The 57,311-nt window shown below is 72.0% G+C and carries 49 protein-coding genes, 3 pseudogenes and 1 riboswitch (2 of these 53 running past the window's edge); of the genes and pseudogenes, 28 read left to right on the forward strand and 24 right to left on the reverse strand.

The features are described 5' to 3' along the window. Positions 1-381, forward strand: the end of a protein-coding gene (locus AB0O53_RS22125; RefSeq protein ID WP_365197627.1) for a glycoside hydrolase family 15 protein. The gene continues 1,518 nt to the left of window position 1, outside the view; the window shows 381 of its 1,899 coding nt (coding positions 1,519-1,899); its start codon lies off the left edge, out of view; the stop codon is at positions 379-381. A gap of 69 nt (positions 382-450) precedes the next feature. After that, positions 451-1,677 carry an FAD-dependent monooxygenase gene (locus AB0O53_RS22130; protein ID WP_365197630.1) on the forward strand — a complete coding sequence of 409 codons (1,227 nt, stop codon included), beginning with the start codon at positions 451-453 and terminating at the stop codon, positions 1,675-1,677. 81 nt (positions 1,678-1,758) lie between these two features. Here AB0O53_RS22130 and AB0O53_RS22135 read toward each other — a convergent pair whose 3' ends face one another. After that, complete coding sequence (locus AB0O53_RS22135) at positions 1,759-2,379, reverse strand: hypothetical protein (protein ID WP_350997888.1); 621 nt, start codon at positions 2,377-2,379, stop codon at positions 1,759-1,761. 134 nt (positions 2,380-2,513) lie between these two features. Between AB0O53_RS22135 and AB0O53_RS22140 the strand changes: the two genes are divergently transcribed. Both AB0O53_RS22140 and AB0O53_RS22145 read left to right on the forward strand, forming a co-directional pair. Next, the gene (locus tag AB0O53_RS22140) at positions 2,514-3,191 is read left to right on the forward strand and encodes a response regulator transcription factor (protein ID WP_350997885.1); all 678 of its coding nucleotides are present in this window, start codon (positions 2,514-2,516) and stop codon (positions 3,189-3,191) included. 112 nt (positions 3,192-3,303) lie between these two features. Further along, positions 3,304-4,677 (forward strand): sensor histidine kinase, encoded by a 1,374-nt coding sequence (locus tag AB0O53_RS22145; RefSeq protein WP_435886669.1) that lies wholly within the window; start codon positions 3,304-3,306, stop codon positions 4,675-4,677. 186 nt (positions 4,678-4,863) lie between these two features. Here AB0O53_RS22145 and AB0O53_RS22150 read toward each other — a convergent pair whose 3' ends face one another. Continuing rightward, positions 4,864-5,148, reverse strand: a complete 285-nt coding sequence (locus AB0O53_RS22150; protein ID WP_350997879.1) for a hypothetical protein — start codon at positions 5,146-5,148, stop codon at positions 4,864-4,866. 489 nt (positions 5,149-5,637) lie between these two features. On the opposite strand from AB0O53_RS22150, the gene fusA reads away from it, so the two are divergent. The 5 genes from fusA (at position 5,638) to AB0O53_RS22175 (ending at position 10,298) form a co-directional block, all read left to right on the forward strand. Next, positions 5,638-7,722: an elongation factor G gene (gene fusA / locus AB0O53_RS22155; protein WP_365197636.1), complete on the forward strand. Its 2,085-nt coding sequence runs from the start codon at positions 5,638-5,640 to the stop codon at positions 7,720-7,722. A 178-nt stretch (positions 7,723-7,900) separates the two neighbouring features. After that, a complete protein-coding gene (locus tag AB0O53_RS22160) occupies positions 7,901-8,440 on the forward strand; it encodes a heme-binding beta-barrel domain-containing protein (RefSeq protein WP_350997873.1) in 540 nt (179 codons plus the stop codon). A 139-nt stretch (positions 8,441-8,579) separates the two neighbouring features. Further along, positions 8,580-9,326, forward strand: coding sequence for a polysaccharide deacetylase family protein (locus AB0O53_RS22165; RefSeq protein ID WP_365197638.1), 747 nt, complete (start codon positions 8,580-8,582; stop codon positions 9,324-9,326). A gap of 243 nt (positions 9,327-9,569) precedes the next feature. After that, the gene (locus AB0O53_RS22170; protein WP_365197641.1) at positions 9,570-9,788 is read left to right on the forward strand and encodes a hypothetical protein; all 219 of its coding nucleotides are present in this window, start codon (positions 9,570-9,572) and stop codon (positions 9,786-9,788) included. 84 nt (positions 9,789-9,872) lie between these two features. Further along, a complete protein-coding gene (locus tag AB0O53_RS22175) occupies positions 9,873-10,298 on the forward strand; it encodes a DUF6069 family protein (RefSeq protein WP_350997865.1) in 426 nt (141 codons plus the stop codon). Positions 10,299-10,378: 80 nt separating this feature from the next. On the opposite strand, the gene AB0O53_RS22180 is transcribed toward AB0O53_RS22175, so the two are convergent. Continuing rightward, entirely contained in the window at positions 10,379-11,488 is a 1,110-nt protein-coding gene (locus AB0O53_RS22180; RefSeq protein WP_365197644.1) for a hypothetical protein, read from the reverse strand. A gap of 213 nt (positions 11,489-11,701) precedes the next feature. On the opposite strand from AB0O53_RS22180, the gene AB0O53_RS22185 reads away from it, so the two are divergent. Continuing rightward, positions 11,702-12,127, forward strand: coding sequence for a pyridoxamine 5'-phosphate oxidase family protein (locus AB0O53_RS22185; protein ID WP_365197647.1), 426 nt, complete (start codon positions 11,702-11,704; stop codon positions 12,125-12,127). A gap of 116 nt (positions 12,128-12,243) precedes the next feature. On the opposite strand, the gene AB0O53_RS22190 is transcribed toward AB0O53_RS22185, so the two are convergent. Together AB0O53_RS22190 and AB0O53_RS22195 are read right to left on the reverse strand one after the other, a co-directional pair. Further along, a complete protein-coding gene (locus AB0O53_RS22190; protein WP_350997857.1) occupies positions 12,244-12,849 on the reverse strand; it encodes a GNAT family N-acetyltransferase in 606 nt (201 codons plus the stop codon). Then, on the reverse strand, positions 12,846-14,048 hold the full coding sequence (locus tag AB0O53_RS22195; RefSeq protein ID WP_350997854.1) for a ThiF family adenylyltransferase: 1,203 nt from the start codon (positions 14,046-14,048) through the stop codon (positions 12,846-12,848). Before AB0O53_RS22195 ends, AB0O53_RS22190 begins: the two co-directional genes overlap by 4 nt. 360 nt (positions 14,049-14,408) lie before the next feature. Here AB0O53_RS22195 and AB0O53_RS22200 point away from each other — a divergent pair, with 360 nt between their 5' ends. The 4 genes from AB0O53_RS22200 (at position 14,409) to AB0O53_RS22215 (ending at position 19,471) form a co-directional block, all read left to right on the forward strand. Continuing rightward, complete coding sequence (locus AB0O53_RS22200) at positions 14,409-15,128, forward strand: DsbA family protein (RefSeq protein ID WP_350997852.1); 720 nt, start codon at positions 14,409-14,411, stop codon at positions 15,126-15,128. A 117-nt stretch (positions 15,129-15,245) separates the two neighbouring features. Continuing rightward, the gene (locus tag AB0O53_RS22205; protein WP_350997849.1) at positions 15,246-16,139 is read left to right on the forward strand and encodes a sigma-70 family RNA polymerase sigma factor; all 894 of its coding nucleotides are present in this window, start codon (positions 15,246-15,248) and stop codon (positions 16,137-16,139) included. A 505-nt stretch (positions 16,140-16,644) separates the two neighbouring features. Then, complete coding sequence (locus AB0O53_RS22210; protein WP_350997846.1) at positions 16,645-18,648, forward strand: RICIN domain-containing protein; 2,004 nt, start codon at positions 16,645-16,647, stop codon at positions 18,646-18,648. Between the two features lie 145 nt (positions 18,649-18,793). Beyond that, the gene (locus tag AB0O53_RS22215) at positions 18,794-19,471 is read left to right on the forward strand and encodes a hypothetical protein (RefSeq protein WP_350997844.1); all 678 of its coding nucleotides are present in this window, start codon (positions 18,794-18,796) and stop codon (positions 19,469-19,471) included. Positions 19,472-19,546: 75 nt separating this feature from the next. On the opposite strand, the gene AB0O53_RS22220 is transcribed toward AB0O53_RS22215, so the two are convergent. Continuing rightward, positions 19,547-20,434 carry an ATP-grasp domain-containing protein gene (locus AB0O53_RS22220; protein WP_350997842.1) on the reverse strand — a complete coding sequence of 296 codons (888 nt, stop codon included), beginning with the start codon at positions 20,432-20,434 and terminating at the stop codon, positions 19,547-19,549. A gap of 244 nt (positions 20,435-20,678) precedes the next feature. Between AB0O53_RS22220 and AB0O53_RS22225 the strand changes: the two genes are divergently transcribed. Then, complete coding sequence (locus tag AB0O53_RS22225) at positions 20,679-21,671, forward strand: endonuclease/exonuclease/phosphatase family protein (protein WP_435886665.1); 993 nt, start codon at positions 20,679-20,681, stop codon at positions 21,669-21,671. Here the strand turns inward: AB0O53_RS22225 and AB0O53_RS22230 are convergent. The 6 genes from AB0O53_RS22230 to AB0O53_RS22255 all read right to left on the reverse strand — a co-directional run bounded on the left by AB0O53_RS22230 (position 21,666) and on the right by AB0O53_RS22255 (position 27,650). Continuing rightward, the gene (locus AB0O53_RS22230) at positions 21,666-22,637 is read right to left on the reverse strand and encodes an NAD(P)-dependent alcohol dehydrogenase (RefSeq protein ID WP_350998030.1); all 972 of its coding nucleotides are present in this window, start codon (positions 22,635-22,637) and stop codon (positions 21,666-21,668) included. The genes AB0O53_RS22225 and AB0O53_RS22230 overlap by 6 nt on opposite strands. After that, the gene (locus AB0O53_RS22235; RefSeq protein WP_403142299.1) at positions 22,637-22,879 is read right to left on the reverse strand and encodes a helix-turn-helix transcriptional regulator; all 243 of its coding nucleotides are present in this window, start codon (positions 22,877-22,879) and stop codon (positions 22,637-22,639) included. The genes AB0O53_RS22230 and AB0O53_RS22235 overlap by 1 nt, the downstream gene beginning before the upstream one ends. Then, positions 22,873-23,301, reverse strand: a complete 429-nt coding sequence (locus AB0O53_RS22240) for a hypothetical protein (protein ID WP_350997839.1) — start codon at positions 23,299-23,301, stop codon at positions 22,873-22,875. The genes AB0O53_RS22235 and AB0O53_RS22240 overlap by 7 nt, the downstream gene beginning before the upstream one ends. A gap of 71 nt (positions 23,302-23,372) precedes the next feature. Beyond that, a complete protein-coding gene (locus AB0O53_RS22245; RefSeq protein WP_350997836.1) occupies positions 23,373-24,134 on the reverse strand; it encodes an SOS response-associated peptidase in 762 nt (253 codons plus the stop codon). Positions 24,135-24,190: 56 nt separating this feature from the next. Continuing rightward, positions 24,191-26,152, reverse strand: a complete 1,962-nt coding sequence (locus AB0O53_RS22250; protein WP_350997833.1) for a helix-turn-helix domain-containing protein — start codon at positions 26,150-26,152, stop codon at positions 24,191-24,193. A gap of 103 nt (positions 26,153-26,255) precedes the next feature. After that, entirely contained in the window at positions 26,256-27,650 is a 1,395-nt protein-coding gene (locus tag AB0O53_RS22255) for an MFS transporter (RefSeq protein ID WP_365197655.1), read from the reverse strand. Positions 27,651-28,392: 742 nt separating this feature from the next. Here AB0O53_RS22255 and AB0O53_RS22260 point away from each other — a divergent pair. The 3 genes and pseudogenes from AB0O53_RS22260 to AB0O53_RS22270 form a co-directional block, all read left to right on the forward strand. Beyond that, positions 28,393-28,704, forward strand: a pseudogene (locus AB0O53_RS22260) (discoidin domain-containing protein); the annotation flags it as partial. Positions 28,705-28,771: 67 nt separating this feature from the next. Further along, positions 28,772-30,175 (forward strand): VWA domain-containing protein, encoded by a 1,404-nt coding sequence (locus tag AB0O53_RS22265; protein ID WP_365197657.1) that lies wholly within the window; start codon positions 28,772-28,774, stop codon positions 30,173-30,175. Positions 30,176-30,215: 40 nt separating this feature from the next. Further along, a pseudogene (locus AB0O53_RS22270) lies at positions 30,216-30,566 on the forward strand (transposase); the annotation flags it as partial. 1,107 nt (positions 30,567-31,673) lie between these two features. On the opposite strand, the pseudogene AB0O53_RS38360 reads toward AB0O53_RS22270, so the two are convergent. Continuing rightward, positions 31,674-31,799: pseudogene (locus AB0O53_RS38360) on the reverse strand (IS5/IS1182 family transposase); the annotation flags it as partial. Positions 31,800-32,156: 357 nt separating this feature from the next. Between AB0O53_RS38360 and AB0O53_RS22275 the strand changes: the two are divergent. After that, positions 32,157-32,630, forward strand: a complete 474-nt coding sequence (locus tag AB0O53_RS22275) for a hypothetical protein (RefSeq protein WP_365197660.1) — start codon at positions 32,157-32,159, stop codon at positions 32,628-32,630. Between the two features lie 37 nt (positions 32,631-32,667). Here the strand turns inward: AB0O53_RS22275 and AB0O53_RS22280 are convergent, their stop codons facing one another. After that, positions 32,668-32,940, reverse strand: coding sequence for a hypothetical protein (locus AB0O53_RS22280; RefSeq protein WP_365197663.1), 273 nt, complete (start codon positions 32,938-32,940; stop codon positions 32,668-32,670). A gap of 201 nt (positions 32,941-33,141) precedes the next feature. Between AB0O53_RS22280 and AB0O53_RS22285 the strand changes: the two genes are divergently transcribed. Together AB0O53_RS22285 and AB0O53_RS22290 are read left to right on the forward strand one after the other, a co-directional pair. Continuing rightward, positions 33,142-33,456: a DUF6980 family protein gene (locus AB0O53_RS22285; protein WP_365197665.1), complete on the forward strand. Its 315-nt coding sequence runs from the start codon at positions 33,142-33,144 to the stop codon at positions 33,454-33,456. A gap of 29 nt (positions 33,457-33,485) precedes the next feature. Then, on the forward strand, positions 33,486-34,334 hold the full coding sequence (locus AB0O53_RS22290; protein ID WP_365197861.1) for a Tn3 family transposase: 849 nt from the start codon (positions 33,486-33,488) through the stop codon (positions 34,332-34,334). 43 nt (positions 34,335-34,377) lie between these two features. Here the strand turns inward: AB0O53_RS22290 and AB0O53_RS22295 are convergent, their stop codons facing one another. Beyond that, positions 34,378-35,991, reverse strand: coding sequence for a translocation/assembly module TamB domain-containing protein (locus tag AB0O53_RS22295; RefSeq protein ID WP_365197668.1), 1,614 nt, complete (start codon positions 35,989-35,991; stop codon positions 34,378-34,380). Between the two features lie 287 nt (positions 35,992-36,278). On the opposite strand from AB0O53_RS22295, the gene AB0O53_RS22300 reads away from it, so the two are divergent. Then, positions 36,279-37,550 (forward strand): short-chain fatty acyl-CoA regulator family protein, encoded by a 1,272-nt coding sequence (locus AB0O53_RS22300; RefSeq protein WP_365197671.1) that lies wholly within the window; start codon positions 36,279-36,281, stop codon positions 37,548-37,550. An 82-nt stretch (positions 37,551-37,632) separates the two neighbouring features. Beyond that, a riboswitch (cobalamin riboswitch) is annotated at positions 37,633-37,858 on the forward strand. A 168-nt stretch (positions 37,859-38,026) separates the two neighbouring features. Beyond that, positions 38,027-40,351 (forward strand): 5-methyltetrahydropteroyltriglutamate--homocysteine S-methyltransferase, encoded by a 2,325-nt coding sequence (metE, locus tag AB0O53_RS22305; protein WP_365197674.1) that lies wholly within the window; start codon positions 38,027-38,029, stop codon positions 40,349-40,351. 232 nt (positions 40,352-40,583) lie between these two features. On the opposite strand, the gene AB0O53_RS22310 is transcribed toward metE, so the two are convergent. The 3 genes from AB0O53_RS22310 to aceA form a co-directional block, all read right to left on the reverse strand. Next, positions 40,584-41,468 (reverse strand): 3-hydroxybutyryl-CoA dehydrogenase, encoded by an 885-nt coding sequence (locus AB0O53_RS22310; RefSeq protein ID WP_350997803.1) that lies wholly within the window; start codon positions 41,466-41,468, stop codon positions 40,584-40,586. After that, a complete protein-coding gene (gene aceB, locus AB0O53_RS22315; RefSeq protein WP_365197676.1) occupies positions 41,465-43,063 on the reverse strand; it encodes a malate synthase A in 1,599 nt (532 codons plus the stop codon). The genes AB0O53_RS22310 and aceB overlap by 4 nt, the downstream gene beginning before the upstream one ends. A gap of 115 nt (positions 43,064-43,178) precedes the next feature. Next, the gene (gene aceA / locus AB0O53_RS22320; RefSeq protein WP_350997797.1) at positions 43,179-44,462 is read right to left on the reverse strand and encodes an isocitrate lyase; all 1,284 of its coding nucleotides are present in this window, start codon (positions 44,460-44,462) and stop codon (positions 43,179-43,181) included. Between the two features lie 379 nt (positions 44,463-44,841). On the opposite strand from aceA, the gene AB0O53_RS22325 reads away from it, so the two are divergent. Both AB0O53_RS22325 and AB0O53_RS22330 read left to right on the forward strand, forming a co-directional pair. After that, positions 44,842-46,257 carry a short-chain fatty acyl-CoA regulator family protein gene (locus tag AB0O53_RS22325; protein WP_350997794.1) on the forward strand — a complete coding sequence of 472 codons (1,416 nt, stop codon included), beginning with the start codon at positions 44,842-44,844 and terminating at the stop codon, positions 46,255-46,257. 72 nt (positions 46,258-46,329) lie between these two features. Next, positions 46,330-47,022: a hypothetical protein gene (locus AB0O53_RS22330; RefSeq protein ID WP_350997791.1), complete on the forward strand. Its 693-nt coding sequence runs from the start codon at positions 46,330-46,332 to the stop codon at positions 47,020-47,022. Between the two features lie 18 nt (positions 47,023-47,040). Here the strand turns inward: AB0O53_RS22330 and AB0O53_RS22335 are convergent, their stop codons facing one another. After that, positions 47,041-48,471 (reverse strand): short-chain fatty acyl-CoA regulator family protein, encoded by a 1,431-nt coding sequence (locus AB0O53_RS22335; RefSeq protein ID WP_365197681.1) that lies wholly within the window; start codon positions 48,469-48,471, stop codon positions 47,041-47,043. Between the two features lie 182 nt (positions 48,472-48,653). Between AB0O53_RS22335 and AB0O53_RS22340 the strand changes: the two genes are divergently transcribed. Genes AB0O53_RS22340 through AB0O53_RS22350 form a run of 3 tightly spaced genes read left to right on the forward strand, consistent with a single transcriptional unit; the run spans position 48,654 to position 52,245 of the window. Then, positions 48,654-50,174, forward strand: a complete 1,521-nt coding sequence (locus AB0O53_RS22340) for an MmgE/PrpD family protein (RefSeq protein ID WP_350997786.1) — start codon at positions 48,654-48,656, stop codon at positions 50,172-50,174. Then, complete coding sequence (gene prpB, locus AB0O53_RS22345; RefSeq protein WP_350997783.1) at positions 50,174-51,079, forward strand: methylisocitrate lyase; 906 nt, start codon at positions 50,174-50,176, stop codon at positions 51,077-51,079. Before AB0O53_RS22340 ends, prpB begins: the two co-directional genes overlap by 1 nt. A 17-nt stretch (positions 51,080-51,096) precedes the next feature. Then, positions 51,097-52,245, forward strand: coding sequence for a bifunctional 2-methylcitrate synthase/citrate synthase (locus tag AB0O53_RS22350; RefSeq protein WP_365197684.1), 1,149 nt, complete (start codon positions 51,097-51,099; stop codon positions 52,243-52,245). Between the two features lie 104 nt (positions 52,246-52,349). Here the strand turns inward: AB0O53_RS22350 and AB0O53_RS22355 are convergent, their stop codons facing one another. The 5 genes in view from AB0O53_RS22355 to AB0O53_RS22375 are tightly spaced (each overlapping or abutting the next) and all read right to left on the reverse strand, a layout consistent with a single transcriptional unit that may run on beyond the window. Next, complete coding sequence (locus AB0O53_RS22355) at positions 52,350-53,126, reverse strand: enoyl-CoA hydratase (RefSeq protein WP_350997777.1); 777 nt, start codon at positions 53,124-53,126, stop codon at positions 52,350-52,352. Next, complete coding sequence (gene mmsB, locus AB0O53_RS22360) at positions 53,123-54,037, reverse strand: 3-hydroxyisobutyrate dehydrogenase (RefSeq protein WP_350997774.1); 915 nt, start codon at positions 54,035-54,037, stop codon at positions 53,123-53,125. Before mmsB ends, AB0O53_RS22355 begins: the two co-directional genes overlap by 4 nt. Continuing rightward, complete coding sequence (locus AB0O53_RS22365; RefSeq protein ID WP_365197688.1) at positions 54,034-55,131, reverse strand: enoyl-CoA hydratase/isomerase family protein; 1,098 nt, start codon at positions 55,129-55,131, stop codon at positions 54,034-54,036. Before AB0O53_RS22365 ends, mmsB begins: the two co-directional genes overlap by 4 nt. After that, the gene (locus AB0O53_RS22370; protein WP_350997768.1) at positions 55,128-56,282 is read right to left on the reverse strand and encodes an acyl-CoA dehydrogenase family protein; all 1,155 of its coding nucleotides are present in this window, start codon (positions 56,280-56,282) and stop codon (positions 55,128-55,130) included. Before AB0O53_RS22370 ends, AB0O53_RS22365 begins: the two co-directional genes overlap by 4 nt. After that, on the reverse strand, positions 56,279-57,311 hold the 3' portion of the coding sequence (locus AB0O53_RS22375; protein ID WP_350997765.1) for a CoA-acylating methylmalonate-semialdehyde dehydrogenase. Its footprint extends 467 nt past the window's final position; only the last 1,033 of its 1,500 coding nucleotides appear in the window; the start codon falls outside the window, past its right edge — the gene reads right to left on this strand; the stop codon is at positions 56,279-56,281. Before AB0O53_RS22375 ends, AB0O53_RS22370 begins: the two co-directional genes overlap by 4 nt.

The raw sequence follows: 57,311 nt of genomic DNA on the forward strand, positions 1-57,311 counted from the left end.
ATGGCACCCCCGTTCAACACCGCCCCGCCCGGCCTCGGAGAGGCGCTGGACTCGACGTACCGGGCGCTTCTGTTGCCGGGCGGGGGCGTCTCGCCCGGCAATGACCCGGACTTCAGCTGGGGATCGTACGCCTGGACGGCCAGCACCTGCTTCTTCGCACTGGCCTGGGCCGGCACGGGTGAGCGGGCGAAGGCGGGCCGGGTGCTCGACTGGGTGCTCTCCCAGCGCAACGGGCTCGGCGAGCTCCCCGAAACGGTGAACGGGGCCGGACAGCCGTCCTCCGTCGCTCCCCTGGGCTGGACGGACGCGCTGGTGGTGCTGACCGCGCAGGCCCTCCAGGGGTCACCGCAGCCCACACCCCCGGCGCCCGCGGCCCGGTGAGCGCATCGGGATCGTCCGGCAGCGGGGAAGAACGACAGGCAGCAGGCAGCAGGCAGCAAGGAGGCGGTTGTGCGGGGCGGAACGGTTGCGGTGATCGGCGGGAGCATCGCGGGCTGTGCGGTCGCCACGGCGGTGGCCCGGGCGGGCGCCGGGCAGGTGACGGTCCTGGAGCGCACCCGCGGCCGGCTGGCGGACCGGGGCGTGGGGCTGTGCGTGCACGACGAGCGGGCCGTCGAACTGCGCGCGAGCGGAGCCCTGCCGGACGGGATCGTCTCGCATCCGCTCCGGCGGCGCCGTTGGGTGGTCCGGGACGATGCCGAGGGGGCGGGCGGACGGCTGATCTGGCAGCAGCCGTTCCCCTTCCACTCCTACCACTGGGGGCTGCTCTGGCGCGGCCTGCGGGAGTCCGTGCCGGACACCGTCGTCTACCGGCAGGGCGAGACGGTGACGGCCGTCGAGGCGGCCGACGAAGGGGACGACCGCGCCCGGGTGCGGCTCGCGGACGGTTCCGTGGCGGGCTACGACCTGGTCGTCGGCGCGGACGGCTACCGGTCGGTGGTGCGTGCGGCGCTCTGCGCGGACGCGCGGCCGCACTACGCGGGCTACGTGTGCTGGCGCGGGAACGTGGACGCGGCGCGCCTCGACGAGCTCGGCGGCCTCGGGGACCAGGTGCCCGAGGCGGTGACCACGGTCTGCTTCCCGGGCGGCAGTTGCGTCGTCTACCGCATCCCCGGTCCCGGCGGCCCCCGGGTGAACTGGGTGCTCTACGCCGCTCCCCCACGCGACGGGCAGCTGCGGCTCGACGACCCCACCAGCTTCCCGCCGGGTGCGCTGACCCCCGAGCTGGCGGAGCACCTCGGCGCCCTGCTGGAGCGGGAGTTCCCGCCGTACTGGCGGCGGGCGCTCGCGCTGACGGACCCGGCGGACACCTTCGTCCAGCCGATCTACGACCTGGAGCCGGCCCGCACCGCCGGCGGAAGGCTGCTGCTCACCGGGGACGCAGCCAGTGTCGTACGCCCGCACAACACGAGCGGAGCCGCCAAGGCCCTCCAGGACGCGACCGCCCTGGCGGACTGCTGGCGCCGCTCGGAGTCCTTCGAGGAACTGCTGGACGGCTACCACCGGGCGCGCGGGGCGGCCGGCCGGGAACTGGTCGCGCTGGCACGCCGGCTGGGCCGGGCCCAGGTGGAGCGGACCCCGGCCTGGGCGGGCATGGACGGTGACGGGATGGCCGCCTGGTGGCAGGGCCAGCTCGACGGGGCTCCCGGGATCGGGGGTCGCGCCATGGCCCCGTAGCCCGTGCACCGCCCGACCGCCCGGCGCCCCCTTCGCCCGGCAACCCTTTCGCCCGGCCACCGCTCCGCCCGGCTGCTCCGGCTATCCGCCGAGGGTGGTGTTGCCGGTGATCGTGCCGTCCGTGCCGGACACCGTGACCACGTGCCGGACGCCGTCGGGGCCGAGGACCACGGCCCGCCAGGCGCCGCCCCCGCCCTCCTGGGCGATCGCGCGCAGGCTCTCCACCTTGCCGTCCGGCACGGCCGCGGCGGCCTTGGCGGCCGCGTCGCCGATGGCCAGGGAGGGCAGCGGCGCGGGCGCCCGGCCGGTCTTGCCGGAGCCGTCCCGGCCCTCGGACCGGCCGGGGGCGTCGGGGTGGCCGAAGCGCTCGCGCACTGCGGGGCCGTCCTCGCCGCCGGGTGCCTTCCGCGCGCGCTCTTCGCCGGGCGCCCCGCCCTGCGGGCCCCGCTCGGCCCCGCCCCCGGGGCCGGCCTCGAAGCGGATCGTGTGCGGTCCCCGGCCGGCCCGGTCGTGGTGGTGGTGCTCGGCCGCGGCCACGGCCGCGAGCCCGCCGCCCACGACCACCACGACCGCGCCCGCCGCCACCCAGCGGGTGCGCCTGCCGCTGGGCACCAGGCGGGACAGCGCCACACGCTTGCGGGCACCGGTCTCGGGTGCGCTCTGGGGCAGCTGCTCGGGCGGCGGCGGAACGGATTCAGACATACGGCTACTCCTCCGGACAGCCGGACGCGCTGCCCGGCTCGCCCAGAGCATGGTGGGGGGATGCTGAAGCCCAGCTGAAGCCACCTGAAGACCTCTTCAGCCGGCCGCCGTGCAGGCCTGCGATCCTGTTCGGCATGCGCGTACTGGTGGTGGAGGACGAACGGCGGCTCGCCGTGGCCCTGCAGCGGGGTCTGCAGTCCGAGGGGTTCTCGGTGGACGTGGCCCACGACGGGACCCAGGGCCTGTGGATGGCCACCGAGCACGACTACGACCTGATCGTCCTCGACATCATGCTCCCCGGGCTGAACGGCTACCGGATCTGCGCGAAGCTGCGCGCGGCCGGCAACGAGTCGGGAATCCTGATGCTCACCGCCAAGGACGGCGAGTACGACGAGGCGGAAGCCCTGGACACCGGCGCGGACGACTTCCTGTCCAAGCCGTTCTCCTATCTCGTGCTGGTCGCCCGGCTGCGCGCGCTCGGCCGGCGGGCCGGTGGCCGGCGGCCCCAGGTGATGCGCTTCGGCGACCTGTTGATCGACCCGGCGCGGCGTACGTGCTCCCGTGGCGGTACCGAGGTCCGGCTGACGGCCAGGGAGTTCGCGATACTCGAGTACCTGGGCCGCCGGTCCGGCGAGGTGGTCTCCAAGCGGGACATCCTGGAACAGGTGTGGGACACCGCCTTCGACGGCGACCCCAACGTGGTGGAGGTCCACGTCAGCGCGGTGCGCCGCAAGGTCGACGCCCCGTTTGGCCGGGCCGCGCTGGAGACCGTACGGGGAGCCGGCTACCGGCTGGCGGCCGACGGTGGCTGAACCGGCCGGACCCTCCCGGGCTTCCCGGGCCTCCCGGTCCCTCCGTCTGCGCGGGCGCGCGGCCGACGGCCTGCGCTCGCTCGGGTCCGCCGCGCTCGGCCGGTGGCCGGTCCTGCGCCGGCTGTGGCCCACCACGGTCCGGGCCCGGGCCACCGCGGGCGCGGGTCTGGTGGTGGCCGCGGCCCTGGCGCTGGCCTCGTTCGCCCTGCTCGGGCTGCTGGAGGCCAACCTGCAGCGCAACGCGGAGAACGACGCCCGGCGGCAGGCCGAGACCGTCGCGCAGCTCGCCGCCGCCGGGAAGCTGGGCCGGGCCCGCCCGCAGGGCCGGGCGGTCGAGTTCGTCCAGGTCGTGAGCGCGGACGGGCGGATCCTGTTCGCCACCCCGAACCTCATCGGGGTACCCGCCTTCCCGCCGGCGCCGCCCGGAACACCGGGGGCCCGGGCGCACACCTGGCGGGTCCGGCCGGTCGACGGCGATCACCGGCAGCGGGTCGTGCAGGTCGTCACGCAGACACCGGACGGCCCGGCCACCGTCTACGCCGGTGCCTCGCTGCGGGACGCGGACGCGGCCGACGACACGACCACCGCCGCGCTCGTGATCGGCATGCCGCTGCTGCTGGCGACCGTGGTCCTGGTGACCTGGCGCGTCACCGGGCACGCGCTCCGGCCGGTGGAGGCGATCCGCTCCGAGGTCGCCGGGATCTCCGACCGGGACCTGCACCGCCGGGTGCCGGTGCCCGCCACCCGCGACGAGGTCGCCCGGCTGGCCGAGACCATGAACGCCACGCTGGACCGGCTGGAGGCGTCCGGCATCCGCCAGCGGCGGTTCATCGCCGACGCCTCCCACGAACTGCGCAGCCCCATCACCGTCCTGCGCACGCAGCTGGAGGTGGCGCTGGCCGTCCGGGACCCCGAGCTGTGGCCCGAGCTGATCGGCGGCGCCCTGGAGGACATCGAACGGCTCCAGCGCCTCGCGGCGGACCTGCTGCTGCTCGCCAGGATCGACGCGGCCCAGCCCGTGACGGCGGTCCCGCTGGACCTGGGCGCCCTGGTCGGCGAGGTACTGGAGGCCCGCCTCGGCGACCGGGTGCCCGTACGGGTCGACCTCGCGGCGGATGTCGAGGTCACCGCCGGTGCGCTGTGGCTCGGCCGTGTCGTCACCAACCTGGTCGACAACGCGCAGCGGTACGCCGTGGGTGGCGTGGACGTCACGCTGCGGACCACGGGAGGCGGCGGCGCGGCGGGGCCCACCGCCGTGCTGGAGGTCGTGGACGACGGGCCCGGGATTCCCGCGGCCGACCGCGAGCGGGTCTTCGAACGGTTCACCCGGCTCGACGACTCGCGCAGCCGCGACCACGGCGGAGCCGGTCTGGGCCTCGCCATCGCGCGCGACCTGAGTGCGCACCACGGCGGAACGCTGACGGCCGAGGACTGCGCGAGCGGCGCCCGGCTGGTCCTCAGACTGCCGCTGAGGCAGCGGGCCTGAGGCAGCGGGCCGGACGACGGGCCTGCCGGCGCGGGCCGGGCGGTTTCAGCGCGTGTGGCGGTGGCGGCCGTGGTGCTGGTGCGGATGACCCGTCGTCAGCAGGACGAGAGCGAGTCCGAGGGGCAGCAGGACGAGCAGGAGAAAGGTCATGGGCCGCTTGTGCCCACCGTGTCGCCGTCGACACGGCTAACCGGCCGCCACCACCCGGCCGGCCGTGACCTGGGGAGGGTCGGGGAGCAGGGCGGCGAGGTTCTCCCGGACGAAGTCCGCGGCCCTGACCACCGATTCTTCGGCCCCGGCCCGGTCCTCGAAGACGCTGGTGGACACCATCACCCCGTCCCCGGCGTCGACCCAGTAGTAGGCCACGAATCCCGGGACCCGGCGCAGGAGGGTCACGAAGCCCTCGTCCACCAGGCGTCCCGCCTCGCCGGGGTCGGTCACCCCTTCGTACCGCCGGATCACCGCGTACACGGCCGGTCTCCTCACCTGTCCACGCCGGGCCCAAGGAGTGACATGTCATCACTTTCCATGGTGAACAGTCACTCAAGGTACATGCGGGGCGCGGGAAAATGCGGTGCCCCGGCCGCGCCCGCTCTCTAGACTCGCCGTACGCGCAGCCGGAACGGCCCTGCGCGCCTCATGCCGAGTCAGAAGAGAAGGGGAGCCGCAGCCATGTGCACGTACCGCACCGCCGCCTTCGCTCCCCCGTCCCGGTACGACGTGATCCCGGTGTCTCGTGACGCCCGGTGCCGGCTGCGCGGCCGTCACCGCATGCCCGTGACACACCTTTAGGTCCCGTCCCCCTCCCCCGCATTCCGTACGCCACCGCCTGCCCGGCCCCGTTCCGGACCCGGGCGGGACAGCCGTGCACCGCTGCCGGTCGCGGGGGGCGGGTACCAGGCAGGTCATCGGGGAATTCGCGCCGCCCTCTTCATCTCTTCACTCGAAAGGCCCCGGGCCATGCGCGCCAACGGACGCCCCCGCACGACCACTCCCCTCACCGCAGTCCGCAACCTGGGCATCCTCGCCCACGTCGACGCCGGAAAGACCACGATCACCGAACGGATCCTGTTCGCCACCGGTGCCATCCACAAGCGCGGCGAGGTGCACCACGGCACGACCGTCACCGACTACGACCCGCAGGAGCGCGACCGCGGCATCACCATCTTCGCCGCGGCCGTGAGCTGCACCTGGGGCGGACACCACGTCAACCTGATCGACACCCCCGGACACGTCGACTTCTCCGACGAAGTCGAACGTTCGCTGAGGGTGCTCGACGGCGCCGTCGCCGTGTTCGACGCCGTCGCCGGGGTGGAGCCGCAGAGCGAGACGGTGTGGCGCCAGGCGGACCGGCACGGTGTGCCCCGCATCGCGTTCGTCAACAAGCTGGACCGCGCGGGCGCCGACCTCGACGCGGCCGTCGCGTCGATCCGCCGGCGCCTGGGCGTCGTACCCCTGGTGGTGCAGCTGCCCATCGGCCGGGAGGACGACTTCACCGGCGTCGTCGACCTGGTGACGATGCGTGCGCTGCACTGGCGGGCCGGATCCGCCGGTTTCGAGTCGGGACCGGTCCCCGAAGCACTGCGGGAGGAGGCCGGCCGGCGGCGCAGGCTGCTGGAGGAGACGGTGGCGGAACTCCACGCCGAGGCCTTGGAGGAGTTCTGCGCGGAGGCCGCGCTGCGCGACGCGACCCTGGTCCGGGCGCTGCGCGAGCTGACGCTGCGCGGGGACGGCGTCGTCGTGCTGTGCGGCTCGGCGTACCGCAACCGCGGGATCGAACCGCTGCTGGACGCCGTCGTCGCGTACCTGCCGGCGCCCGCCGACATGCCTCCGGTACGGGGTACGGCGGACGGCGCGGAGCAGGAGCGCGCACCCGACCCGGCCGAGCCGTTCGCGGCGCTCGCCTTCAAGGTGACGGCCACGACGACGGGACGGCTCACCTATGTGCGGGTCTACGCGGGCACCCTGCGCAAGGGCGCGACGGTACTGGACGCGGCCACGGGCCGTACGGAGCGCGTGGGCCGGATCCTTCGGGTCCAGGCGGACCGGCACGAGGACAGGGAGGAGGCGGTGGCCGGTGACATCGTCGCCGTGATCGGGCTCAAGGCCGCCCGTGCGGGCACGACGCTGTGCGCGCCGGGGGCGCCGCTGGTGCTCGAACCGCCCACGGTGGCCGAGCCGGTGGTGTCGGTGGCGGTCGAGGCCCGCGGCAACGCCGACACCGGCCGGCTGGCGTCGGCGCTGGCCCGGCTGGCGGAGGAGGATCCCTCGCTGGTGGTGCGCACCGACCCTGAGACCGGGCAGACCGTGCTGTCGGGGCTGGGCGAGCTGCACCTGGAGGTGGCGGTGGAGAAGGTCCGCCGCGGCCACGGGGTGGAGGTCGTCGTGGGCCGGCCGCAGGTCTCCTACCGGGAGACCGTCGTGCGCGGGGTGACCGGCCTGGTCCACCGGCACGTCAAACAGGACGGTGGCGCGGGCCAGTTCGCGCACGTCGTGCTGGACGTCGAGCCGCTGGACGAGCCGGTCTTCGAGTACCGCTCGACGGTCGTCGGCGGCCGGGTCCCGCAGGAGTACGCCCGCGCCGTGGAGGCCGGCTGCCGCGACGCCCTCGCCGAGGGCCCGCTGGGCGGGTACCCGGTGACGGGGCTGCGCGTCACGCTCACCGACGGGGCGACCCACTCCAAGGACTCCTCGGAGATGGCGTTCCGGGCGGCGGGCAGGTTCGGGCTGCGCGAGGCGCTGCGGCTGAGCACGGTGGAACTGCTGGAGCCGGTCGTGGAGGTCACGGTGAGCGTGCCGGAGGACGGCGTCGGGGGCGTCCTGGGTGACCTCGCGGCCCGCCGCGGCCGGGTCTCGGGCCAGACGGCCGAAGCCGGCACCGCCGTCATCACGGCGGCCGTGCCGCTGGCCGAGCTGTTCGGGTACGCGTCCCGGTTGCGGGGCCGCACCCAGGGCCGGGGCGTCTTCACCACCCGGCCGGCGGGTCTGGCCCCCGTACCGGCCTCGGTGGCGGCCTCGGTGACGGGCGGCCTGCCGGTGCGGTGACCTGCGGCTGCGCCCGCCCTCGCCCCGCCCCCGCTCCGGGGGCGGGGCGAGGGCGGGGGCGGGGGCGGGGCGGTCCGGGGGCCGCACGGCGCGAACGCCCCTGCGCACCACCTATGCTGCGGATTCGGTCGATCCGGTCGGTACCGGGCACAGGCAGACGCAGACAGGCAGGGTGAACATGTTCGAGCCGGTACAGGAGAATCCGTACCCCGACAGCCACGTCCTCGGCGAGGGTCCGGATCCGCATCCCCTGCTGGCGCCCGTGCTGCCGCTGCTGGGCCGCTGGCACGGCAGCGGCCGCGGCGCGTACCCGACTCTGGAGAAGGACTTCCGATACGAGCAGGAGGTCACCTTCAGCCATGACGGCCGCCCCTTCCTGCGCTACGAGGCGCGGGCGTGGCTCATCGACGGATCCGGGGCTCCGGTACGGCCGGCGGGCCGCGAGGCCGGGTGGTGGCGGGTGACGCCCGACGCCTCCCTCGAGGTCGTCCTCGCCCACCCCACCGGCATCGTCGAGACGTACGTGGGGCGTGTCTCCGGTACGGAGTTCGAGATCGGGACCAAGGACGTGTCGCTGACGCCGCTGGCCAAGGAGGTCACCGGTACGCGTCGCCGCTACAGCGTCCAGGGCGGGGAGATGACGGTCGTCCACGACATGGCCGCGGTGGGTCAGCCCCTCCAGCACCACCTGACGACGCACCTGATCCGGCGCGCCTGAGGCGGGTTCACCCGGCTGCGCGGCACGGGCTGCGGCCGCTGGGGTGCGCGCCGTCGCATAGTCGTGGCGGGCCGGTACCACGCACCGGCCTGTACGGGGCGGTGCCGTGCCGTGCTGTGCGCCGGAGGGAGCGATCGTGGTGGACCGGGGACGACGCGCCGCGCTGGCGGGGCTGTTCGCCGCAGGACTCCTGCCGTGCTCCGCCGCCCGGGCCGCGAGCCGCGCGGTTCCCCGCTCCGGCCCGCGCCCGCCGGCCTCACTGCTGGGCGGTGAGATCCGCCGGCTGCCCACGTCCCGCAAGGTCGTGGCGCTCACCTTCAACGCCGCCTGGGACGACGCCGGGATCGACACCGTCCTGGCGGAACTGCGGCGGCGCGGACTGCCGGCCACGTTCTTCCCGACGGGCGCCTTCGCCGACGCGTACCCGGCAGCGGTGCGTTCCCTCGGCGCCGCGCACGGCCTGGGCAACCACTCGTACGGCCACCCCTACTTCGACGGGCTCAGCACGGCGCAGCGGGCCGACGAGGTACGCCGCGCCGACGCGGCGATCCGCAAGGCCTCGGGCACGGAACCCCTGCCGTTCTTCCGCTTCCCCTACAGCTCCACCACCGGTGACTCCGTCGCCGACGTCAACGACCTGGGCTATGCGGCGATCGAGTTCACGGCCGACACCAACGGCTACCTCGGCCCGCAGGGCGGCATGACCGCGGAGGCGGCCGCCGAGCGCGCCATCGACGCCCTGACCCCCGGAGCGATCGTCCAGATGCACGTCGGCAGCAACGGCGACGGCATCGTCCTCGACGCCGAGGCCCTCCCCCTGATCATCGACGCCGCCCAGTCCGAGGGCTACACGATCGTCGACCTGCGCGATTTCCTGGTGCAGTAGGCCCGGGCGAGCGCACCCGCAAACCCGTTCGGCGGACCGCCCACTGCCGTGGCACGATGCACGGCATGACGACGATCCGAAAGGCCCGTGCCGCGTAGGCGGCCGGGACACGTCCGGTCCGCCACCCCCGGCAGGCGGACTCCAGGAACAAGACCGCAGCCGGACGTCGACGGCCTGTCCGCGGCTGCGATGTCCGAGATCTTCCGTCTCGAGCACGCCCGGAACCATCTGAGTCCGGGCGACGTGAGCGCGGCCGTACGGCTGTGGCAGGACTATGTCCACAGGCCCCGGCGCCTTCTGTGGCAGGACTACGAGGGTGACGATGTGCACCGGTACTGCTGCGGCGACCCCTTCGCGGCCCGCGCCCTCCTCGACACCGTGATGCGGGCCCTGTCACCGCGCAGCGCCCGCCGGCTGCGGGTGGTCGTCGGCCGGCTCGATGCCGTCCGGGAGAGGCCTTGACCTCAAGCGAGGTTGAGGTCGGAGGCTTCTGCGTATGCCGCGGCCGAACCGCAGCCCGGCACTTCATACGTTGGGGGAACTCTCATGTCGAGCACCGCAGTTCAGAGCCCGGTCCGCCGTTCCGGCTTCGGGTGGTGGAAGGTGCTGGCCGCCGGCGCGGTCGGTGCGGCCGTGGTCAATCTGATCGTTCTCGCCGTCGCCGGACTCGCCGGCGCGTCGCTCGTCGTCGTCGACGCGGGTGAGGAACACCCGATCACGGTCGGGGGCGTCATCGGGTCGTCCGTCGTGCCGCTGGTCGTCGGGGTGGGCGCCGCCCTCCTGCTGGCCCTGTGGAAGCCGGTCTTCCTTCGCATCGCGCAGTACGTGGGCAGTGGGCTGGCCCTGTTGTCGGTCGCCGGCCCGCTGTCGTCCGACGCCGACGGCGGCACCGTCGCGGCCCTGTCCCTCATGCACATCACCCTCGGCGCGGCGGTCTTCATCACCCTGCGGCTGCACCGCCGCCACCGCTGACGTCGTGCGCGGCCCGGGCGGCGCGGTCTGCCGCGATGACCGGTGCCGCGTCCGCCGGGAGCCTCGTCGACGAAGCCCCGCTAGAAGTGGCCGGCCCGGATGTACTGGGGGAGGTCGTCCAGGATCGTCCGCAGCCACGGTCGGCGGACGTCCGGCAGCCGGACCAGGGTGCGGCGGAAGATCTCCGGGTCCGCTCGGAACAGGCGGCGGGCGCGCGGCCCGGGTGGGTCGAAGTCGTCGCGGAGGACGCCGTCGGGGAGCACGCCGGACATGGGGACGGGTGGCACGTGTTCGGGGAGGACGAGCCACCGCCACACCCCGAACGGCAGCGGCACCAGGTACGCGGCCGGATCGGCCGGGGCCCAGGGCTCCCCGGTCTGCGGATGGACCGGCACGAGGAGGATGTCGGCCTCCCCCTCGGGGGCCGGTCGTCCCGGTCCCGCCAGGACGGCGTGCCGCAGCGGCGGGCCCGCCGGCAGCATGGCGTCGAGGGGGCGCTGGAACACCTCCGCGGCCAGACCCTCCGGCACCCTCACCGGCCGGCCCTCGGAGGCGGCCAGCAGGTGCGCCAGGGCCCGGCCGGCCGCCGCCTCCCACTCCGGGGTCCACGACCACGAGTGGTGCGACCAGTGGCCCGCTCCCAGCCGCGAGCCCCAGTGGGCGATCGGCCCGAACGGGGGCGTGCTGTCGCCCTCCGCCATCAGCTCCGACCAGGAACGCGGCACGGCGTCGGCGCCGTCGACGGGGAGGCGGCGTACGGCACCCGGGGCGAGCCACATCGCCTGCCAGAGCGAACAGTCGTCGATCCGGCTCGCCACGGGCAGGGCACACACGGCGCACGCCACGTTGGGGCCGGCGGAACAGTCGAGGCCGCAGCAGTACCCGCCTCCGCGGTTCTCCGGAACCAGTACGGTGCCACGGGCGTCGCCGGGGGCGATGACGGTCGCTCCGGGCGCACCGTCGGACAGTGCGTAGAGCGGCGCGTGGACACCGCGGGCAGCTGCCTCGTCCGGGTGGATCTCCTCCCACTTCCGCCACGGCGGCCCCCAGGGCTCCGGCTCGACGGCGAACGTGCCCGGCTCCATGAGCACCGGCAGCTGGATCCCGTTCCCGTACTTCTGATGGGCGTGGGCGGGCAGGGCGACCTGGGAGAGCGGGACGGTCAGCTCGGCACCGCACCCCGCGCACACGAAAATGAAGAAACATCCCCCTCGGCGCCTCAAGGTACCGGGCCTCGCCGGACACCACCCCCGAATAATCCCGTGGCCTCCGCGTACGGCCGCCGCCGAACCGGAGACGCCGAGCACGGCCGCCGCCGAACCGGGGACGCCGGGGAATGGTCCGGCCGCGCCGCGGCGTTCTGACGGGAGTACGCCTTTCCGCACTCCTGGCAGGAGGAAGTCGTGGCACTGTCCCGGACCGAGCGTGAGCAGTTCCTCGCCGAACCCCACATCGCCGCCCTGGCGGTGAGCGCGGGCGAGGACCGCGCACCGCTGACGGTACCGATCTGGTACGACTCCTCCCCCGGCGGCGACATCTGGATCATGACCGGACGCGACTCGCGCAAGGCCGAACTGATCGCCTCCGCGGGCAGGTTCAGCCTGATGGTCGACCGTGTGGAGCCGACGGTCCGGTACGTGTCGGTCGAGGGCCCGGTGGTCTCGGTGGAACCGGCCGCGCGCGAGCAACTGGAGTCGATCTCCGCCCGGTACCTGCCGGCCGACAGGGTGGACGGCTATGTCGACGAGGCATGGAAGAACCACGGCGAGCAGGTCGTGATCCACATGCGTCCGTCCCGCTGGGTGAGCTCGGACCTCGGCCAGGTGTGATCCGCCCGGTGCAGTCCGCCCGGTCCGATGCGCCGGACGCAGGCCCGCCCGGGGATGACGGACGCAGGCCCGCCCGGCCGGCGGGCCGTCGCCGTCCTCCGCGTCGCCGCGGACGGTCAGACGCGGTCGAGCCGGTCCGCGCCGTCGAGGACGGCGAGTTCGGAGGGTGTGGCCTGGGACCTCCACTCCGGGGCGACAGTGGCGTACGTGAGGACGTCGTGCCAGCGGCCGTGGGTGTGGAACAGCTGGCGGAGGGTGGCCTCGGGCCGGAGACCGGCGGCGTGCATCACCTGCGGCATGAAGTGGTGGTCGCTGCGGTGGCCGGCCCAGATGCGGTGCAGGCCCAGGTGACCGAAGCCGTAGGCCATCAGCAGGCGGCCGGCCTCGTGGCCGTGCCCGCGGACGGGCGCTCCGGGAAGCAGGACGAGGCTGGTGAGCATCGCGTTGCTGCCGTAGTCCTCGACGAGCAGTCCCATGGTGCCGACGAGGGCGTCGTCGTCCGGGGCGCAGACGGCGAGGGTGTACTTGCGGCGCGGGTGGGTGTGGGGTTGGGCAAGGGTCTGGGCGAAGGCGTCGTGGGCCTGGCCCGCGTCCATGCGGTCGATGCCCAGGTAGCGGGTGAGCACGCGGTGGGTGAGGATCCGCGCGAAGGCGTCGTGGTCGCCGGCGTGCAGTTCGCGCAGCCGCAGGTGGTCGCCGCGGAGTTCGGGGACCCGGTTCACCGGGCGGCTCCGTTCGAGGCGGGCACCCGGTGCGGGGCGGGCACGGGGTGCGGGGCGGGCACGGGGTGCGGGGCGGGGACGAGGGCTTCCAGGTCGATGGAGTGGCGGCCGGAGGGAAGCGGTTCGCCGAGCAGGATGCGGCGGGCGGCGTCGGTGACGAGGGCCGCACCGAGCATGACGCCGCTGGCGAGCTGCGGCCAGCTGGAGAGGCTGCGGCCGACGCGGGTGAGCGCGTCGGTCATGGCGGGACTCAGGCGCTGTTCGTCGACGACCGTCAGGAGGAAGCGGACGGCCGCGTCCCGGTCGAGGTCGCGCACGTCGGCGGCCGTCGTGGCACCGATACGGCCGTGGCAGAGCGGGCGGTCGGGTTCGAGGTCAAAGCGCTCGATGTCGAGGAGGCCGCGGTCGTTGGTGTCCATGAGGACGGGAACGCGCCGGCTGCGTGCGTGCTCGCGGGCGGCGACCTTGACCCAGGGGGTGTCGCACTCCTCGACCAGCAGGTCCAGGGTCCGGTCCCCGTCGCCGATGAAGTCCTCGACGGTCTCCTCGGTGACGCCTCCGCGATGGATCTCGATGTCCAGGTAGGGGTCGAGTTCGTACATGCGCCGGGCGCACAGCACGCTCTTCTCCAGGCCGAGTTCGTGGACGCCGGCCCGGAGCCGGTTGAGGTTGGACAGGCCCAGGCGGTCGAAGTCGGCCAGCCTGAAGGCCCCGCCGACGCCCTCCATGGCGCAGGTCAGCGCGGCACTGCTGCCCACCGAGAGTCCGATGACGCCCACCCGGCGGCGCAGCAGGTCCTGCTGCTGCTCGCGGGTGATCTTGTCGCGGTTGCGGTCGGTGCGCACCAGGCGGAACTCGGGCTCGGGCAGCAGGTGCACCAGCCGGCCCGACCACGGATACCAGATCCAACGGCCGTACGTGGCGGGCCGGTCGCCCAGGACTGCGGCGACCGCGTCGGCCGCCGACAGCGCGCCGAAGGGATCCCGGGGTGCCAGGCAGCGCAGGAGTTCCTCGACCTGCTCCTCGATCCGGTCGTGGATCTCGCGCAGGCGGCCGGACTCCCGCAGCACGGTCAGGGCCGCCAGGTCAGCCGGCCGCGCCGGGTCCAGCACGATGGGACGAAACGATTCGCTCGCTTCGCGGACGGAGGGCAGCACGAAGTGGTCCGGCGCCGGGCCGGACTCGGTGGAGTGAGTCATGGCCAGGACGCTAGCAATCGGACGATCTTGAAGTACCGAACGTCACCCGCGGGCGCACACTCGAATTGATCTTCTACTGAACGCGCCCCTTGCGCGCCGAGTGCGCCCCCGCAACCTCGGGGCCGCGCCAGTCCGCGGGCCCTTGGAGATGGCTGCGGCCCGTGCCGGTTGCACCGGCGATCACTCTCGCCGGCTGCGCCGCGCTCATGCCCCTACGGGTCTGCGCGAGGCGGGCGCGGGGGCGGACGCGTCCGTCGGGATGCGCGATCACGGCGTCGGTCTCGCGCCGCGAAAACCCGGTGCGGACTCGGGTTCGGCAGCGCGTAAGGTCTCCCTGTTGATCAGAGGGAAAGGACATTGATGCAGGTCAGAACCAGACGCGGGTTTCTCGGCGCGGCCGCGGCCCTTGCCGTGGTGTCGTCCGTCGGCGCTTGCGAGGCCGGCCGGGGCGGCGCCCCGCAGGGCGGGGGCGCCGACCCGCTCGACGTGTCCGCGAGCGCTGAACTGCCCGCGGCGCGGGAGTCCCTGGCCTCCGACGGCACCACGATCGTGATCGGCGACCCGTCCGCTCCCCTCTCGGTACGGGTCTACGAGGACCTGAGCTGCCCGGCCTGCGCCGAGTTCGAACTGGACGGCACCGGCCCCTACCTGAAGCAGGCGGCGCGCAACAACGCGCTGCAGCTCCAGTTCACCCTGGGCTCCTTCCTCGGCCCGGGGTCGAAGTTCGCCGCGAACGCGCTGCGCGCCGCCGTGGACCACAACAAGTTCACCGAGTACCACGAACTGCTGTACCGCCACCAGGCGCGGGTGCGCAAGGCCGGCGGCTTCACGCGGGACCGGCTGCTGACCCTGGCCGGCAAGGTGCCGGGCCTGCGCGGACCGGAGTTCGACGCGGCGGTGCTGGAGACGAAGCACCGGGAGTTCGTGGAGGCCGCGGACGAGGCGATGAGCAACTCGCCGGCCGAGGGGACCCCCACGATGGCCGTCAACGGCAACCTGGTCCCGACGGACAGCCGCGGACTGTACGAGGACCGCGACCGCCTCTACCGCCACCTGCGCAAGGAGGCGGCCCGGTCGTAAGCCGGGCCACGGAGGTCCGCCCGCCGCGCGGGCCGCAACTCATATGCGCGTGCGACCCGTTGAGCGCTCGGTTACCGTCCGTTTCCGGACTGGGTTTCTGACACGGGGATGTGACGGGTGAGCGGGAAAGAGTTGCTGGCGCGGCGGTTCGAGGAGCACCGGCCGCACCTGCGGGCGGTGGCCTACCGGATGCTGGGCTCGCTCAGCGAGGCGGAGGACGCCGTACAGGAGGCCTGGCTCAGGCTGAACCGCTCCGACGCGGACGCGGTGGAGAACCTGGGCGGCTGGCTGACCACCGTCGTCGGGCGGGTGTGCCTGGACATGCTGCGCTCGCGCACGACCCGGCGCGAGGATCCCCTGCACGACCAGGACGGGCAGGTCCGGCTCCCCGACCCGATCGTCAGCCGGGCGGACGGCCTCGACCCGGAACAGGAGGTCCTCCTGGCCGACTCGGTGGGCATCGCCCTGATGGTGGTCCTGGAGACCCTCACGCCCGCCGAGCGCCTGGCCTTCGTACTCCACGACCTGTTCGCCGTGCCCTTCGACGAGATCGCCCCGGTCCTCGGGCGCAGCACGGCCTCGACACGGCAGCTCGCCAGCCGCGGCCGCCGCCGCGTGGCGGGCGTCGTGCCCCCTCCGGATCCGGACCCGGCCCGGCTGCGGGCGGTCGTCGACGCCTTCCTCGCCGCCGCGCGCGGCGGGGACTTCGACGCTCTCGTCGACGTCCTCGACCCCGAGGTCGTGGCCCGCTCGGACGGCGGTGCGCTGCGGCCCTCGCCGGTCCGGCGCGGCGCGGCCGAGGTCGCCTCGCAGGCCATCACCTTCGCCCGCTTCGCCCAGGCGGCGCGTCCGGTGCTGGTCAACGGCCTGCCCGGGGTGCTCGCGCTGGCGGAGGGCCGTGCGATGTCGGTCATGGCGTTCACGATCCGGGACGGCAGGATCACCGCGCTCGACATCCTCACCGACCCCGAGCGCCTCGCCCGCATCGACCTGAGCGTCGCCGGCGGCTGACCCCCGCCCGCAATCGCCGTGCCGCCCCGCCCCGCCCTGCCCGGGTGCGGGGCGGCTCTGCCGTGGCGCCCGGTACGAGGAGTTTCGGCAACTGGCGGGCTCCGTACGGGAGCCGACGGCCAGACGGGTCGGAACCGGGGCATCGTCGCTCACCGGTCGTGACGGAGAGAATTCGGCAGGTAGTAATTAGGTGAATTCCTGACTGAATTCCCGTCAACAAGCTTCCGCATCATATCTCGATTTGATAACAACCCACCCCGAAAGGACTGGACCTTTGGCGTGCGACGCGCGTAACTCGCCTTTTTTTACGGCAAGTTGAGTGTTCGTCAAATCATGCCGACAGGTAACGGAATGATTTCCTGGGCCGCGCCCCCGTTTGTCCGAATTCTCCGCAGCATTCGTCTGGCAGGCTTCCGCGCACCCACTAGTCCGACAACGCTTTGAGGTGCCCATGACAGGACGTCGCAGACGCCCTTCCACCGACCACCGCCGCAAACCCCGGCGGTTGATACTTGCCACCGCCGCCCTGGCAGCGGGAGCGGTGATCGCCGCGGGCGTCGCCTACTCCGGCCTCGGTGACGGTGCCCAGGCCGCCGGATCCGTCGAGGCCGCCGCCTCCGCTCCGGCCGCCGCCCCCGCCCGCGACGAGGAGCCGGAGCCCCTCGCCGCGGCGCCCGCCAACGAGAACGCGCGCGGCATGGTCTACGACGGCCTGCAGCCCGCGCCCAAGGGCGACCGCTGCGTCGGTGTCTACCGCACCGGGGACGGGCACTGCACCCACGGCCCCGACGCCCCGCCCAAGGGCGTGGACATCACCAAGGACATTCCGCCGGCCGTCAAGGAGAGCGCACCCGCCGCCGATCCGGCCAAGCCCTCCACCGACGACCCGGCCTCCAAGGAAGGCGGCGGGCGTCCTCAGGACGCGCCCGCGGCCGACGCCGCGGCCACCAAGGACAGCGCGCCCCAGCCGGCCGCCGCCGAGGGCGGCCAGGCCGTCGCCGCCGGCCCCGCGGGCCAGACCGTCCAGTGCGACGGCGACGGCAGCACCGGCAACCGCGTGCAGGTCGTGTACGTCCACGCCCCCGGCAAGGACCGCTACTCCGAGTACGTGGCCTCGTTCCGCAAGTGGGCGGCCGACGCCGACCTCATCTACTCGGCCAGCGCCAAGGAGACCGGCGGCGTCCGGCACATCCGCTACGTCACCGCCGCCGACTGCACCCCGACCGTGCTCAACATCGAGCTCCCGGCCAACGCACTCGCCGAGTTCAGCGCGACGAACAACGCGCTCGCCGCCAAGGGCCTCGACCGCCGCGACCGCAAGTACATGATCTTCGCCGACAGCCAGGTCTACTGCGGCATCGGCACCTTCGCGGGCGACGAGCGCCCCGGCCAGGCGAACCAGAGCAACTTCGGCCCGTCCTACGGACGCACGGACTCCGGCTGCTGGGGCGGTCACACCGCCGCGCACGAGCTCGGCCACAACCTGGGCGCCGTCAACAACAGCGCCCCGAACACCAGCCGCGGCGCGCACTGCACCGACGAGTACGACGTCATGTGCTACTCGGACACCCCGTACTACCCGCAGATGCGCAACATCTGCACCAACCAGGCGTCCGAGAACATCCTGGACTGCAACCACGACGACTACTTCCACACCAGTCCCAAGCCGGGCAGTTACCTGGCCACGCACTGGAACATCGCCGACAACCAGTTCCTGATGAAGAACAAGGGCGGTGGCGGCGGCACGGACCCCGGTCCCAACCCGAACCCGACGCCCACGAAGAAGCCCAGCCCGACGCCGACCAAGAAGCCCACGGGCGGACCGACCGCGACAGCGGCCCAGATCCAGTCCAACTCCGTCGTGGTGAGCTGGCCCAAGGTCGAGGGCACCGCCTGGTACCAGGTCATGCTGAACGGCAAGCACCTGGCGTGGGTCCAGTCGCAGGTGCTGCGCATCTACAACCTGCAGCCCAACACCTCGTACACGGTGACCGTGTCCGCCCGTGACGGCTCCGGCCGCGACACCGGTCCCGGAAAGGCCGCGAGCTTCCGCACGACCGGCGCCGGCGGCGGGGCGACCACCCCGGGCAGCCGCTACACGCTCGGCAACGGCAGCACCGGCATGGCGGCCGAGGTGTGGGGCGGCCGCACCGCCGACGGCACCGTCCTCGTCGGCGGCCGCGCCAACGGCTACGCCCAGCAGCAGTGGTACTTCGACGACGCGGGCAGCGGGCAGGTCCGCATCCGGTCCGCCGTCTCCGGCAAGTGCCTCCAGCCGGGCGGCGCACCCGCCCAGGGCATGTGGGTCTCCCAGCAGCCCTGCGACAAGAACAACCGCGCGCAGGCCTGGAAGCTGACGACCCGCGGTGCCGCGGTGACCGTCACGGATCCGAGCGGCGGCTTCGCCCTCACCGTCAGCAACCGCCCCTACTACGGGAACTGGCTGCTCGACCTCCAGCGTGCGGACGGCCGCGCGGCGCAGGCCTGGACGCTGCAGAAGTCCGGCTGAGCACTGCCGCCACGCCCGGTGCCCGGGCGCTCCCCCGTCCGGGCACCGGGAACACCCCGTGACGCCGTGATCCCGCCCCCGGCGGACGGCCGCCTCCGCGCGGCCGTCCGCCGGTTCCCCTCATCCCGACCGGAGCACCCCGACGATGCGCATACGAATCGTTCTCTCGGCCACCCTGACCGCACTCGGTCTCATGTTCCTGATCCCCGCTGCCGCCCAAGCCCACGGAGACACCCTGAAGGTGGTGGTGACCGGGCAACGCGCCGGACACGTCACCACCGACATCACCTGGGAGAACGACGGGGACGCCATCGACGAGACCGTCGCCGCCACCGTGAACGCGGTCAGCGTCGACGGCACCCGCACGATGGGCCCCTGGCGCCTCGTGCGCGACCCCGCGGCGCCGCCCGCCGGCTGGACCACGGCCGAGACGCTGCCGCCCGGTTCGTGGAAGGTCACGGTCGAGGTCGGCTTCCCCGCGCTCGGCAAGGGTGAACTCGAAGTCGGCGTGCCCGTGGTGGACCCGGCTCCGACGACCGGCGCGGCGACCACCGGCGCCGCCAACGGCGGCACTCCGGCCGTCTCGGCCCCGACCCCCGACGCGGCTGCCGCTTCGGCTTCCGGTTCCGGCTCCGCCGCGGCCTCCTCCGCCGACGCGTCGTCCCCCGCTCCGGCTCCCTCCGGCACCCGGGCGGCGTCGGACACCGACGGGGACGCCGTCTGGTGGACCACGGCGGGTGTGGCGGTGACCGCCCTGGCAGGAGCCGGCGTCGGCCTGCTGCTGCGCCGCCGCCGGATGCGCGGCGCCTGCAGGACGTCGTAGCCGGTCGCCGACCGGTCGGGCCGGGCGGCACGCGCCCGGCCCGGCCGCGCAGGCCCCCGCCGCGCCGGCAGTCCGCTACGCCTGCGTTCCCCGGGCCGCCGCCGCCACGGCCCGTGCGAGCCGCTCCGCTCCCTGCGGAGCGAGCCCGAGGAACAGATTCGGCTCGATGAGCTCCAGTTCCATGACCACCGGCTCCCCGGCCCCGCCCAGCACCAGGTCCACCCGGGCGAACAGCGGCTCGTCCGCGACGGGTACCGCGGCCAGCGCCGCCCGCGCCGTACGCAGCTCGGCCTCGGACGGGATGTGGAGCCCGGCCCCGGGGTGCGCCACCCGGGAGTTGTCCATCTGCCCGGGCTCGGTCAGCAGGGCCTGCTTGCGGATCGCGTGGCTGAAGGTCCCCGCGAAGAACACCAGGGCGCGTTCGCCCTCCTCCACCAGCGGCAGGTACGGCTGGACCATCGCCGTGCGGCCCTGCTCCAGCAGCATGCGGGCGTGCAGCACGGCGTCGGCCGCGCGGCCCGGCTCGTAGCGTGCGGTGTCCCGGGCGCCCGCCGAGACGGAGGGCTTGACCACCACCCCGTGCGGACCGTCGAAGTCCGCCTCGTCGCACCGCTCGCCCGGTGCGATGCAGCGGGTCGGCACGACGGGCACGCCGCGCCCGGCGAGGTCGAGCAGGTAGCGCTTGTCGCTGTTCCAGCGCACCAGCGGCGCCGGATTCCACAGCCGGGTCGCCCGGGCCGCCTCATCCGCCCAGGACAGGAACGCCTCCAGCCGTCCGACGTAGTCCCAGGTCGAGCGGATCACGGCAAGGTCGAAGCCGCCCCAGGGAGCCGGGTCCGCGTCCCAGAGCACCGGCTCCGCGGACAGGCCCTGCGCCCGCAGGGCCTCCAGCAGCAGCGGCAGATCGGAGTCCTGGTCGAGTCCGGTGCCGCTCGTCACGACCGCGACCCTCGCTGCACCCATGCGGCTCTCCCGCCCTCTCGCCCGGGCCGGCCCCTGCGGCCGGGCCCCGCCGGCCACTCTCGCACAGCGGGCCCGAGTGCCTCCGCGACGACGTGTGCGCCGGTGGCGGGCGGGAACCCAGGTGGCGGATCGTGCGTCGTAGCCCGTGACATCGTGCAGGTGCCCGCGGGTACCTGCGGGACGGAACGAGACGGACAGCGCAGGACGGGTACGGGAACCGGCCCCGGGACGGAGGGTTGGGACGGTGGCCGGGCAGACGGACAGCGGCAGCGTGCACCGCATCGCCCGGTGGCGGGCCGCCGGGGGTACGCGCGGGCGCGTTCCGGGCTCACTCGCCGTGCTGACCGCCGCCGTGCTGACCTTCCACTCCGCCGTACCCAATGCGGTCGGCCGCCTCGGCAGTCTGGTGGAGGCGTTCCTGCCCTGGCTCGGCCTGCTGGTCCCGCTGCTGCTCGTGGTGGCGCTCGTACGGCGCTCCGCCATGGCCCTGGTGGCCGTGCTGCTGCCCGCCCTCGCGTGGCTGGGCCAGTTCGGCGGGCTGCTCCTCCCCGTGGAACGCGGCGCCCACCACCTCACGGTGGTCCAGCACAACGTCAGCGACGAGAACCCGGACCCGGTGGGCACCGCCACCGCCCTGGCCGCGGCCGCACCGGACCTCGTCGCCCTGGAGGAGGTGACCCCCTCCGCGCTGCCCGCCTACGCGGCGGCCCTGGGGTCCCGGTATCCGTACCACGCGGTCGAGGGCACGGTCGGCCTCTGGTCGGCGTACCCGCTGACGGGCGTACGGCGCCTGGACATCAGGCCGTCGGGGATCGGCGAGGGCTGGAGCCGCGGCCTGCGGGCCGGGGTGAGCACCCCGGAGGGCGAGGTCGCCGTGTACGTCGCCCACCTGCCCTCGGTCCGCATCGGACCTTCCGGATTCGCCTCGCGGCCGCGGGACGAGAGCGCACGGCTGCTGGGCGCGGCGGTCGCCGCCGAGCCGGTGGGCCGGGTGGTCCTGCTCGGCGACCTCAACGCGACCGTGGACGACCGCGGCCTCGCTCCGCTGACCTCGCGGATGGCGGCGCCCCGGCGGGGGTTCGCCCTCAGCTGGCCCGCGTCCTTCCCGGTGTCCCGCATCGACCAGGTCCTGGCACGTTCGGGGACCGTCACCGGGATCCGGACCCTTCCCGCCACCGGCAGCGACCACCTGCCGGTCCTCGCCCGCATCACCTGGAGCCGGGCGGCCGGCTCATAGCCGGATCGCGATCTTGCCGCGCACTCCGCCGCCCCTCAGGTGGCGGATGGCGTCGGGCACCTCGGCCAGCGGGTAGGTGCGGTCGACGACCGGGGTGAGCGCGCCCGCGTCGATGAGTTCCGTGAGGGTCTCCAAGTCGCTGCGGTGCTGCTCCATGACGGCGAGCGGCAGCAGCCGTTGGCCCACGAAGGGCGACAGGAGGAGGGCGCCCAGCTGGCGTTCGTTGCCGCCGATCCACCGGCCACCGTCCTCACCGCCGACGATGACGAGGGTTCCGCGGGCGGTGAGGGCGCGGCGGAGCCGGGACAGCGGGCGGTTGCCCGCGATGTCGAGGATGAGGTCGTAGCGGCGGCTGCCGTCGACGGGGTCCTCCCGTGTGTAGTCGACGACCTCGTCGGCGCCGATGGAGCGGACCAGGTCCGTCTTGGCGGTGCTGCAGACCCCGGTGACGTGGGCACCGAAGGCCTTGGCCAGTTGCACGGCGTACGTGCCCACTCCGCCGGAGGCGCCCAGCACGAGGACGTTCTGGCCCTCCTGGACCCGGCCGGACTCGCGCAGTGCCTTGAGGGCGGTGACGGCGGACACGGGCACGGTGGCGGCCTCCTCGAACCCCAGGCGCGCCGGCTTCGGGGCGAGGGAGTCCTCCTTGGCGCACGCGTACTCGGCGAACGCCCCCTTGCCGCTGCCGTACACCTCGTCGCCGGGCCGGACCCGGGTGACGTCGGGCCCGACGGCCTCCACCACCCCCGCGAGGTCCATGCCGGGTATCCGCACGCGGGGCGCCCGGAGCCCGAACACCGGGCGCAGGGCGTAGGGCAGGCCCGACATGAGGTGCCACACCCCCTGGTCGACGGCGGCGGCGCGGACCCGCACGAGCACCTCGCCGCTGCCCGGAACAGGCCGCTCCACCTCGTCGAGCCGCAGCACCTCCGGAGAGCCGTAGCCGTCCTGGACGATCGCCTTCATCATTCTTCTCCCTCTGGGGTGGCGCCTGTGGCGGAGTACTGGAAAACGGAGTCGAGCGGCACGGCGAACACGTGGGCGATCTCGAAGGCCTTCTCCAGGGAGGGCGAATAGCGGCCCTGTTCGATGGCGATGACGGTCTGCCGGGTGACGCCGATCCGGCGGGCGAGCTCGGCCTGGGTCATCTCGCCGTTGGCGAAGCGCAGGGCCCGGATCCTGTTGGTGACCCGCGTCGGCTTCACCACGGGTGGAAGCCCGTCCGGTAGGCGAAGATCTTCGCCGTGGAGCCGAGCAGCGCCGACAGGACGAACGCCAGGTAGATGGCGTTGGCGATCCAGAACTGGTTCGCCTCGGCCATGGCGAGGACGAGTCCGGCCACGCCGCCGATCACGACGAAGGACTGTCCGATGTGGTCGCCGAAGTGGTGGATCTCGCGGTCGCGCTGGTCCTTGATCCTGCCCTCCTCGGGCGAGAGGAGCGAAACGGTGATGTGCAGCACGATCGAGGCGACGATGGCCGACCCGACCGTCCACAGCAGCGCGGCGGCGTACGGCTCCTCGGCGATCGGGCCGTCCCCGGATCTCCCGAGGACGAGGGCCAGATACACCGCGTACGACACGACCGTGACCACGATCATGATCCACGCGCGTTTTTCCTCGACTGCCACGACCACTCCCCATGTAAAGAAAACCTGACACATGAAGTGTCAAGCAAGGAGTACATCGTGTCAATATTTCTTTACTTCGCAGTCGCAGCCGGCGGTGCGGGATCCGCGGGCTCGTCGAGCAGCTCGGGCCCGTTGTTGCGCACGTTGTTGACCGCGGTGGACACGGCGCGGACGTCCAGCCGGCCCTCTCCGGGCGCCGCGAGCAGGGCGCGCAGTTCGTCCGCGTCCTGGTGGGAGGGGTCGAGCCACGCCTCGTAGTCGGCCGGAGCCAGCGCGAGCGGCATGCGGGGGTGGACGCGGCCGGCCGCGTCGGTCGCCTCGGTGGTGATGATCGTGCAGGTCGCCCACCACGCCGCCGGATCGTCGTCGTCGGCGACGCCGGGGTCGCGCCAGAACTCGTAGAGCCCGGCCATCGCCATCACGGCGCCGTCCTCGGGCCGGATGAAGTACGGCTGCTTGTACGCCTTCGCGCCGGCGGAGGCGGGGACGGCCTGCCACTCGTAGAACCCGTCCGCCGGCAGCAGGCAGCGGCGCTTGGCGAAGGCGCGCCGGTAGGCGGGCTTCTCGTGCACCGTCTCCACCCGCGCATTGATCATCTTCGCGCCGCCGGACGGACTCTTCGACCACGACGGCACCAGCCCCCAGCGCAGGGGCCGCAGCCTGCGCTCCAGCAGCCCGCTCTCCCGGTCGGCGCGTTCCAGCACCGCCCAGACGGCGTCCGTGGGGGCGACGTTCCAGCTGGGTTCCAGCAGGTGCCCGGGATCCGGGGGCGCCGCCCGGAAGAGGCCGGAGAGGTCCTCGGGACCACGGGTGGAGACATATCGGCCGCACATGCGATCCACCCTGCCACCTGCCGGCGCCTTCGGCCGGTTGCGCCGCGAACCGGGGGCTACGCGGTCGGCGGAGCCGATTCGTCCGGCCGCTGCACCCGGTGGACCCGCAGGGCGAGTTGGAGTTCCAGGGCGCGTTCGGGGTGCTGCCAGTCGCGGCCGAGCAGTCGGCCCGTCCGGTCCAGGCGCTGCACCACGGTGTTGACGTGCACGTGGAGGGCCTCGGCGGCCCTGGACGGGCTCGCGCCCTCGTCGAAGTAGGTGCGCAGGGTGTGGACGAGGTCGGTGCCGCGCTTCGCGTCGTAGTCGAGCACGGGGCCCAGGGTCCGGCGCACGTAGCCGCCGAGGTCCGTCTGGTCGCCGAGCAGTACGCCGAGGAACCCCAGGTCGCCGAGGGCCGCGCCGGAGCCCTCCCGGCCCAGGGCGCGCAGGGCGGTGCGGCAGCGGACGGCTTCGGCGTGGGCGTCGCGGAACCGCCCCGGGCCGGTGACCGGGCCGGCGGCGCCGACCGTGACGGGGCCGCCGAGGGCCTGGCCCAGCTCGCCCGCGAGGCTCGCGGCGCGGGCGCCGACGCCGGGTCCGGGGTGCTCGGCCGGGAGGACCAGGACCACGTCGTCGTGGTGCAGCCCCGCCAGCCCCTTGCGGGAGTGCGCGACGCGGGCGGCGGCGGCCAGCAGCCGCTGCCGGGGCGCGGTGGCGGAGTGCAGGACGAACACCGCGTGCGGGTGGTCCAGGTGCACGCCGACCCGGCGGGCGCGGGCCGGCAGGCTCGCCGGGTCCGCGGCGCCGGTGAGGAGGTCGCCGAGGAGTTCGCCCCGTACGCGGTCCTCGGCCTCGGCGACCGAGCGCCGCTGGAGCAGCAGCAGGGCGGTGACCACTGCGGCCCGTTCGAAGAGCCGGCGGTCGGCGTCGCCGAGGCCGGCGCGGCCGGCGCGGCCGGTCAGGGCGATGCTGCCGAGCAGTTCGGGTCCGGCGAGGACGGCGCACACCCAGGTGCCGTCGGCCGGCACGGCGCGCCCTCCGGCACGGGAGGCGGCGACCGCCCGCGCGGACGGCGGCCCCGAGTCGGTGCCGGATCGCGCGAGTTCGGTTCCGTCGGCGTCGTGGATCAGGGTGCCGCCCTGCAGGACGGCACCGATGGCGGTGGCGACGTCGGTGATGTCCGCGCCGCGCAGCACCAGGTCGGTGAGCCGGTCGTGGGCGTCCTCGGCCCGTCGCATGGCGTCGCTGTGTGCCTCGATGGTCCGCGAGGCCTCGTTGAGGTCGACGAGTGCGCTGCGGGTCTCGTCCAGCAGGCGGGCGCTGTCGATGGCGATGGCGGCGTGGTCGGCGAGGGAGGACAGGAGGGCGACCTCGTCGGGCGTGAAGCTGCGGGCGGTGCGGTCCGCCGCGTACAGGACGCCGATCACCCGGGTGCCCAGGCGCAGCGGTACGCCCAGGATGGCCCGCAGCCCCTCCTCCGTGACGGCGCCGTCGATCGTCGTGGTGTGCCGGAAGCGCGGGTCGTCGCGGTAGTCGCCGGTGGAGTAGGGGCGGGCCGTCTCCGCGACCAGACCGCCGAGGCCCTCCCCCATGCCGAGGCGGACCTGCTGGAACGCGGCGGAGACCGAGCCGTCGGTCACCCGCATGTAGGTGTCGCCCGCCTCGTCGTCGTTGAGGGACAGGTACGTCACGTCCGTGCCGAGGAGGAGTTTGGCGCGGTGGACGAGGGCCTTCAGTACGGCGTCCAGGTCCCTGAGCCGGGCCAGGTCGCCGGCGGTGTCGAAGAGCGCGGCGAGTTCGGCCTCGCGGCGGCGGTGCTGGCCGAGCGTGCGGCGGATGCGGAGCGCGACCCGGGTGGCCTCCGCGACCAGGGCCGCGTCGGGTTCGTCGAGCCGGGGGCCGCCGGCCGAGGCGGCCGGCGGCTCGAACTGCTCGGCCGGGGCGCCCTGGTCGAGCAGGTCCAGCAGATGGCGCAGGTGCCGCAGAGCGGTCCAGGACTGCCCGGCGCCGGTGCTCGTGGTGCTTGCGGTGGTGGGCATCGGGCGCTCTCCGTCGTGGTGATGGACCGAACCGGGCCGGACCGGACCGGGCGCCAGTGGCGGTGGTGCCCGGCCCGGAGCCCGGCCCGGAGCCCGGTCGGGTTCAGTTGTCGGCCGGCACCGGTTCGTGTCCGGCGGTGCGCGGGGCCGGGACCGCGCCGCCCGCCGGGGCGTGTTCGCGGGCCAGGCTACGCCCGCGGGTCTCCTTGGCGACCAGGACGGTCAGCGTGGTGACCGCTGCTGCCGCGCCCAGGTAGATCGAGACGGGTAGGGAGGAGTCGTAGTCGTTCAGCAGGGCCACGGCGACGATCGGCGCGAGGGCGCCACCGAGGACGGAGGCCAGCTGGGAGCCCATCGAGGCACCGGAGTAGCGGACCTCGGTGGCGAACATCTCGGAGATGAAGGCGGCCTGGGGTCCGTACATCGCGCCGTGCAGGAGCAGGCCGACGGTCACGGCGGCGACGATCACCGGGAAGGACTTGGAGTCGAGCATGGCGAAGAACGCGAACGCCCAGCCGATCATCCCGACCGAGCCGATGAGGGTGACGGCGCGGCGGCCGACGCGGTCGGACAGGGCTCCCCAGGCCGGGATGGCCGCGAAGTGGACGGCGGAGCCGATCAGGACGGCGTTCAGGCCGTCGCTCTTGGGCAGCCCGAGGTGGCTGGTGACGTAGACGAGGAGGAAGGCGGTGATGACGTAGTAGGAGATGTTCTCGCCGAGGCGGGTGCCGATCGCGGTCAGGACGCCGCGCCAGTTCGTCCGGAACACCTCGGTCACGGGCGGCTTCGCCACGACGCCGGCGGCGGCCCGCTGCGCGGCCTTGGCCTGCGCCTCCAGGAAGACCGGGGACTCGGAGACGGATATCCGGATCCACAGGCCGATCATCACGAGCACGCCGGACAGCAGGAACGGGATGCGCCAGCCCCAGGCGAGGAACGCCTCGTCGGACTGTACGGCCGCGAGGAGCGCGAGTACGCCGGTGGCCAGCAGGTTGCCGCCGGGCGCCCCCGCCTGGGGCCAGGAGGCCCAGAAGCCGCGGTGCCGGTCGTCGCCGTGCTCGGAGACGAGCAGCACCGCGCCGCCCCACTCACCGCCGAGCGCGAACCCCTGGACCAGGCGCAGGAGGGTGAGGAGTACGGGCGCGCCGACGCCGATGCTCGCGTGGGTGGGCAGCAGGCCCATGGCGAAGGTGGCTCCGCCCATCAGGAGCAGGCTGAGGACGAGGAGCCGCTTGCGGCCGATCTTGTCGCCGTAGTGGCCGAAGACGAGGCCGCCGAGGGGCCGGGCGGCGAAGCCGATCGCGTAGGTGAGGAAGGCGAGGAGGGTGCCCACCAGCGGCTCGCTGTCGGGGAAGAAGAGCTCGTTGAAGACCAGCGCGGCGGCGGAGCCGTAGAGGAAGAAGTCGTACCACTCGATGGTGGTGCCGATCAGGCTCGCTGCGACGATTCTCCGGATGCCGGACGGGGCCGGTGCGGCGGCCGTTGCGGGGGAGGTCATGTGCACCACTTCCGGGGGTCTGCGGGGACGTTCCGTGTGGCCACACCGTAGAAGCCCGCAGGTCGGCGACGTATGTGGCGGGACATCACATTCAGGCACCGCCTTGTGTACCCGACCACCACACCGGCGGGCCCGACACCCTGAAGACTTCCGGAACGCCCAACCGACTCCTGCCCCAAACGTATGGATCAGCCCGCTTTACACCCCGGTGAAGACTCCCGTACTGGTTCGGTGCTGACTACGCAGCGTTGAACTCGGCCATTCACGGACGGATCGGATCGATGCCTTCCGTCCGGCGATGTGGCCGACCGGACGAGACCGGTCGCGCCGCCGGGCGTCAGGCCGCTTTCCTCCGAGGCCTGCTCGCCTACGACAGGCCCCGGTCACACCTCGGACGAGGACGGTCTCTCACGGCTCCGGTGTACGACGGGAGAGGAGGTGTCGGCAGGCTCCGAGCATCGGCGTCCCGGGGGTGACACCGCGGCTTCGGGAGCCGTCCCGCCACGTGGTCCTGACGCTGGACAAGCTCCCTGTGCCAGGGGCGTTCCCAGCGGAACCCGTGACCGATCGGCGAGCCCAGGCGTGGCCGATCCGTCTCCCACTATCGGTCAAACAGCACGTCAGCGACGTGACCGATCCATGCAACTCCCAGCCTGGGCAGTGATGAGTCATCGGTCACCCGTCATCGGTCAGCCGCGGCCTTGCTCGGAAGCTGGCGGAGGTCCGTGACCGAAGCCGACTGGTGGGCCGGGGTGGGCAAGCCCGTGTTGGGGAGCTTGCCCAGGCTCGCCGTGGGCTTGCCGGGCGTGCGTCGCGGTCAGGTTCGGCGTCCGTCGCGGTCGCTCTGCCTTACCTGCCCCGCCAATCGCAGAGCAACGGACACGTCGCCTGCTACCAGGTGTTCGCCTCCACCGACGGGACCACCTGGAGGACGGCCGCGGCCAGCGGCACCTTCCCGGACACGACGGCTCAGCTGGGCGTCTCCTTCGGGGCGCGCACCGCCCGCTACGTCCGGCTCGGGGCCACCAGCGAGGCGGGCGGCAACCTGTGGACCTCGATCGCGGAACCCAACATCGGATACCGGCCGTTTGAAGCGGGCCCCGGCAGGCAGACTGGCTGCCGTGACGACATTGCACAAAGGCGCCAACCTGCCTGTCGGAGCCACCTCCGTGCGGGCCGTGCTCGGCTGGTCGGCCGGGCCCGGTGTGCCGGACGTGGACGCGTCCGCACTCCTGCTGACGGCGGACGGACGGGTCCGCTCCGACGACGACTTCGTCTTCTACAACCAGCCGCGGCACGCGTCCGGAGCCGTGCGGCACCTCGGCAAGCAGCCCGGCACCGACACCATCGGGGTCGACCTGGGATCACTGGAGCCCGGCATCGAGCGCGTCGTGCTGTGCGCGTCCGCCGACGGCGGCACCTTCGGCCAGGTCCCCGGGCTGCACCTGCGGCTGTTGGACGCGGTGTCCGGGGCCGATCTGGCCCGCTTCGACATGGAGGCGGGGCCGGAGACGGCCTTCCTGAGCGGCGAGCTCTACCGGCGGGCGGGCGCCTGGAAGTTCCGGGCCGTCGGCCAGGGGTACGCGAGCGGCCTGGCCGGTCTGGCGCGGGACTTCGGCATCACGGTGGACGACGAGCCGCCGCCCGCCGCCCCGCGACCACCTGCCCCGCAGCCCGCCTCCCCGGCGGTACCCGCGCCGGTCGTCTGGCCCGACCCGGCCCCGCCCGCGCCGGAACCGCCGCCGGCCCCGACGGTGCGGATGGCCAAGGGCGAGGAACAGCTGCCGCCCGACGTGCGCGAACTCCTCTCCCTGCGCAAGCAGCAGGTCGCGGTCAGCCTGCGCAAGCAGGGCGTCACCACGCTGACTGCCCGCGTCGTCCTCGTTCTCGACGCCTCCGGTTCGATGGCGGGCCACTACACCCGCGGCACCGTCGCCGGCGTCGCTGAGCGGATGGCCGCCGTCGCCGCGCAGCTCGACGACGACGGACAGATGCAGGCCTGGACCTTCGCCACGAACCCGGCTCGCCTGCCGGACCTGGAGATCGGCCAGCTGCCCGCATGGCTGCGCCTGCACGTACGCGTCGGGCAGATCGGGCTGTTCGGGCGCCGGAAACCGCCCAAGGGGCTGGTCCCCGGTCAGATCGACATGCGCGCCGTCGGCATCGGCAACGAGGAGCAGAAGGTCATCGCCCAGGTGCGCGCCTTCGTACGGGACCACCCGGTGTCCGCCCCGACGCTGGTGCTCTTCTTCTCCGACGGCGGCGTGTACCGCAACGCCGAGATCGAGCGGGAGTTGCGGGAAGCCGTCGAGGAGCCGCTCTTCTGGCAGTTCATCGGCCTGGGCCGGGCCCAGTACGGGGTGCTGGAGTACTTCGACACCCTGCCCGGACGACGGGTCGACAACGTCGGTTTCTTCGCGGTCGACGACATCGAGCGGCTCTCCGACCCCGAGCTGTACGACCGGCTGCTGTCGGAGTTCCCGTCCTGGATGCGGGCCGCCCGCGCGGCCGGAATCCTGCGCTGACGGCCCGCGGCTGGCACCCGTTCCTCAGGAGAATCCTCATTTCTCCTGGCGCGACTATCGGGACCGGCTGACCGCAGCCCACCAGCAGCTCGGCGGCCCGATCGTGCTCGTATGGGACAACCTCAACGTCCACAAGGCCGCCGGCCTGCGGGAGTTCGTCGAAGCCCGGGACTGGCTGACCATCTACTACCTGCCGCCCTACGCGCCTGACCTCAACCCCGTCGAGGGGATCTGGTCACTGCTGCAACGCGGCTGGCTCTCCAACGTCGCCTTCAGCACCCCCGAACACCTCGTTCAGCGCATCCGACGCGGCCTGCGACACATCCAGTACCGCAGCGACCTCATGGACGGCTGCCTCGCGGAGACGGGCCTGACCATCAGACCCAGATGAGCAACCACACGACTGTCCTGTCTCACTGGAGGTTGACCAGTCTCACCGAAAATTGGCCACTGCCCGCCCTTCCGATCAGCGCAGGCGCGAGAGTCGCAACATGGCCTCGTTGCGGATCTCTGGGTCTGTATCCGACGTCAGCGTTCGCAGTTGCGTGATCAGCTCGACATCGCCCTCTCCGGTCGCCCAGCGTGGGTCACAGTCAAGTTCCGCAGCGAGCTGATCAGCCGTCCCCTCGTCAGACGCCACTGCACGGGCCGCGAGCACGGCACGCAGGCCGGCCAGATCCCGCCGAGCCAATAGAGCCGCAGCAGTATCGGAGGTCACTCCGGTGTCCTGAGCGTCTAGAAGGAGACGGTGCAGGACACCGGCGACACTCTCGATCCGAGGCGCCGCCGCAACAGTCAATTTTCAGCGAGAACGATCCACCTTCACGAGACAGGACGACGACACCACGAGTTCAACCTCCGTAACGAGCTCGTGCATGGATGGCGGTGCGACGTTGGATCGTGATCGCTGATCATGTTCCTGTGGTGGGGAACGGATCTCGTGCAGCGATCATCAGCGACCGGAGGATCACGGGGCTGTTGCGCTCGCCCCGGACAGCAATCCGAGCAGATAGGCGCGGGCCGACGCCCGCGGTTCCACTCGACCGGACAAGCCCGCAATCCGATCCACGGCTTGGTCGAACAACGCCTGCCATCGATCAGGGTCTACGCTACGGCCCGCGGCCACCGCGCGATCTTCAGGAGTCCACACAAACCTTTGATCATCTCGCGGTCGCCGCACTCATCAGGCGCCGCAGTACTCTCCGTCGTCAACCTGGACCTTCGCCTCCAGAACCTCCGCCACCTCGCGCATCTCACTGCATCGCTGGGTTCTTGGACACGATCCGCCCGGCGCTGTACCACATCGGGGCCACCGCGAGGCCGGGGTCGGCAGCGACCTCCGCTCCCCAATCCGCTGCGGTGATGTCCTGGCCCTCACCGTCCGTTGTATCCGCCTGGCACGTCGCCTGCCGTCTCCAAGAACAACGACCGGTCGGGTCCTCGGTCTCCCGATGCCGCTACGCGGGACCCGGATCCTTGCCATGACGGCCTCGAAGGCTGGCGCATCACCTGCCTGACCTGCGGTTACGTGGAATCCCAGGGGCCGGGCACGGCTGTCGCTGGCCAGATGAACTTTCGTACTCAGGCCGCCGCGGGAGCGTCCGAGTGCATGATGGTCGGGTTCCGCCCTGCCGGGCGCCCCCTTTTCCTCGCCCCGACGGCATGCTGGTGGCGCGGTGCGCGGCAAGCAGGTCTACGCCTGGACGGACGGCACCCCGTCCCCAAGCTCCGGCTCCGTGGGGCCCCGGGACGACGCCACCTCCGCGCCCCAAACCCAGGGGCTGACCACCCCGCCCCGCCTGCCCCCGGTGTTGCGCAGACCGGGCAAGCCCGCCCACCTCTGGCCAAGCCGTAGGTACACCGGCCCGGGCGAGCCTGCGGGGACCCTGAGCAAGCCGCGGCATGCCAGTCAGCCGGCAGGGGGTTAACACCCAGATTTGTCCCGTTCTCCTAGGGAGCCGACCGAACTACGGTTCCACTCATGGACTGGGGGACGCTACTTGGCACAATCGTCGGCGCCACGCTCGGGATCGGCTCGACCATGCTTGCTGACCGCACGCGATACCGTCGCGAGCACGCGACCCGTGTGCACGACACCCTTCGGGACCTCTACAGCTCCTATCTCGCCGCCTTGAACGACAGCTCATCGACCCTACGCATCATCATCCTCAGGGAGAGCGACGCCACGGTGCGCTACCAGGCGGCTCTGGATGCCTTTCGCGACGCCTCGGTACTGACGCAGCGCTACGAAATCGCGCTGCAGGCGCCTCCGGCCGTTAGAGAGCAATCCGACCGGGCGTACAGACTGCTCCGGCAATGGCGTGACCTGCTGAACACGCATCCAGACCTCTCCCTCACGTCGCCCGAGTACCTCGAAGGGCTGGAACGGTTCCACCAAGCCCGTAAAGACCTCCAGGCCACTATGCGCGCAAGCCTTCTTGCTACGGAAACTTAGTGCGCGACTCAGTTCGGCCGACGGCCAAATGACGCACTCAGTCATAGCGACTCTCCCGGGGCAGGAAAGCGGAGAGGTCGACGCCGGCCTGCTGCAGGCCGACGAACTGGCGGGCCATCTGCGGCCAGTCCGCGTCCTGCATCAGCACGGCCAGGATGTCGTCACTAAGGTGGCCGCGCAGCTGGTCGACCGACCAGCCCGGCACCATCTTCTCGGCGTCCTCGCCGAGTTCCTCCTCCCGTCCGGTCAGGCGTTTCTGGGCGGCGCGGCGGACCGCGTCGGAGATGGCCGGCACCAGGCGGTAGGCCATCGCCGCGGGTGCGAAAGCGCATGTAGTCGATCAACTGCCGCCTGGTCCATACCGGCGGACGGCCCGGCTTGATGCTCTGAGGCAGCAACGGCTCCAGCCTGGCCTACTGCGTATCCGTCAAATCTCCACGTGGCATCCGCTGATCATCACAGACCGTGATCTACTTCTGGGCATAGTGTCGATGAACGAGAAGCCGAGGTCATGACCCCCCACTGCTGCGAGGCGATGAGCCGCCGCGTGAACGTGCGCTGCGATCAGCACGACGACCCCTTTGCCTGCCCGGACGCGCTGATCAAATTCAGCGCCAAGTTCCAGGAGTACGGGCTGATCATCCACGACGGCGGCACATCGAGCAGCACCATCGCCTTCTGTCCCTGGTGCGGACGACGTCTCCCCGAATCTCAGCGGGACCGGTGGTTCGACGAGCTTGAACGCCGTGGGATCGATCCGTGGGAGGACGCAGTTCCCAGTGAGTTCCAGGATGACCGCTGGCTCACCGCCCTGCCTCGGGACTGACAGATCAGCAGCCTCTCACACCACTCCCGATCCGACCCCAGCTCAAGAGCTGTTCCTCGTCCGAGGTCGCGGCGATGATCGAGGGCCTGCTGCGGCACTGCACGGACACCGAGATCGAGTCGAACTACGTCGACACCCACGGCGCGAGCGTGGTCGGATTCGCCTCCACCGAGCTGCTCAACTTCCGGCTGCTGCCGAGGCTGAAGAACATCGGCAGCATCCGCCTGTACCGCTCGGACGACACCCCGCCCGGCTGGCCGGCGCTCGGCGGCTCACTGACGACCCGGGCCATCAAGTGGGAACTGATCGCCCAGCAGTGCGACCAGATGGTCAAGTACGCCACCGCCTTGCGCCTGGGCACCACGGAGGCCGAACAGGTCCTGCGCCGCTTCACCCGCGACGGCCCCAAACACCCCACCTACGCCGCGCTCGAAGAACTCGGCCGCGCGGTCCACACCATCTCCGCGTGCGACTGCCTCGCCAGCCCTGACCTGCGCCGCGAGATCCACGGCGGCCTCCAGGTCGTGGAGAACTGGAACAGCGCGAACACCGTGCTGCACTACGGCAAGGACGGCGCCCTGACCTGCCCGGACAGAGAGCACGCCGAGACCTCGATGCTCGCCCTGCCCCTGCTCCAGTCAAGCCTCGTTCACATCAACACTCTGCTGCTTCAGCAGGTCCTCGTCGAACCGGCCTGGGCTAAGAAGCTGACCGATGAGGACCGCCGCGGCCTGACCGCGCTGTTCTGGTCGAACATCAACCCGTACGGAACGTTCCGGCTCGACATGAACCAGCGGCTCGATCTGGCACCCGCGGTGGTTCCCCACCCCCGGCAGGCCACAGGAGATGCGGGACTGGCGGCGCGAACAACGCCGTGAGTGTCGGAGACGTACGCGTTTGCCTGATACCACACGGGTCTGGCTAGGACCGGCTGACGGTACGAGTGATACCGGCCGCGATCGTTGTCGCGAGGAGCCAGCCGGTGATGATCAGTGCGTAGCCAAGCCACTGGTACCAGCCGTGGGCGGAGTAAGCCTTTTCCTGCCCGAAGTCGATGATCGGCAGGAGGAGGTCGAGGGTGTAGATGACCGGGTTGAAGTCGGGCGCCTCGCCTGCTTTCAGCGGGGTGGGGTGGTGCAGCGCATAGGCGAGCGTGCCGAGGAACAATAGGGAGAAGAGCCAGGCGGCGGCACGTATCGGGCGGAAGCCGTAGCCGACGGTGATGTCCTGTGCCCAGCCCCACAGGCGGGCGTAGGCGGGGAGAGTAGCGCGGTGGCGGCGCTGCTTGGCGAGCTGGACGGTCCGGGCCGCCGCATCGTCTCCGACCTGGCGGTATGACGCTGCGAGCTGCTCGTAGGCGTGCGGTACGAATCCGTCGGCGTCCCGTGCCAGCAGGGCCAGCCTGTGAGCGGCGGGCAGACGTGGGGCGAGCGCCTCGTAGTTCAGTCCCTCCAACCGTACGACGGCGGGCCAGACCCGGGGATGAGCCTCAATGACCTTGAAGCTGGAGTAATGCAGCTTGACGTCGCCCAGGATCGGGGCGGCGTCGCGGAGTGTGAGCAGCGCAGCCTCGCTGTTGCTTATGCCCAGCGCGACGCCGCCCGGGTTGCGGAGCCGGGCCTCGATGAAGGAGACCCATCCGCTGACCTTGGCCCCGGTGAGCCTGACCCTCCCTTCGGCGGTGAGGCCGCCCGCATTGAGGACCGTTCCGACAGTGAGGTGAGCAGCATCGAGGGCATCGCCCTGCACGTTCAGGAGCTGGGCGTCTTCCACACTGACCGAGCCCTCCACCCGTGCGGCTCCGAGGCGAACGGTGCCGCTGGCCACCAGTCGAGCCGCCGTGACATCGCCGCCGGCGGAGAGGGACTCGGCACGGAGGGCGATCCTGCCGGGGGCCTGCAATACCGCGTCATCGAAATTGATCAGCCCTCGAACGGTGGCGCTGTCCAATCGGACCTCACCATGGGCGAGCACCCCGGTCGCCACGATGTCGTCATCGACGACAGAGTGGTTCAACGTTAGTACGGTCCCCTGACCTTCTGCGTCCTCCGTGCCCAGGTGCGCCTGGTTCAGGGAGAGCACCTTAGAGACCCGGGCGGCGCTCAGAGCGACCATGCCGCTAACACGGCACGCGGACAGATCCAGCGAGCCGTCGAACTGGGCTCCGGCGGCCACCAAGCCCGGCAGGACGGACCGCGCGAGGTTCACCTGCACGAGGTGAGCCGCGTACAGGTCAGGGGCGGAATCGAAGTAGCAGCCCGACAACAGCAAGGGGCAGTCGATGGTCCCATGCCGCAGACTCCACTGCCCGGAGATCCGCGCCCCCTCTATCACCACCATCGCTATCTCGTCGTCCGCGCGCGGGCAGCCGAGCACGATGGCGCGCAGCACCTCGCCCCGGACGGTCCTCTCCGGCCCCCAACCCGCCCCGTCCGCAGGATCGTCGTCGGGCGAGGAACGGAAGTCGACGGCCTCGCCGCAGGGGAAGGCGTCCCAGACGCGGCGTTCGGCAACGGTCAGCTCGGTAATCTCCACCGCAGGACTCTGGCGCGTAGCCTGATTGCACGTCAATCCGGCCGACCGCTTGCCCCGCCACCATGGCCAGTGGTGAGTACGCGAACCGCGTCAACACCCTCAGTGAGTGACCAGATCCCCCGGAAACCTACTGGCGGGTTACTTGTTCCCTGGTGTCCGGGCTAGGACTCCGGGGCCAGCCTGCGCCGCGAGCGGGGCATGAACCAGGTGGAGCTGGCCCGCGAGCTGGGCCTGTCCACCAGTTACCTCAACCAGCTCGAGCACAGTCAGCGCCTGCTACCGCACCGGTGCTGTTGCAGATCGCGGAGGTGTTCGGGGTCGACCCGGAGTCCTTCTCCGAGGCGGGCGAGGAACGCCTGGCGACGGACCTGCGGGCGGCCCTGGGCGACGAGGCGTGCGCGGCCGCCGGCGTGCCGCCGGAGGAGATCGCGGACGTGGCACGTGACCATCCGGAGGTGGCCCGCGCCCTCGTCGCGCTCCACCAGCGCTATCGGGGCGCCTCCAAGCGCGTCGCGGCCCTGGCCTCCCCGGAGGACACCGCGGGGCTGCTGCCCGCCGAACCCCATAACGAAGTACGGTACTTCTTCTACGCGCACCACAACCATTTCGCCACCCTGGAGGCGGAGGCCGAGCGGACCGCGGAAGCCCTCGGCCTCGCCCGGGTCGGGCGGGCCGCCGACGCCCTCACCGGCCGGTTGTCGCAGCGGCACGGCGTCAAGGTCCTCCGGGCGGGCCCGGAGCGGTCCGCCGACGCGCGGCGCTTCGACGCCGACAGCGGCCTGCTCCTGCTGTCCCCGTGGCTCAGCGAGGGGCAGCGCGCCTTCCAACTGGGCACGCAGTTGGCGTTCCTGGAGCACGGACCGCTGCTGGACGACCTGGTGGCGTCCGCCGGTCTCGCGTCGCGCAGGCGGAGGGCCTGGCCCGGATCGGGCTGGCCAACTACTTCGCCGGCGCGGCCCTCATGCCGTACACCCGCCTTCCACACGGCGGCCGAGAAGGTGCACTACGACATCGAGCTGCTCCAGGCGCTCTTCGGGGTCGGCTTCGAGACCGTCTGCCAACGTCTGAGCACCCTCCAGCGCCCCGACCGCCGCGGCGTCCCCTTCTCCTTCCTGCGGGCGGACCGCGCGGACAACATCTCCAAACGCCAGTCCGCCACCGACTTCCACTTCTCCCGGCTCGGTGGCACGTGCCCGCTGTGGACGGTGTACGAGGCCTTCTCCGCGCCCGGCCGGATCCTCACCCAGGTCGCGGAGATGCCCGACGGCAAGAAGTACTTCTGGATCGCCCGCACCGTCACCCGCGGCGAATTCGGACACCACGCACCCCGGGCCGACTTCGCGGTCGCCCTCGGCTGCGAACTCCGGCACGCGCCACGCCTGGTGTACGCGGAGGGCGTCGCCCTGCACGACCCGCGGGCCACCCCCATCGGGCTCGGCTGCCGGATCTGCGAGCGGCAGGACTGCGCCCAACGTGCCCGGCCGCCGGCCGGTGGGAGCCTCGCCGTCAACCCTGACCGGCGCACCTACGTGCCCTACCCCGTGGTCACGGAAGGCTGACCGGACGGGAAGAGGCCAGCAGGATGTCTCATTTAGGCGTCCGGATGATGGACAGAGCTCGCCGCTGAGCGGTCCCGCGCCCTAGTCTGGCCGGGCAGCTGGTTCGCCCCGTCCGCCAGGCGGGATGCGTCGTAAGAGGGAACCCGGTGGGAATCCGGGACTGCCCCGCAGCGGTGAGCGGGAACGACCGCCGTCATACGCACTGGGACCGGACAACGGTCCTGGGAAGCGACGGCCAGTAGGTGCCCGCCGGGAGACCGGCAGGCGTGCCCGCGAGTCCGAAGACCTGCCCGTTGCCCGCACGCGGACGTATTCCGCGGGCGGATGTCCCGGTGACCTCGTGGGCGGGTCGGCGTACACAGCGAGCGGCACGTGCGGTGTTCCACCGTGACGTGGTCCGTCCGTTCTGTCGTTCCCTTCGCGTCCGCGTCCCGTCGCCGGGACGTTCCTGGACACATCTCGCGAAGGAGAGTTCCGTGACAGCGAAGCCCGCAGCCGCGGCAGCACGAGCCACCGTGTACGGCTACCCCCGCCAGGGTCAGAACCGCGAACTGAAGAAGGCCGTCGAGGGCTACTGGAAGGGCCGCGTCACCGCCGACGCCCTCCGGCAGACCGCAGCCGATCTGCGCCGTTCGAACTGGCAGCAGCTGGCCGAGGCCGGCATCGACGAGGTGCCGACCGGTGATTTCTCGTACTACGACCACGTCCTGGACACCAGTGTCATGGTCGGTGCCGTCCCGGAACGGCACCGGGAGGCCATCGCCGCGGATGCCCTCGACGGCTACTTCGCGATGGCGCGCGGCTCGCAGGACGTGGCCCCGCTGGAGATGACCAAGTGGTTCGACACCAACTACCACTACCTGGTTCCCGAGCTCGGTCCCGACACCGTCTTCACCGCGGACTCCACCCAGCAGGTCGCCGAGCTGAAGGAGGCCCTCGCGCTCGGCCACACGGCCCGCCCGGTCCTCGTCGGCCCGGTCACCTACCTGCTGCTGGCCAAGCCCGCGCCCGGCGTGGCCGCCGATTTCCAGCCGATCACCCTGCTCGACCGGCTGCTGCCCGTCTACGCCCGGGTCCTGGCCGATCTGCGCGCCGCCGGCGCCGAGTGGGTGCAGCTCGACGAGCCCGCCCTGGTCCAGGACCGCACCCCGGCCGACCTGAACGCCGCCGCCCGCGCCTACCGGGAGATCGGTGCGTCGACCGACCGGCCCAAGGTGCTCGTGGCCTCCTACTTCGACCGGCTGGGCGATGCCCTCCAGGTCCTCGCCGCCGCACCGATCGAGGGTCTGGCCCTCGATTTCACCGACTCCGCCGCCCCGAACCTCGATGCCCTCGCCGCGGTCGGCGGGCTGCCGGGCAAGCGCCTGGTCGCGGGCGTCGTCAACGGCCGCAACATCTGGATCAACGACTACCGGAAGTCCCTGGCCACCCTCGGCACGCTCCTGGGCCTCGCCGACCAGGTCGATGTCGCCGCGTCCTGCTCCCTGTTGCACGTCCCGCTCGACGCCAACACCGAACGGGACATCGACCCGCAGATCCGGCGCTGGCTCGCCTTCGCCCGCCAGAAGACCACCGAGATCGCCACCCTCGCCCGCGGCCTCGCCCAGGGCATCGACGTGATCGCCGCGGAGCTGGCCGCCAACCGCGCCGACCTCGCCTCGCGCGCCCATTCCGCCATCACCCACGATCCCGCCGTGCGCGCCCGTACCGCCGCGGTCACCGACGCGGACGGTCGCCGCTCCCAGCCCTACACTCGGCGCACTGCCGCGCAGCGTGCCCACCTGGGACTGCCCGTACTGCCCACCACCACCATCGGTTCGTTCCCGCAGACCGACGAGCTGCGCGTGGCCCGCGCCGACCTGCGGGCCGGCCGCATCGACACGGCCGGGTACGAGGAGCGGATCGAGGACGAGATCCGCGAGGTGATCTCCTTCCAGGAGAAGACCGGCATCGACGTCCTGGTGCACGGCGAGCCCGAGCGCAACGACATGGTCCAGTACTTCGCCGAGCAACTGACCGGATACGTCGCCACGCAGCACGGCTGGGTGCAGTCCTACGGAACCCGCTACGTCCGCCCGCCCGTCCTGGCCGGCGACATCTCCCGGCCGGAGCCGATGACCGTTCGCTGGACGACGTTCGCGCAGGCTCAGACGTCCAAGCCGGTCAAGGGCATGCTCACCGGTCCGGTCACCATGCTCGCCTGGTCCTTCGTCCGCGACGACCAGCCCCTGGGCGACACCGCCCGCCAGGTGGCGCTGGCCCTGCGCGACGAGGTGAACGATCTGGAGGCCGCGGGCACTTCGGTCATCCAGGTCGACGAGCCGGCGCTGCGCGAGACCCTGCCCCTGCGGGCTGCGGATCACGCGGAGTACCTGGCCTGGGCGACCGAGTCGTTCCGGCTCAGCACGAGTGGTGTGCGGCCGGACACCCAGATCCACACGCACATGTGCTATGCCGAGTTCGGCGACATCGTCCAGGCCATCGACGACCTCGATGCCGACGTCATCAGCCTGGAGGCCGCCCGCTCCCACATGCAGGTCGCGGACGAGCTGGCCGAGCACGGTTACCCCCGTGAGGCCGGCCCGGGCGTCTGGGACATCCACTCCCCGCGCATCCCGAGCACCGACGAGGCAGCCGGACTCCTGCGCAAGGGCCTGGATGCCATCCCCGCCGAGCGGCTGTGGGTGAACCCCGACTGCGGTCTGAAGACGCGTGGTTGGACCGAGACCCGAGCCTCACTGGAGAACCTCGTCGCCGCCGCCCGCGAGGTCAGGGCGGAGCTGGCAGTCGACAACGGCTGATGCCGCGCGGTCCGGGCCCGACGCCTCGGTGATCGCCGCGTACCAGGGCGCAGGGGCCGTCAGGGTCCATGACGCCCGTACGTCGGCGGACGCGGTTCGGGTTGCCCGCGCGATCACTGCGGCCGACTGAGAAGCAGGGAACGGTGGGGGCGTGACGACACCACTCGCCACACCACCCACCGTTCCCGTTCACCTCCGGCGCACCCTCAGCCCCGGAGCCGTGCCGGGCCCCTCAGACCCGGCCGTATGTGTGGAACCCGCGGCCGCTCTTGCGGCCGAGCAGCCCGGCCTGGACCATCCGCTGGAGCAGCGGGGGCGGGGCGTACAGCGGTTCCTTGAATTCCTCGTACAGCGACTCGGCGATCGCGGCGACCGTGTCCAGGCCGATCAGGTCGGCGAGCTTGAGCGGGCCCATGGGGTGGGCGCAGCCCAGCTCCATGCCGGCGTCCACGTCGGCGGCGCTCGCGAACCCGGACTCGGCCATGCGGATGGCGGAGAGCAGGTACGGGATCAGCAGCGCGTTGACGACGAATCCTGCCCGGTCCTGGGACCGGACCGTGGTCTTGCCGAGAGCATCACGGGCGAACGTCTCGACTGCGGCGAGGGTGTCCGCCGACGTGTGGAGCGAGGAGACGACCTCGACCAGGGGGAGGACGGGGACGGGGTTGAAGAAATGGAGTCCCACGACCCGGTCGGCGCGGCCGGTGGCCATGCCCAGCCGCATGATCGGGATGGCCGAGGTGTTCGTGGCGAGGATCGCTTCCGGATCCGCGACGATCTTGTCGAGGGCCGTGAAGATCTCCGTCTTGGCTTCGGGGTTCTCGGTGACGGCCTCGATCACGAGCTGCCGGTCGCCGAGGTCCTCCAGGTCCCCGGTGAAGACGAGCCGCGCCAGGGCGTCTTCGGCGGAGAGCCGGTCGAGCTTGCCGCGCTGGACCGCTCGTTCCAGGGAAATGGCCACGCGCTGGCCGGAGGCGCGGGCGGCGGTGGCGTCCGCTTCGGCGACGACGGTGTCGAGGCCGGCGCGGGCGCACACCTCGGCGATGCCCGCGCCCATCTGGCCGCCGCCGACGACACCGACACGCCGGATACCGGCGGGCTGCAGGAGGGCGTTCACGCGTTCACCTCCGCGGGAACGCGGCGGACCAGGTGACGGGTGTAGGCGTCGGGCGTGAAGAACAGCGGGAGCTGCACCGAGAGCGCGGAGTCCACGAAGACCTCCCGGGCTTCGAGGGCGAGCGCCTGCGGGTCCTCGGTCTCCAGGGCCGCGCATTCGGCGTCGAGGAGGTCGATGACCGTGCTCCGGTCCACCCGGTCGTGGCGCAGCCACTGCCAGATCTGGACGCGGGCGATCTCGGCGGTGGCCGCGTCCTCCATCAGTCCGTTGAGTGCGACAGCGCCGCTGCCGCGCAGCCAGGCGTCGAAGTAGCGCAGGGCCACGGCAATGTTCGAGCGGACGCCCTCGGAGGTGGGCGGGGCGGCGATCCTGCGCACGGACAGCAGGTCGGCGGCCGTGACCTCGATGTCCTCCCGGGTGCGTTCCCGTTGGTTCTGCCGGTCCCCGAGGACGCCGTCGAAGACCTCGCGGCAGAGTGGGACCAGGCCGGGGTGGGCGACCCAGGAGCCGTCGAACCCGTCCTCGGCCTCCCTCTCCTTGTCGAGCCGGACCTTCGCGAACGCCGCGGCGTTCGCGTCCGGGTCCTTGCTCGGGACGTGGGCGGCCATGCCGCCGATGGCGTGCGCCCCGCGCCGGTGGCAGGTGCGGACGAGCAGTTCGGTGTAAGCCCGCATGAAGGGGGCGGTCATGGTGACGGCGGCGCGGTCCGGGAGCTGGAAGTCGGTGCGGTGTCCGAAGGTCTTGATGAGGCTGAAGAGGTAGTCCCAGCGGCCGGCGTTGAGTCCGGCGCTGTGCTCGCGCAGTTCGTAGAGGATCTCCTCCATCTCGAAGGCGGCGGTGATCGTCTCGATGAGGACGGTGGCGCGGACGGTGCCGCGGGGGATGCCGAGGAGGTCCTGGGCGAAGACGAAGATGTCGTTCCACAGGCGTGCCTCGTACCGGTTCTCCAGCTTGGGGAGGTAGAAGTACGGGCCGTACCCGGCGTCGATCTGCCGCTGGGCGCAGTGGAAGAAGTAGAGGCCGAAGTCGACGAAGGAGGCGGGCACGGGCCGCCCGTCGATCTCCAGGTGCTCCTCGGTGAGGTGCCAGCCGCGCGGGCGGACCATGATGGTCGCAAGGTCCGCGCCGAGGCGGTACTCCTTGCCCTCCGGAGTCGTGAAGTCGATGCGCCGTTCGATGGCGTCGAGCAGGTTGAGCTGGCCGCCGATGACGTTGTTCCAGGTGGGGGCGGTGGCGTCCTCGAAGTCGGCCATCCAGACCTTCGCCCCGGAGTTCAGCGCGTTGATCGCCATCCGGCGCTCCGGAGGGCCGGTGATCTCGACGCGGCGGTCGGACAGGCCGGGCGCGGGCTCGGCCACGCGCCAATCGGTGTCGGCGCGGACGGCGGCCGAGGCGCGGGAGAAGTCGAGCGGTGTCCCGGACGCCAAGTGGGCGGAGCGGCGGCGGCGTTCCTTGAGGACGTCCAGGCGCCGGTCTGCGAACGCGGCGTCGAGCCGGCCGATGAACTCCAGGGCCTCGGGAGTCAGGATCTCCTCGTGGCGCTCGGCCGGCGCGCCGAGCACCCGGACGCTGCTGATCAGGGGCGTGAGTGACATGAGGTTCTTCTCCTCAGCGTGGGGCGGCGGGCGCCCGAGGGCAGGACCCTCGGGCGCCGTCGGACGACGAGCGACAGTGCGCCGGGGCAGGCCCGGCCGGGCCGAGCAGAGGTGCTTAGTGGAACTGCTCTTCCTCGGTGGAACCGGAGAGCGCGGTGGTGGAGGAGGCCGGGTTGACGGCGGTGGAGACCAGGTCGAAGTAGCCGGTGCCGACCTCGCGCTGGTGCTTGACGGCGGTGAACCCCTGGGCCTGGGCGGCGAACTCGCGCTCCTGCAGGTCGACGTAGGCGGTCATGCCGTGCTCGGCGTAGCCCCGGGCCAGGTCGAACATGCCGTGGTTGAGCGAGTGGAAGCCGGCCAGGGTGATGAACTGGAAGCGGTATCCCATCGCACCGAGCTCCCGCTGGAACTTGGCGATCTGGTCGTCGTCGAGGGCGGCCTTCCAGTTGAAGGACGGCGAGCAGTTGTACGCCAGCATCTGGTCCGGGTACTGCGCGTGGATCGCCTCGGCGAACTCGCGGGCCTGCTCCAGGTCCGGGGTGCCGGTCTCGACCCAGATGAGGTCGGCGTACGGGGCGTAGGCGAGACCGCGGGCGATGACCGGGGCCATGCCGTTGCGGACGTGGTAGAAGCCCTCGGCCGTCCGCTCGCCCGTGCAGAACTCGGCGTCGCGCTCGTCGACGTCGCTGGTCAGGAGGGTCGCGGCGAGGGCGTCGGTGCGGGCGATGATCAGGGTCGGGGTGTCGGCGATGTCGGCGGCGAGGCGGGCCGCGTTGAGGGTGCGCACGTGCTGCGAGGTCGGGACGAGGACCTTGCCGCCGAGGTGGCCGCACTTCTTCTCGGAGGCGAGCTGGTCCTCGTAGTGGATGCCGGCCGCGCCCGCCGCGATCATCGCCTTGGTGAGCTCGAAGGCGTTGAGCGGGCCGCCGAAGCCGGCCTCGGCGTCCGCGACGATCGGCGCCAGCCAGTCCGTCGTGTCGGCGCCGCCCTCCGCGGTGGCGATCTGGTCGGCGCGCAGCAGCGCGTTGTTGATGCGGCGGACCACCTGCGGGACCGAGTTGACCGGGTACAGGCTCTGGTCGGGGTAGGTGTGGCCGGCCTGGTTGGCGTCGGCGGCCACCTGCCAGCCGGAGAGGTAGATCGCCTGGAGGCCGGCCCGGACCTGCTGGACCGCCTGGCCGCCGGTGAGGGCTCCGAGGGCGTGGATGTAGTCCTGCTCGTGGAGCTGGCGCCACAGCCGCTCGGCACCGCGCCGGGCCAGGGTGTGCTCCTCCCGGACGCTGCCGGAGAGCCGCACCACGTCCTCCGCCGTGTAGGTGCGCTCGATGCCCGCCCATCGCGGGTCGTCCGCCCAGCGCTGCTTGAGCTGCTCGGCCGCCGCCTTGTTCGCCTCTGCCATGACCGTCACCGTTTCCGTCGTCGCTTGTCTTGCCAATGCCCCTGACAGGGATCCACGCATTGGCACTCTGTGCCTGATAGAGAGGGTGCGGCCGCCGAACCCGCCCGGTGGGACGGAGCTGAGCAATGCTGCCGATCTGCCGGGAGTGGAGCGTCAGGGCATCGAAATCAGGGCATGAATCGATGTTCTGCGGTCCTTCCCGGCCACCGGTTCCGGCTGGCCGCAGGACCGACTCTGGCACTGGCACTGAGTGCCATCAAGGGTGTACATCTGCCAAGGTTTGCGAATCTTCGAGGCGGAAATTGCCAACCTTGCGAAGGTTACTGACGAGTCAGTTCGCCGTATGCTGTCGAGACCCGTCCGACGGTGGAGGAGTCCGGTGAGCAAGACCTACGCGGGAGCACGGCTGCGGCGGCTGCGTGAGGAGCGGCGCATGACGCAGGCCGACCTGGCCAGGGTGCTGGGCATCTCGCCCAGCTACCTCAACCAGATGGAGCACGACTCCCGGCCGCTCACCGTTCCGGTGCTGCTGCGCCTCACCGAGGCTTTCGGGGTGGACCCGGGGTTCTTCTCGGAGCGGGACACCAGCCGTATGGTCGCCGACCTGCGCGAGGCACTGGCCAAGGAAGTCGCCGAAGCCCGCGTCTCCTCCTCCGACCTGGCCGAGCTGGCCACCCGGATGCCCGCGGTCGCCTCGGTGCTGCTGGATCTCGGGCGACGCAGCCAGCTTCTCGCGGAGCGCCTCGCCGACGTGGCCGAAGGCCGCGGCGGCCCGGCGGAGACCCCGCGCTCTCCCCACGAGGAGATCCGCGAGTTCTTCTACCGGCGGCAGAACTACCTCCACGACACCGACCTCGCCGCCGAGGGCCTGGCCCGCGAGATCGGACTCCGTCCCGGGGACGTCATCCGCGCCCTGACGCACCGCCTCGCAGACCGGCACGGGGTGAGAATCGCCTCGGACTCCGACCGGCTCCACCACTACGACGCCGACGGCCGCACCCTGCACCTGTCGAGCAGACTCCGCCCGGGCCAGCAGGCCTTCCGGATGGCCACTCAGCTCGCCCTCCTCGAATACGGCGACGAGCTGGACCGGCTGGCCGCGGAGGACTTCCCCGCGGGGTCCGAGGCCCGTCCCCTGGCCCGGATCGGCATCGCCAACTACTTCGCCGCCGCGCTGATCCTCCCGTACACGGCCTTCCACACGGCCGCCGAGGAGTTCCGCTACGACATCGAGCGGCTCACCGACCACTTCGGGCTCGGCTACGAGACCGTCTGTCACCGCCTCAGCACCCTGCAACGCCCCAGGCTGCGCGGGGTGCCCTTCTCCTTCGTACGGGTCGACCGGGCGGGGAACATGTCCAAACGGCAGTCCGCCACCGGATTCCACTTCTCCCGCGCCGGCGGCACCTGCCCCCTGTGGAACGTCTACGAGGCCTTCGCCGCGCCCGGCCGCATCCACGTCCAGTTCGCCGCCATGCCCGACGGACAGCGGTACCTGTGGACAGCCCGGGCCGTCACCCGCCACCGCGGCGGCTGGGGCGAGCCCGGCAAGACCTTCGCGATCGGCCTCGGCTGCGAGATCCGGCACGCCTCGCGGCTCGTGTACGCCGACGGGCTCGACCTCGACAGCACGGCGGCGGCCACCCCCATCGGCATGGGCTGCCGGCTCTGCGAACGCCTCGACTGTCCACAGCGGGCCGTGCCGCCCCTGGGCCGTGCGCTGGCCGTCGACGAGAACAGCAGCACCTTCGTCCCGTACCCCGTCACGGGCGCGTCCTCGTCCCGACGCAGCTGACGCAACTGACGCGGCTGGAGTCGGTCCAGCCCGCGCGGACCCGCCCCCAATCCCCTACCTACCGTGGTGGTCATGGAACCTTCGACATATCCCGAACCCGAGGTACTGCTGGCGCGCCTCGCGAACCTGGCCGGTCTTCCGCCCGCATGGCCTCCGACCGAGGAGTTCCTCGACGCCCTCGCGCAGCGGACCGGGCTGCACACCCACGACCTGCTGCTCGTCGCGGACCTGCCCGTACCCGCGAGCGCGTGGCTCTTCGACGAGACGGCCGGCGCTTCCAGTTCCCTGGTGTCGCGCTCCCTCGCGCTGCCCGCGTCGGCCCGGCGGCTGCTGCGCGCCCGGGCGTCCACCATGACCGCGCCGGCGGGCACGCTCGCTCCTTGGAAGCCCCGCCCGTACGAGGAGTACCCGCCGGGCTTCGGCTCGCTCCTCCTGCGGATGCTGGCGCTCCGCAACCTGAACTGGTCCGGGGCGGCCAAGGCGATGTGCCTCATGTCCGGTGTGTGCAAGGCGGCCTCGACCATCGGCGCCGTGGGACTGGGCACCAAGGAACTCGATGCGGAGATGCTCGACGGCTTCGCGGCGACGCTCGGCGTACCGGTCGCCGTGCTGGCCGGGCTGACCGGTGTCCGCCCGTCGGCCGCGCTTCGCGAACCGGCGCCCGAGGTGGTCGACACCGCCTCGCTGATCTGGGAGATCCGGCATCTGACCTGGGACCAGGAGAGTGCGCTCACCGAGTACGCAAAGGTGCTGGGCGGGAAGTGAAACCACCCCAGGGAGGGATCACCCGCTCCTGAACACCGGGTACGGCACGTACGTCTGCCGGTCGGGGTCCACTTCGAGGCGCCCCCCGGCCGGCGGCCTGGCCCGCTGTGCGCAGTCGCGGCGTTCGCAGATGCGGCAGCCGAGCCCGATCGCAGTCGCGGCGGACCGGTCCGCCACCGCGAGACCCTCGGCGTAGACCAGCCGGGACGCATGGCGGAGTTCGCAGCCCAGCGCGACGGCGAACTCGGCCCGGCGGCCGTGATGGCCGTAGCCGCCGCGGGTCACGGTGCGGGCGATCCAGAAGTACTTCTTGCCGTCCGGCATCTCCGCCACCTGGGTCAGGATCCGGCCGGGTGCGGAGAACGCCTCGTAGACGGTCCACAGCGGGCAGGTGCCGCCCAGCCGGGAGAAGTGGAAGTCGGTAGCGGACTGGCGCTTTGAGATGTTGCCGGCCCGGTCGGCCCGCAAGAACGAGAACGGCACGCCGCGCTGCCCGGTGCGCTGCAGGGTGCTCAGCCGATGGCAGACCGTCTCGAAGCCGACTCCGAAGCGGGCCTGGAGGAGCTCGATGTCGTAGCGCAGTTCCTCAGCCGCTGCCCGAAAGGGCCCGTAGGGCATCAGGAGCGCACCCGCGAAGTAGTTCGCCAGCCCGACCCCGGCCAGTCCCGCGGATGCCTCGGAGTCGAACTCGGTGTCGTCGACCAGGGAGTCGAGCAGGGGGCGGTACGCCAGCAGCGCCAGCTGGGTCGCGAGCTGGAAGGCACGCTGCGCGTCGGTCAGCCGGGGCGACAGGAACAGCAGGCCGCGTTCGCGGTCGAAGCGGCGGGCGTCCGAGGACCGGTCCGGGGCACCCTCGACGAGGGTGACTCCGTGCCGGGCGGCGAGGACTTCCGCGAGACGGTCCGCCGTGCGGGACACGGACCCGCTGCCCAGGGCCGTCGCAACAGCTTCTGCTTCGGTGTCGAGCTCGTCGAAATGGTTGTGGTGGGCGTAGAAGAAGTCCCGCACCTCGTCGTGCGGTTCTGCTCGCACCACGACCGTGGAGTCGCCGGGAGGGGCCAGAGCGGCGACCTGCTCGGCCGCGTCCCGATAGCGGTGGTGGAGCGCCACGAGTGCCTTCGCGATGTCCGGATGGTCGCGGGCCATGTCCGCGATCTCGTCGGAGGCCACCGAGACCCCGCCGGCCTCGTCCGCCAGGGCCGCGCGCAGATCGGTGGTGAGGCGTTCCTCGTCGGCTTCGGAGAAGAATTCGGGGTCGACCCCGAACACCTCGGCGATCTTCAGCAGGACCGGGGCGGTGAGCGGCCGCTGACTGTGCTCGATCTGGTTCAGGTAACTGGTGGACAGGTCCAGGGCGCGGGCCAGCTCCACCTGGTTCATGCCCCGCTCGCGCCGCAGCCTGCGCAGCTTCGCGTGCGCATAGATCTTCCGTCCGGCCGTGCGTCCCATGTGGAGACAGCGTCCCTTCACCCGTTCCTCTCTTGCGAAGGTAGCACTCGCCCATTTTGCAAGATTCGCAGATTCGCAGGATTTGACGGGAGTGATTCCGCAGGTTGGAGCTGTCGCTTCGGCTCCGGATGCGGGAAAGGGTGAGGCATCGAAACCTTCGCTTTCCGCACCTGAGGAGTTCCGTGATCGAGCACGAGGTACGCGTCCACCCCAGCGCCGCCCGCCTTCCGCGCGAGCAGCAGCTCGCCTGGAAGCTGGCCGAGGCGGCCACGGGAACCGAGCCGGCCTCCGCCCTCGATCCGCAGGCCGCCGAGATGGCGGTGAACCGGATCGTGGACAACGCCTCCGTGGCCGTGGCCTCCCTGCTGCGACGCCCCGTCGCGGTGGCCCGGGCGCAGGCCTCGTCCCACCGGGCGACGCCCGGAGCTTGCGTCTTCGGGCTGCCGCCGGACGTGCGGGTCTCCCCCGAGTGGGCGGCCTGGGCCAACGGCACCGCCGTACGCGAGCTCGACTTCCACGACACCTTCCTCGCCGCCGACTACTCCCACCCGGGCGACAACATCCCGCCCCTGCTGGCCGTCGCCCAGCACACCGGCCGCTCAGGTGCCGATCTCCTGCGCGGGATCATCGCCGCCTACGAGGTGCACGTCGCCCTGGTACGGGGCATCTGCCTGCACGAGCACCGCATCGACCACGTCGCCCACCTGGGCGCCGCCACCGCCTGCGGCCTCGGGGCCATGCTCCACCTCGACACCGCGACCGTCTACCAGGCGGTCCAGCAGACGGTGCACACCACCACGGCCACCCGGCAGTCCCGCAAGGGAGAGATCTCCAGCTGGAAGGCCTACGCCCCGGCCTTCGCCGGGAAGGCCGCGATCGAGGCCGTCGACCGGGCCATGCGCGGCGAGCACTCCCCCTCGCCGATCTACGAAGGAGAGGACGGCTTCCTGGCCAGGATGCTGAACGGGCCGCAGTCCTCGTACACGCTCTCGCTGCCCGCCGCAGGAGAGTCCCGGCGCGCGATCCTGGACACCTACACCAAGGAGTACTCGGCCGAGTACCAGGCGCAGGCGGTCATCGACCTGGCCCGTCGGATGCGGGAGAAGACCGGCCCGACCGCAGGAATCCGCGACGCCGTCCTGCACACCAGCCACCACACCCACCACGTGATCGGATCCGGCTCCGGCGACCCGCAGAAGTACGACCCGACGGCCGGCCGCGAGACCCTCGACCACTCCGTCCCGTACATCCTCGCCGTGGCGCTGGAGGACGGCACCTGGCACCACGAGCGGTCCTACGCCCCCGAGCGTGCCCAGCGGCCCGCGACCGTCGAGCTGTGGAAGAAGATCTCCACCGTCGAGGACCCCGAGTGGACCCGGCGGTACCACCACCCCGACCCGGAGCGCCGGGCCTTCGGCGGGCGTCTGGTCGTCACTCTCGAAGACGGCAGCGTCATCGAGGACGAACTCGGTGTCGCCGACGCACACCCGGCGGGCGCGCGGCCCTTCGACCGGGCCGCGTACACAGGGAAGTTCCGCACCCTGGCAGAAGGCACCGTCACGGCCGAAGACCGGGACCGCTTCCTCGATGCCGCCGGCCGGCTCGCGGAGCTGGACACCGGCGGGCTCGCCGCGCTGTTCCCCGCCGTCGACACCGCCCGGACCGTCGCCTACGACGGGACGCTGCCCAAGGGACTGTTCTGATGCTGCACACCCGCACCACGGCGGCGGCCAGGCGCCGGAGCTTCCGGGAACAGCTCTCCTCGGGCCGGCTGCTGCGCATGCCCGGCGCGATCAACCCGTACTCGGCACGCCTGATCCAGGAGGCCGGCTTCGACGGCATCTACCTCTCCGGAGCGGTGCTGGCCGCCGACCTGGGTCTGCCCGACATCGGCCTGACGACCTCGACCGAAGTCGCCGCCCGTGCCCAGCAGATCACCAGGACCACCGACCTGCCCGCCCTCGTGGATGCCGACACCGGGTTCGGCGAACCGCTGAACGCGGCCCGCACCGTCCAGCTCATGGAGGACGCGGGCCTGGCCGGACTCCACCTGGAGGACCAGGTCAATCCGAAGCGCTGCGGCCACCTGGACGGCAAGGCGGTCATCCCCCTCGATGCGATGGTGCGCCGGGTACGGGCAGCCGTCGACGCCCGACGCGATCCGGACTTCCTCCTGATGGCACGTACCGACGCCCGCTCCGTCGAGGGCCTGGAGTCGGCGATCGCCCGAGCCAGGGCGTACGTGGACGCGGGAGCGGATGCGATCTTCCCGGAGGCCCTCGGCAGCGAGGCCGAGTTCGAGGCCTTCCGCAAGGCCGTCGGCGTACCCCTTCTGGCCAACATGACCGAGTTCGGCAAGGGCCCCGTGCTGTCCGCCCGCGCACTGGAAGACCTCGGCTACAACCTCGTCATCTACCCCGTGACCCTCTTCCGCCTCGCCATGGGCGCGGTCGAGGCCGGCTTGCGCACGATCGCCGAGGAAGGGTCCCAGGAGTCCCTCCTCCCCGGTATGCAGACCCGCTCCCGCCTGTACGAGGTCCTCGACTACGGCGCGTACAGCGCCTTCGACGGAAACGTCTTCGACTTCACCCTGCCGCCCGGCACCTGACCCCACCGGAGTGAGCCATGACCGCCACCACCCCTGACATCCACCGCGGCCTCGCCGGCGTCGTCGTCGACACCACCGCAATCTCCACGGTGATCGAGGAGACCAACTCCCTCACCTACCGCGGCTATCCGGTACAGGAGCTGGCCGCGCACCGTTCATTCGAGGAGGTCGCCCACCTGCTGTGGCACGGAGAGCTGCCGGACGCCGGAGAGCTGGAGCGGTTCCGGGCCCGGGAGCGGGCTCTGCGCCCGCTCGACCGCACCACGGCCGAGCTGCTGGCCGGCCTCCCCCGGACCTGCCACCCCATGGACGTCCTCCGCACCGCGGTCAGCTTCTTCGGCGCGGAGGACCCCACCGAGGACGAGGAGGGCACCGCCGGCCATCTGGCCAAGTCGCTGGCCCTGTTCGCCAAACTGCCGGTCGTCGTCGCCGCCGACCACCGGCGCCGGCTCGGACAGGACCCCATCCAGCCGGATCCGGACCTCGGCCATGCGGAGAACTTCTTCCACATGTGCTTCGGCTCCGTACCCGCCCCCGAGGTGGTGCGCTGCTTCGAGATCTCGATGATCCTCTACGCCGAACACAGCTTCAACGCCTCGACCTTCACCGCCCGGGTCGTCACCTCTACCCTCTCCGACCTCTACAGCGCGGTCACGGCGGCCATCGGCGCCCTGAAGGGTCCCCTGCACGGCGGGGCCAATGAGGCGGTCATGCACATGCTGCGGGAGATCGGCGACCCGGAGCAGGCCACCGACTGGCTGGACCGGGCTCTGACGCGGAAGCGCAAGATCATGGGCTTCGGCCACCGGGTCTACAAGCACGGTGACTCCCGCGTTCCGATCATGCAGGAGGCCACCGACCGGCTCGTCGCCCGGGCCGCGAGCCCGGAGGCGACCCGGCTCGCCGCACTGCACGCGGCCCTGCGCCACGCGATGATCGGCCGCAAGGGCATCCACCCGAACCTGGATTATCCGGCCGCGCTCGCCTACCACCTGATGGGCTTCGACGTACCCATGTTCACGCCGCTGTTCGTCATGAGCAGGGTCACCGGATGGACGGCCCACATCACCGAACAGCTCGCCCACAACGCGCTGATCCGCCCCCTCGGCGTCTACAACGGTCCGGCGCAGCGCCGGCTCCCCCGAGCGGTCCGTGGTCCGAACTGACCGGATGCGACCAGAGCCCTGCCGCCCCGGAGCATCGGGGGCGGCAGGGCTCTGGGCTACGTGCGGGAAGTACGCGATCAGGCGATGGCCGACGCCGGTCGCCCTCAGCCGTGGGTGAAGTGCGGCGGGCGCTTGTCCACGAAGGCCGACATGCCCTCCTTCTGGTCGGCCGTCGCGAACACCGCGTGGAACAGCCGGCGTTCGAAGCGGACTCCCTCCGTGAGGGTGGTCTCGAAGGCCCGGTTGACGGCTTCCTTGGCCATCATCGCCACCGGCTTGGACATGTCGGCGACGGTGGTGGCCACGGCGAGCGCTTCGGCGAGCAGCTCGTCGGCGGGAACGATCCGGGAGACGAGGCCGGCGCGCTCGGCCTCGGTGGCGTCCATGGTGCGGCCGGTCAGGCACAACTCCATGGCCTTGGCCTTGCCGACGGCCCGGGTGAGCCTCTGGGATCCGCCGATTCCCGGGATCACCCCGAGCTTGATCTCGGGCTGCCCGAACTTCGCGGTGTCCGCGGCGAGCAGGATGTCGCACATCATGGCCAGCTCGCAGCCGCCGCCGAGCGCGTAGCCGGAGACCGCCGCGAGGGTGGGGGTGCGGACCTGGCCGAGGCGGTCCCAGGCGGTGAACCAGTCCGAGAGGTACATGTCCATGTAGCTCTGCGGGCGCATCTCCTTGATGTCCGCGCCCGCCGCGAAGGCCTTCGGGGAGCCGGTGAGGACGATGCAGCCGACCTCCGGGTCCCGGTCCAGTTCCTCCGCCGCTGCCACGACCTCCGTCATGACCTGGAGGTTGAGGGCGTTGAGGGCTTCGGGCCGGTTGAGCGTGAGGACGGCCACGCGGCCCTTGCGTTCGAGCAGGATGGTCTCGTGGTCGGTCATGCGGGAGATCCGTTCTGGTGTGCTGCGCTGGGACGGAGGGTGCGTACGATCGCCGAGAAGTCCAGGTCCGCGCCCGCTCCTTCGGCGAACTCGGCGTACATCTCGGCGGCCTTGAGGCCCAAGGGCGCCTGCACTCCGCCGGCCCGCAGGGCGTTCGCGGCGAGGCCCAGGTCCTTGGCCATGAGCGGGGCGGCGAAACCGGGCCGGTAGTCGCGGTTCGCCGGACTCGTCGGGACGGGTCCGGGGACGGGGCAGTTGACGGTGAGGGCCCAGCACTGGCCGGAGGCGGTCGAGGCGACGTCGTACAGCGCCTGGTGGTCGAGGCCGAGGCTCTCGGCGAGGACGAAGGCCTCGCCGACGCCGATCATGGAGACGGCGAGGATCATGTTGTTGCAGATCTTCGCCGCCTGGCCGGCGCCGGCGCCGCCGCAGTGGACGGCCTTCTTCCCCATGGCGTCGAGCAGTTGCTCGGCGGCGGCGAATTCCGCCTGCCCGCCGCCCACCATGAAGGTGAGCGTCGCGGCTTCGGCGCCCACCACTCCCCCGGACACCGGGGCGTCGAGCGCCCGGTGTCCGGCTGCGACGACCGCCTCGTGCGCGGCGCGGGCGTCGGCCACGTCGATCGTGGAGCAGTCGATGAACAGGGTCCCGGGCCGGGCGGCGACCAGCAGCTCCTGGTCACGGTAGAGGGCGAGCACGTGGCGGCCGGCGGGGAGCATGGTGATCACCACGTCGGCGGTGGCAGCCGCCTCGGCGGCCGAACCGGCGGCCTCGACTCCGGCCGTGGCGGCGGCGGCCACCAGCTCGGGCACGAGGTCGAAGCCGATGACGCGGTGTCCGGCCTTGACCAGGTTGGCCGCCATGGGGCCACCCATGTGACCGAGCCCGACGAATGCGACGGTACTGCTCACCAGACGACCTCCTGCGACGAAGTGGGCGCGACGAGCCTCAGCTCGTTCGCGTCGAGCGGGGCGAAGAACCGTTCCACTGCCGCCGGGGTGACGTCCTCCAGGGCGGCCGGGGACCAGCGCGGATCGCGGTCCTTGTCGATGACCTGGGCACGGATGCCCTCCACGAGGTCGTGGGAGGCGAGCGCCGCGCACGAGATGCGGTACTCCTGTTCCAGCACCTTCTCCAGCGGTCCGAGCCGCCGCGCCCGGCGCAGCGCGGCCAGGGTGACCTTGACGGCGGTCGGGGACTTGGCCGCCAGGGTGTCCGCCGCAGCCTTCGCGGCGGGGATGCCCGAGGCCAGCAGCCGTGCCACGATCTCCTCCGCGGTGTCGGCGGCGTAGCAGTGGTCGATCCACTCGCGGGCGGAGGCGAGTTCCCCTGCCGGTGCCTCCCCCACGTGCCGTTCCAGTACGGCGTGGACGGAGTCCGCGGTCAGCTCCCGGGCCAGCGCCGGCAGCGCGGACGACGGAACGAAGTGGTCGGCGAGCCCGCACAGCAGCGCGTCGGCCGCGCCGACGGGGGCGCCCGTGAGTGCGAGGTGGGTGCCGAGTTCACCGGGGGCCAGGGCGAGCAGGTAGGTGCCGCCTACGTCGGGCACGAAGCCGATGCCGGTCTCGGGCATGGCGACCCTGGAGCGTTCGGTGACGATGCGCACGCTGCCGTGGGCCGAGACGCCGACCCCGCCACCCATCACGATGCCGTCCATGAGGGCCGCGTACGGCTTGGGGTAGCGGGCGATGAGGGCGTTGAGCCGGTACTCGTCCCGCCAGAAGTCCGCCGAGGCGGTTCCACCGGTACGGGCGTCCTCGTAGATCGCGCGGATGTCCCCGCCCGCGCACAGGCCGCGGTCACCGGCGCCCTCGATGACGACCAGCTCGACGGAGGGGTCGTCCGTCCAGGCGGCGAGTGCCTCCTCGATGCGGAGCACCATCGGGTGGCTGAGGGCGTTGAGCGCCTTGGGCCGGTTGAGGGTGATGAACCCGGCGCGTCCTTCGGTGCGCACGAGGACGTCGTGGTGATCGTGGTCGTGGTCCACGGGCTTGTCGTTGGTCATCGCAGTGTCTCCGTGAGTCCGCGCGCGACGATGACGCGCATGACCTCGTTGGTGCCTTCCAGGATCTGGTGGACCCGCAGGTCGCGGACGATCTTCTCGATGCCGTACTCGCTGAGGTAGCCGTAGCCGCCGTGCAGTTGGAGGGCGGCGTCGGCGACCGCGTATCCGGTGTCGGTGGCGAAGCGCTTGGCCATCGCGCACAGGCGCGGGGCCAGGGGGTCACCGCTGTCCAGGGCCTCGGCGGCCTGCCGTACCAGGGCCCGGGCGGCGGCGAGCTCGGTCGCCATGTCGGCCAGTCGGAACTGGAGGGCCTGCGCGTCCAGAAGTCGGCTGCCGAACGCCTCCCGGTCGGCGAGGTAGGACAGGCTCCGGTCGAGGGCGCTCTGCGCTCCGCCGAGGGAGCAGGCTGCGATGCCGAGCCGGCCGCCGTTGAGGCCGTTCATGGCGATGCGGAAACCGTCGCCCTCCGCGCCCAGACGCCGGGTGACGGGGACCCGGACGCAGTCGAGGATCACCTGCCGGGTCGGCTGGGCGTTCCAGCCCATCTTCCGCTCGTTGGGCCCGAAGGAGACCCCCGGATCGTCGCGCTCGACGACGAAGGCCGAGATTCCGCCCGGACCGGGCTCGCCCGTCCGTGCCATGACCACGTAGAGGTCCGAGGCGCCGGCACCGGAAATGAACTGCTTGACGCCGGTCAGCACGTAGTGGTCGCCCTGCCGCTCCGCGCGGGTGCGCAGGGCGGCGGCATCCGAGCCCGCACCGGGTTCGGTCAGGCAGTAGCTGCCCAGTGTGGCGGCGGAGCAGAGACCGGGCAGCCAGGCGCCGCGCTGGGCCTCGTCGCCGTAGCGGTCGATCATCCAGGCGACCATGTTGTGGATGGACAGGTACCCGGCGATCGACGGGCAGCCCGTCGCCAGGGTCTCGAAGACGAGCACGCCGTCGCTGCGGCTGAGGCCGGAGCCGCCGTGCTCTTCGCGTACGTAGACCCCGGCGAGGCCGAGGGAGGCGGCCCGTCGGATGACGTCGACGGGGAAGTGCTTGTCCTGGTCCCAGGTGACAGCGTGCGGCGCCAGTTGCTCCTGGGCGAAGTCGAGGGTGACCTCCGCGAGGGCGAGCTGGTCCTCGGTGAGGGTGGTGGTCACGGTGCTCACCCCATCGTCGGGATCGTGAAGGACGCGCCCTCCTTGACCCCGGAGGGCCAGCGCGAGGTGACGGTCTTGGTACGGGTGTAGAAGCGGATCGAGTCCGGGCCGTGCTGGTTGAGGTCCCCGAAGCCGGACTTCTTCCAGCCGCCGAAGGTGTGGTAGGCGACGGGCACCGGGATGGGTACGTTGACGCCGACCATGCCGGTGTTGACCCGGCGGGTGAACTCGCGGGCGGTGTCCCCGTCCCGCGTGAAGATCGCCACGCCGTTGCCGAAGGGGTGCTCGCTCGGCAGCCGCAGCGCCTCCTCGAAGTCCGCAGCCCGTACGACGCACAGGACGGGCCCGAAGATCTCCTCGCGGTAGACGCGCATCTGGGGCGAGACGCGGTCGAAGAGCGTGGCTCCCGCGAAGTAGCCGTCCTCGTGCCCCTCCAGGGTGAACCCGCGGCCGTCGACGACGAGTTCGGCGCCTTCGTTCACGCCGATGTCCACGTAGCGACGGACCCGGTCCAGGGCATCCCTGCTGACCAGCGGCCCGAAGTCCGCCTCGGGGTCGTCGGACCGGCCGATCCTCAGCGTGCCGATGCGGTCCTTGAGGGCGGCGACCAAGCGGTCGCCGGTCTCCTCCCCGACGGGCACGGCGACGGAGATCGCCATGCAGCGCTCGCCGGCCGAGCCGTAGCCGGCGCCGATCAGCGCGTCGACGGCCTGGTCGAGGTCCGCGTCGGGCATCACGATCATGTGGTTCTTGGCTCCGCCGAAGCACTGGGCGCGCTTGCCGTGCGCGGCTGCGGTGGCATAGATGTGCGCGGCGATCGGAGTGGAGCCGACGAAGCCGAGCGCCTGCACCCGGGGGTCGTCCAGGAGGGTGTCGACCGCCTCCTTGCCGCCGTTGACCACGTTGAGGACACCCGGCGGCAGCCCGGCCTCCAGGAACAGCTCGGCCAGTCGCAGCGGTACGGACGGATCGCGCTCGGAGGGCTTGAGGATGAACGCGTTGCCGCAGGCCAGGGCCGGGGCGGCTTGCCAGAGCGGA

Source organism: Streptomyces erythrochromogenes (genome assembly GCF_040684695.1).
Classification (GTDB): domain Bacteria; phylum Actinomycetota; class Actinomycetes; order Streptomycetales; family Streptomycetaceae; genus Streptomyces; species Streptomyces erythrochromogenes_C.

Excerpts from the sequence above, each read along its gene's own strand:
- AB0O53_RS22135 (WP_350997888.1), bottom strand. The coding sequence starts at position 2,379 with ATGTCTGAATCCGTTCCGCCGCCGCCCGAGCAGCTGCCCCAGAGCGCA.
- AB0O53_RS22140 (WP_350997885.1), top strand. The coding sequence starts at position 2,514 with ATGCGCGTACTGGTGGTGGAGGACGAACGGCGGCTCGCCGTGGCCCTG.
- fusA (WP_365197636.1), top strand. The coding sequence starts at position 5,638 with ATGCGCGCCAACGGACGCCCCCGCACGACCACTCCCCTCACCGCAGTC.
- AB0O53_RS22160 (WP_350997873.1), top strand. The coding sequence starts at position 7,901 with ATGTTCGAGCCGGTACAGGAGAATCCGTACCCCGACAGCCACGTCCTC.
- AB0O53_RS22175 (WP_350997865.1), top strand. The coding sequence starts at position 9,873 with ATGTCGAGCACCGCAGTTCAGAGCCCGGTCCGCCGTTCCGGCTTCGGG.
- AB0O53_RS22195 (WP_350997854.1), bottom strand. The coding sequence starts at position 14,048 with ATGACTCACTCCACCGAGTCCGGCCCGGCGCCGGACCACTTCGTGCTG.
- AB0O53_RS22200 (WP_350997852.1), top strand. The coding sequence starts at position 14,409 with ATGCAGGTCAGAACCAGACGCGGGTTTCTCGGCGCGGCCGCGGCCCTT.
- AB0O53_RS22215 (WP_350997844.1), top strand. The coding sequence starts at position 18,794 with ATGCGCATACGAATCGTTCTCTCGGCCACCCTGACCGCACTCGGTCTC.
- AB0O53_RS22220 (WP_350997842.1), bottom strand. The coding sequence starts at position 20,434 with ATGGGTGCAGCGAGGGTCGCGGTCGTGACGAGCGGCACCGGACTCGAC.
- AB0O53_RS22230 (WP_350998030.1), bottom strand. The coding sequence starts at position 22,637 with ATGAAGGCGATCGTCCAGGACGGCTACGGCTCTCCGGAGGTGCTGCGG.
- AB0O53_RS22245 (WP_350997836.1), bottom strand. The coding sequence starts at position 24,134 with ATGTGCGGCCGATATGTCTCCACCCGTGGTCCCGAGGACCTCTCCGGC.
- AB0O53_RS22250 (WP_350997833.1), bottom strand. The coding sequence starts at position 26,152 with ATGCCCACCACCGCAAGCACCACGAGCACCGGCGCCGGGCAGTCCTGG.
- AB0O53_RS22255 (WP_365197655.1), bottom strand. The coding sequence starts at position 27,650 with ATGACCTCCCCCGCAACGGCCGCCGCACCGGCCCCGTCCGGCATCCGG.
- AB0O53_RS22275 (WP_365197660.1), top strand. The coding sequence starts at position 32,157 with ATGGACTGGGGGACGCTACTTGGCACAATCGTCGGCGCCACGCTCGGG.
- AB0O53_RS22280 (WP_365197663.1), bottom strand. The coding sequence starts at position 32,940 with ATGGCCTACCGCCTGGTGCCGGCCATCTCCGACGCGGTCCGCCGCGCC.
- AB0O53_RS22285 (WP_365197665.1), top strand. The coding sequence starts at position 33,142 with ATGACCCCCCACTGCTGCGAGGCGATGAGCCGCCGCGTGAACGTGCGC.
- aceB (WP_365197676.1), bottom strand. The coding sequence starts at position 43,063 with ATGTCACTCACGCCCCTGATCAGCAGCGTCCGGGTGCTCGGCGCGCCG.
- aceA (WP_350997797.1), bottom strand. The coding sequence starts at position 44,462 with ATGGCAGAGGCGAACAAGGCGGCGGCCGAGCAGCTCAAGCAGCGCTGG.
- AB0O53_RS22330 (WP_350997791.1), top strand. The coding sequence starts at position 46,330 with ATGGAACCTTCGACATATCCCGAACCCGAGGTACTGCTGGCGCGCCTC.
- AB0O53_RS22335 (WP_365197681.1), bottom strand. The coding sequence starts at position 48,471 with ATGGGACGCACGGCCGGACGGAAGATCTATGCGCACGCGAAGCTGCGC.
- prpB (WP_350997783.1), top strand. The coding sequence starts at position 50,174 with ATGCTGCACACCCGCACCACGGCGGCGGCCAGGCGCCGGAGCTTCCGG.
- AB0O53_RS22350 (WP_365197684.1), top strand. The coding sequence starts at position 51,097 with ATGACCGCCACCACCCCTGACATCCACCGCGGCCTCGCCGGCGTCGTC.
- AB0O53_RS22355 (WP_350997777.1), bottom strand. The coding sequence starts at position 53,126 with ATGACCGACCACGAGACCATCCTGCTCGAACGCAAGGGCCGCGTGGCC.
- AB0O53_RS22365 (WP_365197688.1), bottom strand. The coding sequence starts at position 55,131 with ATGACCAACGACAAGCCCGTGGACCACGACCACGATCACCACGACGTC.